General features: G+C 70.9%; 33 protein-coding genes. 18 read left to right on the forward strand and 15 right to left on the reverse strand.

Annotated features, from left to right (window positions below; all coding sequences use genetic code 11):
- The first annotated feature begins 194 nt into the window (after nucleotides 1-194).
- Nucleotides 195-404: a sigma factor-like helix-turn-helix DNA-binding protein gene (locus tag EAO76_RS30820; RefSeq protein ID WP_014154112.1), complete on the forward strand. Its 210-nt coding sequence runs from the start codon at nucleotides 195-197 to the stop codon at nucleotides 402-404.
- A complete protein-coding gene (locus EAO76_RS30825) occupies nucleotides 404-976 on the forward strand; it encodes a Clp protease N-terminal domain-containing protein (RefSeq protein ID WP_148839164.1) in 573 nt (190 codons plus the stop codon). The genes EAO76_RS30820 and EAO76_RS30825 overlap by 1 nt, the downstream gene beginning before the upstream one ends.
- A 79-nt stretch (nucleotides 977-1,055) precedes the next feature.
- On the opposite strand, the gene EAO76_RS30830 is transcribed toward EAO76_RS30825, so the two are convergent.
- Together EAO76_RS30830 and EAO76_RS30835 are read right to left on the reverse strand one after the other, a co-directional pair.
- Entirely contained in the window at nucleotides 1,056-2,078 is a 1,023-nt protein-coding gene (locus EAO76_RS30830; RefSeq protein ID WP_148839165.1) for a PadR family transcriptional regulator, read from the reverse strand.
- 1 nt (nucleotide 2,079) lies between these two features.
- Nucleotides 2,080-2,937 (reverse strand): DUF4097 family beta strand repeat-containing protein, encoded by an 858-nt coding sequence (locus EAO76_RS30835; protein WP_148839166.1) that lies wholly within the window; start codon nucleotides 2,935-2,937, stop codon nucleotides 2,080-2,082.
- Between the two features lie 153 nt (nucleotides 2,938-3,090).
- On the opposite strand from EAO76_RS30835, the gene EAO76_RS30840 reads away from it, so the two are divergent.
- Complete coding sequence (locus EAO76_RS30840) at nucleotides 3,091-4,053, forward strand: hypothetical protein (protein ID WP_262375843.1); 963 nt, start codon at nucleotides 3,091-3,093, stop codon at nucleotides 4,051-4,053.
- On the opposite strand, the gene EAO76_RS30845 is transcribed toward EAO76_RS30840, so the two are convergent.
- The gene (locus EAO76_RS30845; RefSeq protein WP_003992906.1) at nucleotides 3,977-4,156 is read right to left on the reverse strand and encodes a DUF6104 family protein; all 180 of its coding nucleotides are present in this window, start codon (nucleotides 4,154-4,156) and stop codon (nucleotides 3,977-3,979) included. The two genes, EAO76_RS30840 and EAO76_RS30845, sit on opposite strands and share 77 nt — an antisense overlap.
- Nucleotides 4,157-4,354: 198 nt before the next feature.
- Between EAO76_RS30845 and EAO76_RS30850 the strand changes: the two genes are divergently transcribed.
- From EAO76_RS30850 to fxsT, 8 genes are all read left to right on the forward strand, one after another.
- Nucleotides 4,355-5,104: a CU044_2847 family protein gene (locus tag EAO76_RS30850; RefSeq protein ID WP_148839167.1), complete on the forward strand. Its 750-nt coding sequence runs from the start codon at nucleotides 4,355-4,357 to the stop codon at nucleotides 5,102-5,104.
- A 56-nt stretch (nucleotides 5,105-5,160) separates the two neighbouring features.
- A complete protein-coding gene (locus EAO76_RS30855) occupies nucleotides 5,161-7,236 on the forward strand; it encodes a trypsin-like peptidase domain-containing protein (RefSeq protein WP_148839168.1) in 2,076 nt (691 codons plus the stop codon).
- 88 nt (nucleotides 7,237-7,324) lie between these two features.
- A complete protein-coding gene (locus tag EAO76_RS30860) occupies nucleotides 7,325-8,356 on the forward strand; it encodes a MoxR family ATPase (protein ID WP_148839169.1) in 1,032 nt (343 codons plus the stop codon).
- Between the two features lie 7 nt (nucleotides 8,357-8,363).
- Entirely contained in the window at nucleotides 8,364-11,882 is a 3,519-nt protein-coding gene (locus EAO76_RS30865) for an SAV_2336 N-terminal domain-related protein (RefSeq protein ID WP_187438843.1), read from the forward strand.
- 317 nt (nucleotides 11,883-12,199) lie between these two features.
- On the forward strand, nucleotides 12,200-12,397 hold the full coding sequence (gene fxsA, locus EAO76_RS30870; protein WP_148839170.1) for an FxSxx-COOH cyclophane-containing RiPP peptide: 198 nt from the start codon (nucleotides 12,200-12,202) through the stop codon (nucleotides 12,395-12,397).
- 291 nt (nucleotides 12,398-12,688) lie between these two features.
- Nucleotides 12,689-13,798 (forward strand): FxsB family cyclophane-forming radical SAM/SPASM peptide maturase, encoded by a 1,110-nt coding sequence (locus EAO76_RS30875; RefSeq protein ID WP_399463386.1) that lies wholly within the window; start codon nucleotides 12,689-12,691, stop codon nucleotides 13,796-13,798.
- On the forward strand, nucleotides 13,795-15,222 hold the full coding sequence (locus EAO76_RS30880; protein WP_148839172.1) for an aKG-HExxH-type peptide beta-hydroxylase: 1,428 nt from the start codon (nucleotides 13,795-13,797) through the stop codon (nucleotides 15,220-15,222). Before EAO76_RS30875 ends, EAO76_RS30880 begins: the two co-directional genes overlap by 4 nt.
- 81 nt (nucleotides 15,223-15,303) lie before the next feature.
- Nucleotides 15,304-18,297, forward strand: a complete 2,994-nt coding sequence (gene fxsT, locus EAO76_RS30885) for an FxSxx-COOH system tetratricopeptide repeat protein (RefSeq protein ID WP_148839173.1) — start codon at nucleotides 15,304-15,306, stop codon at nucleotides 18,295-18,297.
- Between the two features lie 251 nt (nucleotides 18,298-18,548).
- On the opposite strand, the gene EAO76_RS30890 is transcribed toward fxsT, so the two are convergent.
- The 10 genes from EAO76_RS30890 to EAO76_RS30940 all read right to left on the reverse strand — a co-directional run bounded on the left by EAO76_RS30890 (nucleotide 18,549) and on the right by EAO76_RS30940 (nucleotide 31,087).
- Nucleotides 18,549-22,328, reverse strand: a complete 3,780-nt coding sequence (locus EAO76_RS30890) for a multifunctional oxoglutarate decarboxylase/oxoglutarate dehydrogenase thiamine pyrophosphate-binding subunit/dihydrolipoyllysine-residue succinyltransferase subunit (RefSeq protein WP_148839174.1) — start codon at nucleotides 22,326-22,328, stop codon at nucleotides 18,549-18,551.
- A gap of 257 nt (nucleotides 22,329-22,585) precedes the next feature.
- Nucleotides 22,586-23,662: an ATP-binding protein gene (locus EAO76_RS30900; protein ID WP_148839176.1), complete on the reverse strand. Its 1,077-nt coding sequence runs from the start codon at nucleotides 23,660-23,662 to the stop codon at nucleotides 22,586-22,588.
- Nucleotides 23,659-24,396, reverse strand: a complete 738-nt coding sequence (locus EAO76_RS30905) for a response regulator transcription factor (protein ID WP_148839177.1) — start codon at nucleotides 24,394-24,396, stop codon at nucleotides 23,659-23,661. Before EAO76_RS30905 ends, EAO76_RS30900 begins: the two co-directional genes overlap by 4 nt.
- A gap of 223 nt (nucleotides 24,397-24,619) precedes the next feature.
- Nucleotides 24,620-25,324: a spermidine synthase gene (locus tag EAO76_RS30910; protein ID WP_148839178.1), complete on the reverse strand. Its 705-nt coding sequence runs from the start codon at nucleotides 25,322-25,324 to the stop codon at nucleotides 24,620-24,622.
- Between the two features lie 351 nt (nucleotides 25,325-25,675).
- Entirely contained in the window at nucleotides 25,676-26,284 is a 609-nt protein-coding gene (locus EAO76_RS30915; protein ID WP_148840401.1) for a hypothetical protein, read from the reverse strand.
- A gap of 44 nt (nucleotides 26,285-26,328) precedes the next feature.
- Nucleotides 26,329-27,675: an ABC transporter permease gene (locus EAO76_RS30920; protein ID WP_262375844.1), complete on the reverse strand. Its 1,347-nt coding sequence runs from the start codon at nucleotides 27,673-27,675 to the stop codon at nucleotides 26,329-26,331.
- Entirely contained in the window at nucleotides 27,672-28,484 is an 813-nt protein-coding gene (locus tag EAO76_RS30925) for an ABC transporter ATP-binding protein (protein ID WP_148840403.1), read from the reverse strand. Before EAO76_RS30925 ends, EAO76_RS30920 begins: the two co-directional genes overlap by 4 nt.
- Before the next feature lie 2 nt (nucleotides 28,485-28,486).
- The gene (locus EAO76_RS30930) at nucleotides 28,487-29,503 is read right to left on the reverse strand and encodes a zf-HC2 domain-containing protein (RefSeq protein ID WP_262375845.1); all 1,017 of its coding nucleotides are present in this window, start codon (nucleotides 29,501-29,503) and stop codon (nucleotides 28,487-28,489) included.
- Nucleotides 29,500-30,102: an RNA polymerase sigma factor gene (locus tag EAO76_RS30935; protein WP_148839179.1), complete on the reverse strand. Its 603-nt coding sequence runs from the start codon at nucleotides 30,100-30,102 to the stop codon at nucleotides 29,500-29,502. The genes EAO76_RS30930 and EAO76_RS30935 overlap by 4 nt, the downstream gene beginning before the upstream one ends.
- Before the next feature lie 145 nt (nucleotides 30,103-30,247).
- The gene (locus EAO76_RS30940) at nucleotides 30,248-31,087 is read right to left on the reverse strand and encodes a nucleotidyltransferase (protein ID WP_148839180.1); all 840 of its coding nucleotides are present in this window, start codon (nucleotides 31,085-31,087) and stop codon (nucleotides 30,248-30,250) included.
- 240 nt (nucleotides 31,088-31,327) lie between these two features.
- On the opposite strand from EAO76_RS30940, the gene EAO76_RS30945 reads away from it, so the two are divergent.
- The 4 genes from EAO76_RS30945 to EAO76_RS30960 all read left to right on the forward strand — a co-directional run bounded on the left by EAO76_RS30945 (nucleotide 31,328) and on the right by EAO76_RS30960 (nucleotide 36,044).
- Nucleotides 31,328-32,425, forward strand: a complete 1,098-nt coding sequence (locus tag EAO76_RS30945) for a Gfo/Idh/MocA family protein (protein ID WP_148839181.1) — start codon at nucleotides 31,328-31,330, stop codon at nucleotides 32,423-32,425.
- 336 nt (nucleotides 32,426-32,761) lie between these two features.
- On the forward strand, nucleotides 32,762-33,193 hold the full coding sequence (locus EAO76_RS30950) for a hypothetical protein (protein WP_148839182.1): 432 nt from the start codon (nucleotides 32,762-32,764) through the stop codon (nucleotides 33,191-33,193).
- Nucleotides 33,194-33,210: 17 nt separating this feature from the next.
- Entirely contained in the window at nucleotides 33,211-35,478 is a 2,268-nt protein-coding gene (locus EAO76_RS30955) for a DUF6571 family protein (protein ID WP_148839183.1), read from the forward strand.
- A gap of 2 nt (nucleotides 35,479-35,480) precedes the next feature.
- Nucleotides 35,481-36,044, forward strand: coding sequence for a hypothetical protein (locus tag EAO76_RS30960; RefSeq protein WP_148839184.1), 564 nt, complete (start codon nucleotides 35,481-35,483; stop codon nucleotides 36,042-36,044).
- Between the two features lie 140 nt (nucleotides 36,045-36,184).
- Here the strand turns inward: EAO76_RS30960 and EAO76_RS30965 are convergent, their stop codons facing one another.
- Together EAO76_RS30965 and EAO76_RS30970 are read right to left on the reverse strand one after the other, a co-directional pair.
- Nucleotides 36,185-36,688 (reverse strand): YfbM family protein, encoded by a 504-nt coding sequence (locus EAO76_RS30965; RefSeq protein ID WP_148839185.1) that lies wholly within the window; start codon nucleotides 36,686-36,688, stop codon nucleotides 36,185-36,187.
- Nucleotides 36,689-37,399: 711 nt separating this feature from the next.
- On the reverse strand, nucleotides 37,400-39,688 hold the full coding sequence (locus tag EAO76_RS30970; RefSeq protein ID WP_148839186.1) for an NACHT domain-containing NTPase: 2,289 nt from the start codon (nucleotides 39,686-39,688) through the stop codon (nucleotides 37,400-37,402).
- Between the two features lie 714 nt (nucleotides 39,689-40,402).
- On the opposite strand from EAO76_RS30970, the gene EAO76_RS30975 reads away from it, so the two are divergent.
- The 3 genes from EAO76_RS30975 (at nucleotide 40,403) to EAO76_RS30985 (ending at nucleotide 43,078) form a co-directional block, all read left to right on the forward strand.
- Entirely contained in the window at nucleotides 40,403-40,957 is a 555-nt protein-coding gene (locus tag EAO76_RS30975; RefSeq protein WP_148839187.1) for a DUF4365 domain-containing protein, read from the forward strand.
- Nucleotides 40,950-42,194, forward strand: a complete 1,245-nt coding sequence (locus EAO76_RS30980) for a hypothetical protein (protein ID WP_148839188.1) — start codon at nucleotides 40,950-40,952, stop codon at nucleotides 42,192-42,194. Before EAO76_RS30975 ends, EAO76_RS30980 begins: the two co-directional genes overlap by 8 nt.
- Nucleotides 42,195-42,266: 72 nt before the next feature.
- Nucleotides 42,267-43,078 (forward strand): IS5 family transposase gene (locus tag EAO76_RS30985; RefSeq protein ID WP_399463389.1). Its coding sequence is split into 2 segments (ribosomal slippage): nucleotides 42,267-42,600 and nucleotides 42,600-43,078, totalling 813 coding nucleotides; the frame shifts between segments, so codons are not numbered across the junction.
- Nucleotides 43,079-43,425: the final 347 nt, after the last annotated feature.

Below are 43,425 nucleotides of genomic sequence, written 5' to 3' on the forward strand. Positions count from 1 at the left end.
CCGTGCGAGGCCGTGCCGAGGTCCGCAGGCACGGCGACGAGGTGCGGGTCCGGGCCCGCGCGGGGGAGCGCGTCACGGTCACGGCGACCGGGACGGCGCCCGGCCGCGCGGAGCGCTGAGCACGCCCGGCCCGGCACACCCCTCCCTTGTCAACTCTGGTTGACAAGGGAGGGGTGTCAACCTAAATTGACAACATGACCGAAGCGACGGATCTCGCCGCGCGCGCAGGCGACCGCGACCCCCGGGTGGGGCTGCGGGCGGTCGCCGCGCTGCGCCGACTGCTGGAACAACTGGAAGCCGTACAAGTCAGGAGCGCCCGGGTGCAGGGCTGGTCGTGGCAGGAGATCGCGGCCGAGCTGGGTGTCAGCCGGCAGGCCGTGCACAAGAAGTACGGGAGGCATTGATGTTCGAACGTTTCACCCGGGGCGCCCGGGAGACCGTGACCGGCGCCGTGACCCGTGCCGAACGGGCCGACGCCGAATCGATCACCGAGGAACACCTGCTGCTCGCCCTGCTGGACCGGCAGGGCGGCCGGGCCGGCTTCGCCCTCACCGCGCTCGGCCTGACCGACCGCCGCGCGTCCGTCGAGGTCGACCTGGCCGAGGCGCGCCGTCGCGGCGGGCTGACCCGGGCCGACACCGAGGCGCTGGCCGGACTCGGCATCGACGTGACCGAGGTCGTCGCCCGCGTCGAGGAGGCCCACGGGGAGGGGGCGCTGGACCGGGGCAGGAGGCGCGGCACCGGGCGCCGCCCGTTCACCCGCGGGGCGAAGGACGTCCTGGCGAGGTCGCTGCGGATCGCGACGGGACGCCGGGACCGCTCCATCGGCGACGAGCACATCCTGCTGGCCCTGACCGCCTGCCCCGGCGTGGTCGCCGACGTGCTGGCCGCGCACGGCGCGACGTACGGGGCGGTGAACCGCGCGCTGTACGGCGCCGGGGACGCGGACGGGGGTTCCTGGCGGCAGGCGGGCTGAACCGCGTCACGGGAAAGCGCCACGGGAAAGGGGGTGGTGCGCCGGTGCGGGTCCGGCGCACCACCCCTCCTCCGGCCCGTCACCGCTCCCCGGGGCCGCCCTTGTCGTCGCCGTCGTCCCCGTCGTCCTTGCGCAGCAGCGCGCCGATGTGCGCCGCCGCCGTCGACAGGTGGCGACGGGCCTCGGCCACCTGCTCCGCCGTGACCCCCCGGTCCCTGGCGGCGTCCCGGATGTCGTCGCGGAAGCGGTCGAGCAGTCGGTCCAGGTCGCGGGCCGGGTCGCCGGTGCGGGCGGTGTCCCGGCCCCAGTCGGGATCGGCGTCGGCGGGCTCCGGCTTGATGTACGGGGGCCACGAGCCCGTCCTGGCGAAACCGCCCAGCTGACCGGTGATCTCGGCCAGCCCCTCCCGTACGCCCGAGGGCCAGTCGCCGCGGGCGAAGTGTTCCTGCACCTGGCGGGCGGCGTTCTGCATCTGCTCGCGCGCCCGCTCCTGGGCCTCCTTGGCCTGGCGCCGGGCCTTCTGGGCGTCCTCCCGGGCCCGGCGGGACTCGTCCTTCGCCCGGCGGGCCTGTTCCTTCCACTCCTGCTTGGCCTTGCGCAGCTCCTCCTTCGCGACCCGCCACGCCTCCTTGTCGCCGAGGTCGCCGAAGTCCCCGAAGCTCCCGAAGTTCCCGAAGGGGGACTCCCGGTCGTCCCCGGAGCCGGAGCCGGTGTGCCTGGTCTCGCGCGCGGCGGCGCGCATCTCGCTGCGCAGTTTGCCGGCGGCGCCGCGCACGTCGTCCCGTATCTCGGCGGCCAGTTCGGAGACCGAGTCCCGGATCTCCAGCTCCAGGTCGGCCAGTTCGCCGGTGCGGTCGGCCAGTTCGGCGCGGCCCGCCTCGGTGATCGAGTAGACCTTGCGGCCGCCCTCGGTGGCGTGCGTGACGAGGCCCTCGGCCTCCAGCTTGGCCAGGCGCGGGTAGACCGTGCCCGCGGAGGGGGCGTACAGCCCCTGGAAACGTTCCTCCAGCAGCCGGATCACCTCGTAGCCGTGCCGGGGAGCCTCGTCGAGGAGCTTCAGCAGGTAGAGGCGGAGGCGGCCGTGGGCGAATACGGGGGGCATGTCAGAGCACCTTTCCGGTCGGCTCGGCAACGTGCGGGTCGTCCTCGGTCGGCGGGCGGCGCAGCAGGGCGATCGATCCCGAGACGGTCGTCGCCCGCAGTTCGCCGGTACCGGCGCCCAGCTTGCCGGTGATCTTCTTCGTGCCCCACTGGCCGCTGACCCGCAGGTCCTCGAAGCCGTTGGAGACGGTGCCGCTCGCGGTGTTGGCCTCGACCGTCGCGTCCGCCGGGTGCGGCAGCCGGATGGCGACCCCGCCGGAGACGGTGGTCAGCCGGATGTCCGTGGGGTTCCCGCCCGGGTCCAGGTCCAGCACCATGTCGCCGCTGACCGAGTCCGCCCGTACCGAGGTGCCGGCGCCCTCGACGACCGTCAGGTCGCCCGAGACCGAGTGGAAGCGCAGCTCGCCGGTGACCGCCTGGGCCTCCACGCTCCCGGACACGGTCTCGGCCCGGACCGGGCCCGTGAGCCCGACGAGCGTGGTGTCGCCGGTGACGCTCCGCACCTCCGCGCGCCCGCGGATCCCGGACACGACGGCCCCGGCGCCGACCACGCCGACCTCCACCGCCGAGCCGGCCGGCACGGTGAGCGAGACGACCGCGCTGCGGCGCCGGCCCTTGGGATCGAGCCACTTGAGGAAGTTGTGCCAGGGCAGGTCCTCGTACGCGACCGTGAGCGTGCCGCCCTCCTGGGTCACGGTCAGGGGCGGGCCCTCGATGCCGGAGACCTCCAGCCGGGCGGTCGGGTCGTCGGTGCCGACGACGTTGACGGTGCCCCCGACGATCCGCACGTTGAGCGACGTCACGGGGTCGTCGAAGGTCAGTTTCCGGGGCTCGGCGATGGCCCATGACGACACAGGCATGGATCTGACCTCCAAGGAACACGGAATGACGCAACATATCGCGTCTCTTGTTGAAGACGATATATCGCGGTCCGGGGAAGTCAAGACGTGTCGCGATTCCAGTGGCCGATCAAAGGGCGCTGAACCGGGACGAACCGGCCTACGGTGTGGGGCATGAAAGCGACATCCCCCGTGGGGGCGCTGCTGCTGTGCCGTGCCGAACCCGAGATCGTGCGACCGGTGGCCCATCTGCTGCGCGAACGGATGCTGCTCGTGCCCGCCGGGGACGACTGGTCCGCCCTCGTGCCGGAGGGAAGGCCCTGGCAGGACACGGCTGCGGGGGCGGGTGGCGGCGCGGACGGCGACGGGGACGGTGCGGAGCCGGTGGACCGGGTCGTGGCCGGCTGGGCCGCCGCGCTCGCGGTCGGTTCGGCGTGGCCGGTGCTCGCCCTGTGGTGGGACGGCGACCGGGCCGGCTGCCTGCTCGCGTCGGGTTTCCGCCGCCCGGTCGGCTACGTCTGGCTCGCGGACGGCACCCCGGCCGGCGAGGAGGAGGCCGTGCGCACGCTCGCCGAGCGGCTCGGCCTCGATCCCGTACTGGACGTGCAGGCGCTCGAAGAGCTGATCCGGCCCGATCCGGACGCCGACGCCCGCACCCGGCTGCGCGGACTGCTGGCCGTCCTCACCCGGATCGGGCTGTTCCTCCCGGAGGGCCTGGACCCGGACACGCCCGGCGACCGGCTGTACGCGGCGGCCGACGAGTGCCCCGGAGCGGAACCGATCGTCCGGCCCGGCCCGCGCGAGGCGGTACGGACCGGGCTCGACGCGGTCGGGAACAGCCGCCTCGGCCCCTGGACGCGCGGCCCCCGGGCCCGTGCGCTGGCCGGCGCCCAGCTCGCCGTCGGACTGCCGCTGACCCTCTGGGGGATCAGGCGGCGCGGGGGCGGCTGGGTCCTGGCGGGGTTGCTGCTGCTGGTGCACGGAGCGCTCGGCCTCCTCGTCGTCCGCGACGGACGCGAGGGGTCGGTGAGGACCCGGGCGCGGCGGTTGGCGCGGGTGGTTACTCGTCGTCCTCGTCGTCGAGCCGGGCCAGCCAGGTCGCGAGGCGCTCGACCGGCACCTCGAAGTCGGGGTTGAGGTCGACGAACGTGCGCAGCTGCTCGGCGAGCCACTCGAAGGTGACCTCCTCCTCGCCTCGCCGCTTCTCCAGCTCCTCGATACCGCGGTCGGTGAAGTACATGCGCCAAGCCTAATGCCTGGTGGCGGCCCCGCCAGGCCCGGCCCGAACCCGGCCCGAACCCGGCCCGAACCCGGTCCGGAGCCCGTACGGAACCGGCCGGGACCGCCCCCGCGTCCCGGTCCGCGCGCTTCCTCGTGTCCCTCGCTTCGGGTGCGTACTGCCGTTAGCCTGCGGGTAGTTGGGGAACGGGGGGTTTTCATGGGCGACAGCGGGGCCCGCATCACGCGTATCGAGATGCCCGACGGCACGGAGGTCTGGGCACGGATCTCCGGTGCGGAGGAGCTGGCGGAGCCGGCGGAAGAGGCGGAACCGGTGGCATCGACGGGTCCGTCGTTCACGGACGTCGGGGCGCGCCCCGGGTCGGGTCCGTCCTTCACGGACATCCGGACCGAGCGGAGGCCGGACCGGGCGTCGGACCGGATGTCGGACCGGGTGCAGGCCCGCGTCGAGAGTCTGCACGGCGTCGTGACCAGCGTCGCGCGTTCGCTCGCCGAGCCGCTGCGGTCCGTACGGCCCGACGAGGTCAGCGTCGAGTTCGGCATCGAGCTCACCGCGAAGGCGGGCAAGGTCGTCGGACTCCTCGCGGACGGCGAGGCCAAGGGGTCGATCAAGGTCACCCTGACCTGGAACGGCGGCGGCCCGCCCGTCGACCCGTCGTCCCCCGCGCAGGTGCCGGCGCGGACGACCGGGCAGCCGGCCGCCCCGCCCGCACCCGCGGCCGTCGTCCCGCCGCCCGCGCCCTCGACGCCGCCCCTGATCGGACCCCCGGCACCGGCGCCCGCGCCTTCCGCCGGGCAGCCCGCTCCCGCTCCCGTGCCCGTGCCTCCGTCGACGGCCGGGGCCCCGGCCGCCGACGATCCGGCCGGCGGCGATCCGCCCGCCGGGGCGTCCGCCGGCGCACCGGCGCACGCGAGCGGCACCGGGCCGGAGGACGGAAGCGGATCGTGACGCGGCTGCCGGGCGGGGGCGCGTGGACCGGCCCGAACGGCGGGGAGTCCGCTCTGATGAGCCTCGTGAAGGACGCGACGGTGCGCATCCATCGTCCGGAGCCCGGGTATGCCCCTGGGGAATCCGGGGGCGACTTCCTGGGGAGCGGCTTCTTCATCGCCCCGAGCTGGGTCCTCACGTGCGCGCACGTGGCGTCGGAGGGGAGGGGACGCCAGGTGGACGTGGTCTACAAGACGGCCCGCGGCGGCGAGGCCGTCACCGTCGGGGGCACCGTCGTGGCCGCCCTGCCCGAGGAGCGGCCCGCCACCGGCGGATGGCCGGCCCCCGACCTCGCGCTGATCCAGCTGCTGCGCCCCGTCGACCACCCCTGCGTGTACCTCAGCGAGCGTTCCACGGGGCTGGGCCGGGGCGCGTACTACTTCGCGGGCTGGGCGGACGGCGGGGCCGGGACGCTCAAGCGGCTCGGCCGGGAGTGCCGGGTGGTGGGCACCATCGACGACTGGTCCGACGGCGACGAACAGATGCTGATCGAGGCGAGCCAGCTGTATCCGGGGATGTCCGGCGGGCCCCTCGTGGACCTGGCCCGCGGCGAGGTCGTCGGCATCCTCAAGTCGCGCTCCGACGACGCCACCGGCGGCACGGCCATCGGCATCGAGCGGCTGCGCACGCTCCCCGTGCCGGAGTCGGCGGCGACCGCCGAGTCCGACGACCCGTACCAGGCCGTGTTCCACGCCCACGACCGCTACCACGCCGACCGGCACGACAACCCCGTCGACGGCGAGGAGACCTGGGCGGACGTCCAACGGGACCTGGGCACCACGGCGGGCCCGGCCCTCACCCCGCAGCAGCGCGTCGACCTGCTCGGCCGGCTCGCCAAACTCCCGCCGCCGGTCAGCACCCGCAACCTCCTCGACATCCTCGGCGGCCTGGGCCACGCGTACCGGCCGGTCGGCGTCCCCGCCCCGCGCGGCTGGCGCGACGGGCTGGGCATCCTCTACGACGCGCGCGAGGGCACCGAGGCGCTGAAGCTCGTCCTGCGCTACTGCATGGGCGTCATCGCCGCCGAGCGCCCCTACGTGGTGCCCTCCACCAAGCTTGCCGAGGAAGCCCTGTGGGACTGGGTGAAGGAGACGGCGAAGAACGGGCTCGACCTGCCGTTCCGCCTGGAGATGACCAGACTCCGGCACCGGGAGCGGTACGACCCCGCCCAGGACGATCCGGCCCGGCACGACCAGGCCCCGTACGACCCGGCTCCGCACGACCCCGCCCTCGGACACCGGCAGGACCCCGGGCCGTCGGCCGGCATACCGGACGGCCCGCCGCCTGCCGCGCCGTTCGTCCTGCTGAGCCTCCAGACGCGCGCCTGGGAGCCGGGCAGCTACGACTGGCGGATCGTGGCCTCCCCCTCCGGCCAGGACGTGCCCATGACCGAGGACAGCCAGGGAACGGCGGTCGGTGACCTGCGGTGCAGACTCGCCGCGCCCCTCACCGAGGCGTTCCGGCTGTGCGACGAACCCGGCAGCCCCGCCGTCCTCCAGGTCTCGGTGCCGCTCGCGCTGCTGGACCTGGAGGTCGAGGAGTGGCGGCTGCCGCCGGACGGACGGCCGCTCGGGGTCCAGCGGCCGGTGGTCGTCCGCTGCTCGGACGAGCGCCCCGAACCGTCCGACGACGGGTTCCGGGAGCGCGAGGCGCGCTGGAACCGCACCCGGACCGGCCCGATGAGGGCCGCGGTCGTCGACTGCGCGGACGCGTTGCGGGTATCCGTACCCGCGGTGGCGGAGCTGCGCGAACTGGGTTACGAGACCGTCCCGGTGCTCTGCCGGTACGGCGGGAGCGGCGACGCGCAGAGCCTCGCGGGGTTCGTGCGCGTGCTCGACGGCGGCTTCGGCGTGGCCCTGTGGCGGCGGCCCGGATCCGAACCGGCCGCGGTCTGCACGGAGTTCCACCTCCGGGTCGGCGACACGGTCGCCGGGAGCCGGTTGGCCGACCAACTCCCGCGAAGGATCCATGAACTGAGACAAGGGGTGTTCGCGGGGCAGGCGGAGACGTATTGGTCCCATGGTGTGGTGCTGATGTTCGACGACCCGCAACATCCGGCGTGCGGCGCCGGTGAGTTGCTGCAAGCACCGTGAATCCCCTTACGGGGCGTGTGCCGGATGACTACCGTGAAGCACGTTCGACTGCCGGCCCTGGCGGACGAGTGACGACGAGGAACACGTTATGAGTGAACCCAGCGAGTGGCTCATCTACCGAGGGGCCGGCGAACCGCACGAAGGCATCGAACGGCTGCCTCCGCCGCCGCCCTGGCGGGACTTCGCGAGCCGTGGCGCGCCGGACCCGGACGAGGCGGACGGGGACGGCTCCGCCGACCGCAGGCTCGGCGGCCACCGGCACATCGCCGAGCTCCACCGGCCGGGTGCCGAGGAGCTCGAAATGATCAACGCCGCGCTCTATCTGCGGCGTCCCCTGCTGGTCACCGGCACCCCCGGCGCGGGCAAGAGCACCCTGGCCCACTCCGTCGCCCACGAGCTCGGACTCGGCCGGGTCCTGCGCTGGCCGATCGTGAGCCGGACGACGCTGCTCGACGGGCTGTACCACTACGACGCCATCGCCCGGCTCCAGGACGTGCAGATCGCCGCGCACGGCGCCGCGGCGGGCACGGGCGGCACGGACGTCGCCGGTGACGTGGGCAGCTACATCAGGCTCGGCCCGCTCGGCACCGCGCTGCTGCCCTCCGAACGGCCGCGGGTGCTGCTGATCGACGAGCTCGACAAGAGCGACATCGACCTCCCCAACGACCTGCTCAACGTCCTGGAGGAGGGCGAGTTCGGCATCCCCGAGCTGGAGCGGATCGCCGACCGGCTGCCCGACGGGGAGGCGGAGGTGCTCGACGACGACGGCAACAGGGTGAAGGTGCGCGGCGGCCGGGTGCAGTGCACGTCCTTCCCGTTCGTGGTGCTCACCAGCAACGGCGAACGGGACTTCCCGGCACCCCTGATGCGCCGCTGCATCCACCTGGAGCTCGGCCGCCCCGACCACCAGCGTCTGGCCACGTTCGTCCGCGCCCACCTGGGCGACGAGGCGGCCCGCTCCGGGGACGACCTCATCGCCCACTTCCTGGAGCGGTCCCGCAGCGAACTCCTCGCCACCGACCAGCTGCTGAACGCGATCTACCTCACCGACGCCGCCGCCCCGGCGGGCCGCGACCGGCTCGCGGACCTGCTCATCCAGCGACTCGACCGGCCGAGGTGATGAGCCGATGACGGGCGCCGGGCCACGACACGGGCCGGACGGAGGGCACGACCCCGACCACGCCGCGACACCGGAGGGAGTGTCCGTGCCGGAAGGCGTGCCGGTACCGGAGAGCGCTCCGGCCGCCGCCGATGACGCCGGGCTCTACCCCGCGTTCGTGGCGCGGTTGCGCGAGGCCGGGCTCGATCCCGACGTCGAGCAGCTCCGTGACGCCTTCTGGCTGGCCCGATGGGCCCGGCACCCGGACGCACCACCGGTCGACGCCATCGCGGAGGGCGACGTTCCGCTCGTCCGGCTCCCCCGGGAGGGGGCGGCCGGGCCGTCCGCACGCACCGGGCCCGGTGCCGTGGAACCGCCGGACACCGGGACGGACGCCGGGACGGAGGACGAACCGGACGACGGTCCCGCACCGGACGACCGGGCGGGCGCCGACCGGCGGATCACCCTCTACCCCGTACCGCGCACCGCAGCCCCCGCCGCCCGGCCCGGCACCCCGCCGGACACCGGGCGGGCGGGCACGGGAAGGGGCGGAGCGCGGGCCCTCACGTTCGGGGTGCCCGCCGCGCCGGTCCTCCCCGCACCGCTGCGACTCCAGCGCGCGATGCGTCCGTTGCAGCGCTACCGCCCGCCCGCCCCGCCGCTGCGCCGCACCCTCGACGAGGTGGCGACCGCGGAGCGAAGCGCCCGGGCCGGCGGGCTGATCATGCCGGTGTTCCGGGGCGAGTCCCGGCGCGAAGCGGTCCTCCAGTGCGTCATGGACGCCTCGTCCTCGATGCTGGTGTGGGACCGGATGTTCGGTGAACTCCAGCAGATATTCGCCCAGTTGGGTGCCTTCAGGGACGTCCAGGTCCGCTATCTGCACCAGGGGCCCGACGGCGCGGCCGCGGTGAGCCGCAGTCCCGACCCGGCCGCCGCGCCGCTCAGCTCCGCGGACCGGCTGAGCGACCCGACCGGGCGCCGCGTCACCGTCCTGGTCAGCGACTGCGCCGGCCCGCTCTGGCACAGCGGACGGGCCCACCGGCTGCTGCACCACCTGGCGGGGCAGGCCCCCGCCGCCGTGCTCCAGCCGCTGCCGCAGCGGATGTGGAACCGGACCAGGCTGCCGGTCACCTACGGCTCGCTGTCCCGGGGCGACGGACCCGGCGGAGCCGCCGTCCTGAAGGTGGTGGAACAGCCGGGCACCGGCCCCGCCGTGCACCCGGGCGCCCTCGCGGTCCCGGTGCTCCCGCCGGTGGAGGCCGCGCTGGCGGCCTGGGCGAGGCTGCTCTCCGGCAGCGGCGCGGGACACATCTCCGGCGCGGTCGGCTGGGTGCGGGCCGATCAGCCGGCCGCCGCGGCACAGCGTTCCGGCGGCGGCCTGTCCTCGCTCCAACTGGTCAGCCGCTTCCGCTCGGCGGCCTCACCGGTCGCCGGACAACTGGCCGTCTACCTCGCGGCGGCACCGCTTCATCTGCCGGTGATGCAACTGGTGCAGCGCACGATGCTGCCCCACTCCGGCCCCTCCGAACTGGCCGAGGTGCTGCTGAGCGGCCTGCTGACCCGGAGCAGGGGCGAGGACGGCGACGGTGACGGTGACGACGGGCAGTGGTTCGAGTTCGTGCCCGGCGTCCGGGAGGCGCTGCTCGGACCGCTGGGGCGTGACGAGGCGCTGCTGGTGCTGAAGCACTGCTCGGAGTACATCGAGCAGCGGTTCGGGAAGGGCGGGCCGAACTTCCCCGCCCTGGCCTTCGCCCAGCTCGGCGAGGGCAGGCACGGACCATCGCGGCACGCCCGTCCCACGGGCACCGCCGGGAACGGCGCACCCGATGAAGAGGCCGAGGAGGGCGGCGAGAACGGGGAGGGCGGCGCGAGCGGCGCGTCGCGGGTCCCCCACCCCTTCGCCGAGGTGGCGGTCCGCGTACTGGAGCGTTTCATGCCCCTGCCCGAACAGTTCGTGACACGGACCGGACGAAGCGGCTCCACGAGTGCCGTCCGGACCCCGGACGCCACGGTGGAGAAGGCCCGGAATTCCCTGCGGAAGTTCGAGTCGGACAGCATGGTGCAGGACCTGATCGACGCCGTGCAGCTGTTGCGCGGCGCCGCCGGACGCGAGGGGGAACAGGGCACCGGCCCCGGGCTGTGGGCGGAGTACTCCCGCTGCGTCCTGCGCCTGTGGGAGGTCCAGGGCGACGCGGAACTGCTCCGCGAGGCCGAGTACGCCGCCGAACGGGCCGCCGAGCACCCCGGCTCCGTACGCGAACGGGCCGTACTGGCCAAGGTGCTGCACGCCGCGGCCGACGACCGGCGGCGGCGCGGCGACCGGCGCGGCGCGGTGGAGCTGCTGCGGCGCGCCGACCGCGAGTACACGGCCGCCTGCGCGGCCCCCGGCCTGGAACCCGCCGAGGCGCTCCGGCTCACCCTGGAACGGGTCCGGGCCCTGGAGGCGCAATGGCGGCTCGACGGCGACACCGCCCTGCTGCAGGCGGCCTGCGGGATGCTGGAGGCGTTCGCCGACGTCTGGCCCGACCAGGAGAACCGGCCCGCGTCCCTCCCCCTGGCGCACGGCAGGACCCTGCTGAAACTGGCCGGCGCCACCGCCGACGTCGAACAGTCCCGGGTGTACGCCGGCCAGGCGGCCCGCTCCCTGCGCACCGCGTTCGAGCAGGGCGGCCGGTACACCATGGGCACCGAGGTGCGCATCCTGCTGGACCTGGTGGACGCCCTGCTCGGCTCCGGCGAGGAGCCGGACGAGGCCGCGACCCTGATCGAGCAGGCCCTGGAGACCGTGCGCGACCAGCGGCTGCGCGCCTCGCTGCGGATCAGGGCCGGGCGGGCCCGCGTCGCACGGTACGAGCACACCGGTGAGCCGGACGAACTCGTGGCGGCGGCCGACCTGTTCGCACAGGCCGCCCGGGGCGTCCCGCGCGACTCGCAGGCCCACGCCGACCTGCTCGCCGAATGGGGCGGCACCCTGCTGCGCCGGGCCCGGCTGCCCGACGGCGGGCCGCACGTCGGTGCCGCGATCCGGGTGCTGCGCGACTGCCGCACGGAGACGGCGGCGGGCAGCGCGCACCAGGCCGAACGGCTGCTGATGCTGGGCAGGGCGCTGATGCTGCGCCACCGGGCCACCGAGGACCGGGTCGACCTGAGGGAGGCCGAGCACCTCTTCGGCCTCGCGGCCCGGGAGGCGGTCGACCCGCTGACCGAGGCGCGCTGCTGGCTGGAGCTGGGCCGCGCCCACCTCGACGCCTCCCGGGTGCTGCGGCGCCCCGCCCGACTCGACGACGCGGCCGAGGCGTTCCGGGGCGCGGCGGAGGCGGCGGGCGTGGCGGAGGCGGACCCCGACGCACCGCAACAGGTGCGCCGGGCCGTCGAGTTGCAGGCCACGGCCCACCACTGGCGGGGCGTGACGTACGAGCGGGCGGAACGCCCCCGGGCGGCCCGCGCGGCGTACTGGGCCGCCCGACAGGAGTGGCGCAAACTGCCGGACGGCGGTGGCGCCGCGGGCGAATCGACCACTGAACGGCTGGCGGAACTGGAACGTTGAGCGGCGGAGGTCCGGCGGGAACGGCATGCGGCGCGGGGCCGCCGCCGCACGGAGTCCTGCGAACCGGCGTACGACCGGAGCCGGTTCACACGGCCCGACGCGCCGCCGGGCCGTACGCTCCACCAGGCGTAGCCCCGGCCCTGCGGGGCATTCGTACAGTGGCGACCTGTTGCGGGGACGGGATTCGTGCCGGCGCACGGATCGCGGGCCACGAACCACGGGCCACGGATCAGCAGATCGAGGACACGGGTCCGGCGAGGCGCGTTCGAGGGCGAGCGCGCCGGGGCGGGCACGAGCGGTGCTTACGGGGAGGCGTGATGAGCGAGACGGTACACGGGAACATCCCGGACGGCGGGCCGACCGGAGGGCCGGACGCGCTGCCGGACCTGCTGGGGCTCGATCTGGAGTCGCTGCGGACACTGGACCACCCGGTGCTCGCCGAGGTGGTCGCGGACCTGCGCGGGCGGGCCGAGCAACCGCGCGAGATGCTGTGGGGGTTCACCAACGCGTTCTGACCCCTGTTCCTCCCGGCGTCCTCCGCCGGTCCTCGCACCCCGGCACCGGAAGAAAGGTGCCGGGGCCACACGATTTCGGTCCGGGGGCCGGTTGAACAGGACATCGTGACGCGGGACGGGTTTGCCCGCCCGGCGGGCCAGGGATACTCGCCTCGGGGCGGCAACGGGGGCCGCACCGGCGAACATGAACGGCGCGGGGGTGCGGGAGTGTCTCGACAGGCGACGCCGAAACCGCCCCCGTGCGCCGGGAACAGCCAGATCCGGCCTTCCTTCGGGCAGTTCATCGTCAAGATGCACGGCCGCTGCAACCTCGCCTGCCGTTACTGCTACCTCTACGAGGGCCCCGACCGAACCTGGCGCGACCGACCGGCCGCCGCCGCGCCCGCCGTCCTCGACCGCACCGCGCACCGCATCGCCGAACACGCGGCGGCCCACGGACTGCGCGACATCGCACTCGTCCTGCACGGCGGCGAACCCCTCCTCGCGGGCGCCGACCGGCTGGCCGCCTTCGCCGACCGGGTACGCGACCTGGCACCCGACGGCTGCACCGTCCACACCACCCTCCAGACCAACGCCACCCTCCTCACCGGGGCCCGCACCGCCACGCTCGCCCGGCACGGCATACGCATCGGCATCAGCCTCGACGGCGGCCTGGCCGCCCACAACGCCCGGCGCACCGACCGCGCGGGACGCCCCTCCTGGCCCGCCGCGTCACGCGGCGCCCGGCTCCTCGCCGAACGGCACCCCGACGCCTACGCGGGCATCCTCACCGTCGTCGACCCCCGCAGCGACCCGATCGAGACGTACGAGTCGCTGCTCGACCTGCGCCCCCCGGCGATCGACCTGCTGCTGCCGCACGGCAACTGGACCAACCCGCCGCCCGGCCTCCCGCCCGCGGGTCCCGGCCGCCCGACCCCGTACGGCGACTGGCTCGTCACCGTCTTCGACCGCTGGTGGCGCACCGGCCGGCGGGAGACCCGGGTCCGGCTCTTCGAGGAGTGCGTCGCCCTGCTGCTGGGCCTGCCCGGCGCCACCGAGTCCCTCGGCCTCGACCCCGTCGACGCGATCGTGGTCGAGACGGACGGGACGATCGAACAGGTCGACTCCCTCAAGTCCGCCTACGACACGGCCGCGGCCACCGGGCTCGACGTCTTCCACCACACCTTCGACGACGCCCTGCGCCACCCCGGCGTCGCCGCCCGCCGGGCAGGCGCCGACGCGCTCGCCGCCGCCTGCCGCGCCTGCCCGCTGCTGACCGTCTGCGGGGGCGGCCACTACGCCCACCGCTACCGCGCAGAGAACGGCTTCGCCAACCCGTCCGTCTACTGCGCCGACCTCGAACGGCTGGTGCGCCACGTCGCCGCCCGGCTGTCCGACGCAACCGCAGGAGAACGCCGATGATCCCCCCACTCACGGACCACATGCTGCGCCAGCTCGGCCGCACCGAGGGCGACTCCCGCACCCTCGAAGTCCTCGTGCGCGACCAGGACACCCGCCGCCTCGTCCTGCTGCGGGCCCTGCTCGACGCGGCCGGGGCGGCCCCCGCCGCCGTCTGCCCGCCCCGGGCGCTCGACCGCCTCCGCGCGGACTGGGCCCTGCTGGAGGCGGCCGAACGCGCCGACCGGGCCGCCGTGCGCGCCGTCCTGCTGCACCCGCTCACCGGCCCCTGGGCCCGACGCTGCCTGCGCGGTCTCTCCGCCCCTGCCCCCGCTTCCCTCTCCGGCACCGTCCCCGACCCCGAACTCCGCGCCGATCTGGACCACTTGAGTGCCCTGGCGGCCGCTGCCGCGATCCGTGCCGGAATCCCGTTCGCGACCCGGCTCACCGCACACGACGGGCTCCTGGCGCTGCCCACCCTGGGCGCCCTGCGCACGACGTCCGAAACCCCCGTGGCCGTCGACGTCGCCTTCCGTGCCGGTGAACTGACGATGCGTGAGGACGGCGCGGCCGTATCACCCCTCGTCGCACACCCGCAGCCGGACGGCGCCACCGGATCGGCCGACCCGCGCTGGCTGCCGGTGCTCGCCCTGCCCGCCGTGCGGCACGGCATCGGCCCCGTGTCCCTGGACGACGTCGACCCCTACCGCACCGACGGCCGCGGACTCCAGCGGCACGGGCTGAGCGCCGCCACCCACATCGACGACCGCGAACGCAAGTCCTGGGCCGAGTCCTGGGCCGGAGTGGCGCCCCTGCTCGGCATCGGCGGCGAACACCGCCTCACCGAAGCGGCGCTCCTGCTGCGCTGCCTGGTCCCGCTCGGCCCGCCGCCCGGCTCCGGACCCGTCGGCGAGAGCGCGGCACACTGCAGCGGCACCAGGCGGGAGGCGTTCGGCGCCGTCCTCAGCAGCAAACCCGCCACCCCCGCCTACTTCGCCTCCACCCTCGTCCACGAGCTCCAGCACACCAAACTGGCCGCGCTCTGCGCCCTCGTACCGCTGCACCACGAGGACGCCGAGCCGCGCCACTTCGCCCCCTGGCGCTCCGACCCCCGGCCCTTCGACGGCCTCCTGCAGGGCGCCTACTCGCACATCGCGCTCGCCGACTACTGGCAGCGGTTCGCACTCAACGCCCGGCGCGTCACCCACCGGGACCTGGCCTGGGCCGAGCACGCCCGCTGCCGCGAACAGGTCGGGGCCGTACTGCCCGTGCTGGCCGGCTCGGCGGCACTCACCCGTGAGGGCCGGGTGCTGGTCAACGAGATGATCGCGCTCTACCACCGTCTGGACGATTGTCCGCCCCCCACGGGGCACCTCGCGCGCGCGGAGGCGTACGTGGCCACCGCCAAGGTGATATGGCAGCAGAGGAACGGCCCGCGAAGGCCGTGAGAGACCCCGGGATCGTCCGCCGGAGCGACCGTGCTCCGGTGTATGTTGACAAGGCTCGGATCGAGGCAGGGAGACGGTTGAATGCCCGGAACGCGTAAGCAAGTTGGAGCAACCGGGACGCAAACCGTCACCATCAGTTTCGCCGGTTTCAACCGTGCCTGGGCGGCGTGGATCGGGGACCGGCTGGAGCGGCGCGGGGTGACGGTCGTCCAACAGCGCTGGGACCCGCCGGTGGAGGTGCCGCTGGAGGAGTCGCTGCGCGATCTGACGCTCTCCCGCGGCCAGGTCCTGGTGATCCTCAGCGACTGGTACTTCCAGCTGGGCCCGCGCGGCCACGAGGAGTGGAACAGGGCGCTGCGCGAGGTCGTGGCCCCCGACCCCGACCGCTTCGCCGCCGTCTGCGTCACCACCTCCGCCCTGCCCGGTGCCACCTCGGCCCTCGGCGCGGCCGACCTGACCAACGTCGGCGCCGAGGAGGCCGAGCGCCGGCTCCTGGTCCGGCTGGGCCTGCCCACCGGCCCGCTGCCCGAGGCGGCCGAGGCCCGGCCGGGGCCCCGGTACCCGGCCGACACGCCCGAGGTGTGGGGCGGGGTCCCGCGCCGCAACACCCGGTTCACCGGCCGCGACGAGCTGCTCGCCAGGACGTACGAGGCCCTCCAGGACGCGGGCTCCGGCGCCGGGGTCGTGGCCCTGCACGGCATGTCCGGTGTCGGCAAGACGCAGCTGGCCGCGGAGTACGTCTACCGGTTCGGCTCCGAGTACGACGTCGTGTGGTGGGTGCCCGCCGACCGCCGCGCCCTCTACCGGCAGAAGCTCGCCGAACTCGCCCCCGAACTGGGGCTGTCCACCGGCGTCGAGTACGGGGAGCGGCTGCGGGCGGTGCGCGACGCGCTGCGCCGCGGCGAGCCGCACTCCCACTGGCTGCTGGTCCTGGACGGCGCGGACGAACCCGAACACATCTGGGACCTGGTCCCCACCGGCCCCGGACACGTGCTGATCACCTCCCGCAACCCGGAGTGGAGCGAGCACAACAGCAACCTCGTCGAGGTCCCGGTCTACGACCGTGACGAGTCGGTCGCCTTCATCCGCCGCCGCGCACCGCGCCTGACCCAGGACGAGGCCGGCCGGCTCGCCGAGGCCCTCGAAGACCTCCCGCTGCTCCTCGACCAGACAGCGGGCTGGCTCAACGACTCCGACATGTCCGTCGAGGAGTACATCGAACTCCTCGAAGGCGGCATCGACCAGGACGTCGTCAAGGTCTCCGCCGACTTCCCGCTCGCCTTCCAGACCGCCTGGTCGATACTGCTGAACAAGCTCAAGGAGACGGTCCCGGAATCCGTCGACCTGCTGCGGCTGTGCAGCTTCTTCGCCCCCGGCTCCATCCCCGTGCGGCTGCTGCGGGAGATGCCCCCCGGCGATCTGCCGGAACAGCTCTCCGGCCTGATGAACGACCCGCTGCTGTGGAACAAGGCGATCGGCCAGCTCCGCCAGTACTCCGTGGTCCGCCTGGAGTCCCACGAGACGGCCGGCGAGGAGTCGTCGTCCGGCGAATCGCTCTACATGCACCGCATGGTCCACCAGATCGTCGGCAAGGACATGCCGGAACGGGACCGCGACGAGTTCATCGACGTGGTCCGCAGGGCCCTCGCCGCCGCGGACCCCGGCCGCCCCCACGACACCCGGCTGTGGCCCGCCTACGCCGAGATCACCCCGCACCTGAAGTGGGCCGACGTACTGATGAGCACCGACCCGGCCGTGCACGGCCTGGTCCTCAACTGCCTGCGCTACATGTACCTCTCCGGCGAGTACCGGGCCGGCATCAAGCTGGGCCAACGCGCGATGCGGGCCTGGCGGGAACTCCTCGGCGAGAACCACCCCCGGGTCTGGGACCTCAGCCACCACTACGCGAACCTGCTGCGGGCCGTCGGCGACTACGCCGGAACGGAAGCCATCGAACGCGCCGCGGTCGACCACCTGCGCGAGGAACGCGGCGCACAGGACCTGGAACACCTGCGCGCCGCCGGCGGCCTCGCCGCCGACCTGCGGGGCCTGGGCCGGTACGACGAGGCGCTGGAGATGTCGACCTGGATCCTGACGTCCTACCGCGAACTGCTGGGCGACCAGGACGCGCGCACGCTCAGCGCGCAGAACAACCTGGGTACGTCACTGCGCCTGCTGGGCCGGTACGAGGAAGCGCTCGAACTCAACCGGCGCACCCTGGACGCCCGCCGCCAGCTGCTGCGGCCACGCCACAGCTGGACGCTCTACTCCGAGATCAACTACGCCACCGACCTGCGGCTGCTCGGCCGGTACGGCGACGCCCTGTCGCTCCAGAACCAGAGCGTCCGGGTGCACCGCCTGGTCATGGGCCAGGACAACCCGCAGACCCTGCGCGCCGAGCACAACCTCGCGCTGTGCCAGTACCGTTCGGGGGAGCGGTCCAAGGCCGCGGCCCTGTTCACCCGGGTCCTCGAACGATGCGAGCGGGTGCTCGGCGAGAACGACCCGCTGACGATGATGTTCGCGGCCAGCCAGAGCTTCTTCGCCCGGGAGCACGCCGACATCGACCAGGCCAGGGCCATAAGCGAGAAGGTGGTCGGCGGCTACACGGACATGCTTGGCGAGGAACACCCGTACGTGGCGGGAACCCGCGCCAACCACGCCCTGATCCTGCGCAACGTGGGCGAACGCGATCAGGCCCACGCCCTCCTGGAACAGGCGCTCGCCGACATGACCCGGGCCCTGGGCGAGCACCACCCCTGGACCCTGGGCTGCGCGATCAACGCCTCCGCGCTGCGCAACCTGGTGGGCGACCCGGAATCCGCGGCCGCGCTGACGGACGCCGTCGCCACGAGGGCCACCGAGGTCCTCGGCCGGCTCCACCCGCTGACCCTCTCCGTCCGCATCGCGCACGCCGCGGACCTGCGCGGCCTCCGCGAGCGGCAGCGCGCGGACAAGGTCGAGACGGAGGCGCTGGAGGACCTGAGGGCGACCCTGGGCGACCAGCACGTCCACACCGTCTCGGCCCGCTCCCGCAACCGGCCGTACTGGGACTTCGAGCCGCAGATGATCTGATTCCGTCACCACGGCAGGGGTATTCCATGGATTCGGCACGTGGCAAATGCGGTCGATCGGCAGCAGGGCGCCGTCGAGGGTGACGAACGCCTTCTCCTGGATCGGTCTGCATCGCCTCGGCCGGGGATGGGGCGGTGGAGCTTTGAACCGTTGATCGGCTGATGCTCTTCTGCGGTTCCGGTTTTCAACAGCCGAGGGGCCCGCCCCCGCGATCGTCTCGCGGGAACGGGCCCCTTTCGTCCGGCAGCGGGTCAGGCCTCGAAGACCTCGGCGACCAGCTGGGCCTGCTCGGCCTGGTGGCGCTTGGCCGAGCCGACCGCCGGGGACGAGCTGTGCGGGCGCGAGATGCGGCGCAGGCGCTCACCGTGCGGGACGTCGGCACCGACGGCCAGGTCCAGGTGGTCGATCAGGTTCAGGGCGATGAACGGCCAGGCGCCCTGGTTGGCCGGCTCCTCCTGGGTCCAGAGGTACTTCTCGGCGTTCGGGTACTTGGCGATCTCGGCCTGGATCTCGGCACCCGGCAGCGGGTACAGGCGCTCCAGACGGATGATCGCGGTGTCCGTGACGCCGCGCTTGGCGCGCTCGGCCTCCAGGTCGTAGTAGACCTTGCCGGCGCAGAAGACGACCTTGCGGACGTCGGCCGGGTTCACCGAGTCGTCGCCGATCACCGGGCGGAAGCCGCCACTGGTGAACTCCTCCACCTTCGACGCGGCCGCCTTGAGACGGAGCATCGACTTCGGGGTGAAGACGATCAGCGGCTTGTGGTGCGGGTTGTGCACCTGCCACCGCAGGAGGTGGAAGTAGTTCGACGGCAGGGTCGGCATGGCGACCGTCATGTTGTTCTGCGCGCACAGCGTGAGGAAGCGCTCCGGGCGGGCGGACGAGTGGTCCGGGCCCTGGCCCTCGTAGCCGTGCGGCAGCAGCAGCGTGACGCCGGAGGTCTGGCCCCACTTCTGCTCGGCCGAGGAGATGAACTCGTCGACGACGGTCTGCGCGCCGTTGACGAAGTCACCGAACTGGGCCTCCCAGATGACCAGCGACTCGGGGCGGGCCAGCGAGTAGCCGTACTCGAAGCCCATCGCCGCGTACTCGCTGAGCAGCGAGTCGTAGACGTTGTAACGGGCCTGGTCGTCGGAGAGGTAGAGCAGCGGGGTGTAGTCCTCGCCGGTCACCTGGTCGACGAGGACCGCGTGGCGCTGGCCGAAGGTGCCGCGGCGGCTGTCCTGGCCGGCGAGCCGGACCGGGGTGCCCTCCATCAGCAGCGAACCGATGGCCAGGGTCTCGCCCATGCCCCAGTCGATCGTGCCGTTCTCCACCGAGGCCGCGCGGCGCTGCATCTGCGGCATCAGACGGGGGTGGACGGTGATCCGGTCGGGGATGTTGACCTGGGACTCCGCGATGACCTTCACGACCTCCTGGGAGACCGCGGTGGTCACGGCGACCGGGAACTCCGGCTGGACCTCGGGGGAGTGCGCCGGGGCCGGCAGCGAGGTGGCCTCGCGGACCTCCGCGAAGACCTTCTCCAGCTGGCCCTGGAAGTCCTGGAGCGCCTGCTCGGCCTCTTCCAGCGTGATGTCGCCGCGACCGATGAGGGACTCGGTGTAGAGCTTGCGCACCGAGCGCTTCTTGTCGATCAGGGTGTACATCTGCGGGTTGGTGAACTCCGGGTTGTCGCCCTCGTTGTGACCGCGGCGGCGGTAGCAGATGAGGTCGATCACGACGTCCTTGTTGAACGCCTGCCGGAACTCGAAGGCCAGCCGGGCCACGCGGACGACGGCCTCGGGGTCGTCGCCGTTGACGTGGATGATCGGGGCCTCGATCATGCGCGCCACGTCGGTGGCGTACATCGAGGAGCGCGAGGACTCCGGGGCGGCGGTGAAGCCGACCTGGTTGTTGATCACCACGTGCACGGTGCCGCCGGTGCGGTAGCCGCGCAGCTGCGACATGTTGAGCGTCTCGGCGACGACGCCCTGGCCCGCGAAGGCCGCGTCGCCGTGGAGGGCGACGGGCAGGACGGTGAAGTCCGTGCCGCCCTTGTTGATGATGTCCTGCTTGGCGCGGGCGATGCCCTCCAGGACCGGGTCGACCGCCTCCAGGTGCGAGGGGTTGGCGGCCAGCGAGACCTTGATCTGCTCGCCGTCCAGACCGGTGAAGGTGCCCTCGGCGCCCAGGTGGTACTTCACGTCGCCGGAGCCGTGCATCGACCGGGGGTCGAGGTTGCCCTCGAACTCGCGGAAGATCTGGGCGTACGACTTGCCGACGATGTTCGCCAGCACGTTCAGCCGGCCGCGGTGGGCCATGCCGATGACGACCTCGTCGAGGCGGGCCTCGGCGGCGGAGTCGATGACCGCGTCGAGCAGCGGGATGACGGACTCGCCGCCCTCCAGCGAGAACCGCTTCTGGCCGACGTACTTGGTCTGCAGGAAGGTCTCGAACGCCTCGGCCGCGTTCAGCCGGCGCAGGATGCGCAGCTGCTCCTCGCGCTCGGGCTGCTGGGTGCGGGTGCGCTCCACCCGGTCCTGGATCCACTTGCGCTGCTTCGGATCCTGGATGTGCATGAACTCGATGCCGGTGGTGCGGCAGTACGACTCACGGAGCACGCCGAGGATGTCGCGGAGCTTCATCATCGACTTGCCGGCGAAACCGCCGACCGCGAAGTCGCGCTCCAGGTCCCACAGGGTGAGGCCGTGCTCGGTGATGTCCAGGTCGGGGTGCTTGCGCTGGCGGTACTCCAGCGGGTCGGTGTCGGCCATGACGTGACCGCGGACCCGGTAGGAGTGGATCAGCTCGAAGACCCGTGCGGCCTTGGTCACGTCGTTGTCGTGCGAGGCGTCGATGTCCGTCAGCCAGCGGACCGGCTCGTACGGGATGCGCAGCGACTTGAAGATCTCGTCGTAGAACTCGTTCTCGCCGAGCAGGAGCTGGGAGACGATGCGCAGGAACTCGCCGGAGGCGGCGCCCTGGATGACCCGGTGGTCGTACGTCGAGGTCAGCGTCATGACCTTGGAGATGCCCAGCTTGTTCAGGGTGTCCTGCGACGTGCCCTGGAACTCGGCCGGGTAGTCCATCGAGCCGACGCCCATGATGACCGACTGACCGGGCATCAGACGGGGGACCGAGTGGACCGTGCCGAGACCGCCCGGGTTCGTCAGGGAGACGGTGACGCCCGAGAAGTCGTCCATCGTCAGCTTGCCGTTGCGGGCGCGGCGGACGATGTCCTCGTAGGCCTGCCAGAACTCGAAGAAGTTGAGCGTCTCGGCCTTCTTGATGCCGGCGACGACGAGCTGGCGGTCGCCGTTCGGCTTCACCAGGTCGATGGCCAGGCCGAAGTTCACGTGCTCGGGCTTGACCAGGGTCGGCTTGCCGTCCTTCATCGCGAAGGAGTGGTTCATCGCCGGCATGGCCTTGATGGCCTGCACCATCGCGTACCCGATGAGGTGCGTGAAGGAGATCTTCCCGCCCCGGGCGCGCTTGAGGTGGTTGTTGATGACGATGCGGTTGTCGAAGAGCAGCTTCACCGGGACGGCGCGGACGGACGTGGCCGTCGGCAGCTCCAGCGAGGCGTTCATGTTCTTCGCGACGGCGGCCGACGGGCCGCGCAGCGTCACGTACTCGGGGCCCTCGGCGGCCTCGGTGGCCGGGGCGGCCTTCGCGGCCGGGGCCGGCGCGGCCTTCGCCGGGGCAGCGGCGGCGGCCTGTGCGGGAGCCGGGGCCGGAGCCGCGGGCGCCGGGGTCTTCGCGGCCGGCGCGGGAGCCTGCGCCGGAGCGGTCTGTGCGGGAGCGGCCGGGGTCACCGGGGCCGCCGGGGCCGGGGTGCCGGGAACGGGCTTGTCCGCCGTGCCGGACGCGCCCGGCTTGTAGTCGGCGAAGAAGTCCCACCAGGCGCGATCGACCGAATTGGGGTCCTGGAGGTACTGCTGGTAGATCTCGTCGACGAGCCACTCATTGGGCCCGAAAGCCGCGGCGGGGTTCGCACCCGTGCTGGCTTGGTCGGTCGAGATGCTCGAGTTACTGGGGGACTGAGACGACACGGCGGCAACCGCCCTCTTCCGCTTCACAAGGTGATGGACAGCGGAAATCAAGGCTACGCCTCCCGGGCCGTTACTTGCAGGCCGGGCCGGTCTTCGTCGCGCAAGTCACACCGGAAGGCGGGTTTCGGGGCAGGAAATGGCGGGAAACAAGCATGGTTCCGCTTCGCTGCGGGTACGCCGAACAGGGGCTGCGGCCCCCTGGATCGCACCCCTTGAACGGAACACGCAGAACGTGCCCTTCCGGTTCGAACCCTATGTCAACCTCGCGGTTGTGTGGTCCCCGGAAGAGTGACCTGAATTCGGCAGCCGCGAGCAGATTCGGCCACACCGATGCGCCCGCCGTGCAGATCCACCGCCCAGCGGGCGATCGCCAGGCCGAGCCCGGTGCCCCCGTCGCTGCCCGGACCGTGCGGGGACGGCACCTCGCCCCGGTTGAAACGCTCGAAGACCCGGTGCCGCTCCGCCTCCGGAATGCCCGGCCCCTCGTCCAGGACCTCCAGCACGAGGGATTCCGGCCCGGCCCCGCGCCGCGCCAGCACGGTGACCCGGCCGTGCGGCGGGCTGTGCTTGACAGCGTTGTCGATCAGATTGGCCACCACCTGGTGCAGGCGTTCCGCGTCCGCGTGCGCGGTCAGCTCGGGCGGCGAGACGTCCAGATGCAGGTGCACATCCTTGCGGGTGTGGTTCCCGGAGCCGGACGACAGCCTGCGGTGCGAGACGGCGAGGTTCGCCTCCTTCAGCACCCCCGACAGGTAGGGCCACACCTCGAAGCGGCGGGCCTTGAGCGTGACCACCCCGTTGTCCAGCCGGGACAGGTCCAGCAGCGTCTCCACCAGCCGGCCGAGCCGCTCGGTCTGCTTCAGCGCGGTGCGCATGGTCTCCGGATCGGCCGAGGACACCCCGTCCACGACGTTCTCCAGCACGGCTCTCAGCGCCGCGATGGGGGTGCGCAACTCGTGCGAGACGTTGGCGACCAGCTCCTTGCGATGTCGGTCCACCGCCTCCAGGTCGTCCGCCATGAGGTTGATCGTCTGGGCCAGGTCGCCCAGCTCGTCGCGCCGGTCGGCACCGCTCACCCGCCGGGTGTAGTCGCCGTGCGATATCGACCGGGCCACCGTCGTCATCTCGTCCAGCGGCGCCGTCAGGCCGTGCGCCACGAACTGCGTGATCAGCAGGGTCGCGATCACCGAGAACACCGTGATGAACCGCAGCTCGGTCCGGGTGCGCACGGCCACCATCAGCAGCCCGGTGGTGATGAACACCGAGACCACCACGAGCGTGCCCAGCTTGGCCTTGACGGAGAAGGGCCTCAGCCCGGGGCCGGAGGCGGTCATGGGGCCGGGGTCTCCAGGGCGTAGCCGACACCGTGCACGGTGCGGATCCGCTCCGCGCCGATCTTCCGGCGCAGCGCCTTGATGTGGCTGTCCACGGTGCGGGTGCCGGAGGCGTCCGCCCAGTCCCAGACCTCGGCCAGCAACTGCTCCCGGGACAGGACGGCGCGCGGGGTGTTCGCCAGACAGACCAGCAGGTCGAACTCGGTCGGTGTGAGGTGGACGTCCTCGGCGCGCACCCGGACCCGCCGCTGGGCGTGGTCGATCTCCAGCTCGCCGAGGCGCAGTATCCCGCTCCGCGGCGTCACCGCGGCCAGCGCCGCGCGCTCGACCCGGCGCAGCAGGACGTGCACCCGGGCCGCCAGCTCGCGCATCGAGAACGGCTTGGTCATGTAGTCGTCGGCGCCGACCCCGAGGCCGACCAGCATGTCGGTCTCGTCGTCCCGCGCCGTCAGCATCAGCACCGGCACCGGCCGCTGGGCCTGCACCCGGCGGCAGACCTCCAGGCCGTCGAAGCCGGGAAGCATGATGTCGAGCACCATCAGGTCGGGCTGCCAGGCCTCGGCCGCGTCCACCGCCGCGGGGCCGTCGAGTGCGGTCTGCACCAGAAAGCCCTCGGCCCGCAGCCGGGCGGAAATGGCATCGACGATCGTGGCGTCGTCCTCGACCACCAGCACCCGGCGCTGCGCTCCCGGGGTGGCCGCGACGTTGTTGTGGGTGGTGTGTGTCTGTTCCATCGCCCCGCCCCTGCCCGTCCTCGCGGGGGCCGTACCCCCGGACGCACGGTCTTCGCTTGTGGATTTCGTGGGTGACCCCGTTACGGGTCAGCAGCGTAAAGGCAGCGGACTGCTCTCGGCTACGCAGGGTGTAACGGCTCGGGCGCGAGGAAGTGGCGGAGTGTCGGCCTTGTGATGCTTGGCCCCGGGGCTTTTCGGGGCCGTCGATACCCGGAGGGGGATCTCAGCCCGTCCGAAGTGCGAGATGCACCACGTCGGGAACACCTCGGGCAACGCTGACCTCTTCGGTCCTTACCCCACTGAATCCGGCATTCCGCAGGGCCTGTTCGAAGTCGGCGGAAGGCTGGGCGGACCACACCGCGAGAACGCCGCCCGGCGTCAGCCGCTCCATGCAGTCCGCCAGACCGGCGGGCGAGTACAGGTTCGTGTTGTCCTCGGTGACCGTCCAGTCCGGCCCGTTGTCGATGTCCAGGCACAGGGCGTCGTAACGCTCCGTGGTCGTGTGCAGGTGGGCGACCAGGTCAGCCGTCAGGATCGAGGTCCGCGGATCGGCGAGCGCCGCGCCGGAGAGGGAGCCCAGCGGACCCTCCAGGTGCCAGTCCACGATCGCCTGCTCCCGCTCGGCCACGACGATCCGCCCCCAGCGCGGCTCGGCGGCGGCCCGGGCCAGCGAGAAACCGACCCCGAGCCCCCCGATGAGCACCGAGGGGTCCGGCCGGTCGGCGGGCAGGGCGGCCAGCGCCGCGTCGATCAGCAGCCGCTCGGAGCGCCCGTCCGAGGTGTCCATCAGGAAGCACCCGTTGGCGATGATCTCGAAGTCGTCACCGCGCCCCCGCAGGACGACCTCGCCGTACGGGCCTTCGCGACGGTCGAGCGTGACGGGGGCGGGGGCGGGGGCGAGGGCGTCGGAGCGGTGCGTGTCGGGCATGGTGCGGGTCTCCGATGGACGGCGGACAAGGTCCCCGCCATCCTGTCCGGTCGGCGCGGCCGGAAGCCAGCGGATTGCCCGGTCCGCCGGGGCCATCCGCCGCCGGAGGCCGGTGCGGGCGTCGGGGTCGTTCGTCGCCGGAGGCCGGTGCGGGCGTCGTCCGGGCCGTCCGTCGGCGGAAGTCGGCCGGATCGTGGGGTCCGTCCGGTGCCGGAGGCCGGTCGGACCGCCGGGTCCGTCAGTCGCCGGAGGCCGGTCGGGTCGTGGGGTCCGTCCGTCGCCGGACGCCGGCCGGGGCGCCGGGCCGTCCGTCGTGGGCGGCGGTGGGGCGTTCGGCCCGGCCGCCGTCGGCTACTCGCGTTCCGGGCGCGCGCCGCGCACCACGAGGAGGGCCGACCCGGCCACGAACGCCGTCACGGCCACCGCCCACGCCGCCACCTGCGGGCCCGGCTGCATCGGCCAGGCCCACACCGCCGCCGCGCCGCCCGGGGTGCGCGGCGCCGCCAGGTAGACCGCCCCGCCGTAGACCGTCATCGGCAGCCAGCTCGGCCGGGCGCCGATCAGGGCGGCGGAGGCCGCGGCCACCCCGGTCGCGCCGAGCACGTTGCGCACCATGCCGGGGGCCCCGTACGCCTCCGGGTGGCCGGGGACGGCCGCCGCGAGCGCGCCGACCGCCAGCGCGGTCGGGGCCAGCAGGTGCAGCAGCCTGCGCGGCCACCAGCGGCGCACCGCGGTCCGGTCCAGCTCGTCGGAGTGCGTGTACAGACCGGTGCCGATCGCGGCGGAGGCGAGCAGCGGGGCCAGCGCGACGACCGGGACGCGGGCGGTGTGGTCGAAGTACGGCCGGCTCTCCAGCCAGTGCGCCGCCCAGGCGGCGACCAGGGCGACGCAGACCAGGGTGACGGCGGTGAGCGGGAGCGCGCGGGAACGGACATACAGGAAAGGAGGACGGGACCGCAGGCGCGGAAGGGGCGGGAGAGGGACGGCGGGGGCCGGGCGGGTGCTCACAGGACCGGTACCTCCGCGGGCGCGCAGCTCTTCCGGGTCGCCAGGTAGCGGCCGAGCCAGGCCCTGCGGTCGGCGTCCGGCATGGCTTCGAGGCGGGCGAGCCGGCGGGACTCCGGGTACCACGGCGATTCCTCGTCGGCCAGCCAGCTCCGTACCGCGTCGTCGGTGCGCTGCATCCGGTCGGCCTCCCGGGCGGTCCTGCGGGCCCCGTCCTCCGGGCAGTCGCGGACGGTGAGGCCCAGAGCGGTGTTCGCCGCGTACGCCCGGGGGTCGGTCAGCCGGTCCCGGGCGACGCCCCAGCCCCGTACGGCGTGCGCGAGGGCGGCCTCGCCGTCCTTCGGTTCGTACTGCGGGGCCACGTAACGGACCGGCGCGCCCGGCACCCCCTCCAGCCGGGAGAACACCCCCTCCAGCGCCTCGGACACCCGGGGCAGCAGCCGGGAATCGGGCGCGGCCAGGCAGATCTGCGGAGTGCCGGGGGCGGCCTTCGAACAGACCTTGCGGGTCGTGGCCGGGTCGTCCCGGAGCAGGTCCTCGCCCGTGCGCGCGATCACCGTCCCGGCCGCGACCGCCAGTACGAGCGGTACGACGGCCAGAAGACGCCGCCGGGTCGCGTACGCCAGCAGTACGGCGGCGCCGACGCCGCCCGTCCAGGCCAGCAGGACCGGTGCGAACCACCACACCGGCACGGACCCTTCGAGGGAGAACTGTTCGGCCGGGCTCAGGAAGCGGGCGTCCGCCTCCAGATAGCCCGGGGCGCCCAGCGCGACGTACAGGACGGCCGCGAGCACCGGGGCGGCCAGCCGCCACCGCACCAGCCGGCCGGCGACGAAGCCCACGGGGGCGACGGACAGCAGGAACCCGAGGTCCGTGACGGCGATCGCGAGGGACGGGCCGCCCGCACCGGTGTACGGGGCGGTCGCCGTGAACACCGCGGCCAGCGCGACCAGATACCCGGCCGCCGCCCACAGCGCGACGGGTGCCATGGCCGTCACCACCCGGGCGAGCCGGCCGCGCGGCACGGAGAGCAGCAGCTCGGCGGTGCGGCGCCGGTGCTCCCTGCCGCCCTGCCAGCAGGCCGCCGCGGCGACGAGTGGGCCGGCGAGCAGGGTCGCCGCCGCGTGCAGCTCGGTCTGCGTCCCGCCCCAGCTCCCCTGCCACTGGGCCGCCTTGCTCCACAGCGGGACGAGGAGCGTGAGGGCGACGGCGGTACCCGTCCACGGGGCGATCCCGCGCCGGAGTTCGGTCCGCAGGGCGGTGCGGGCCCGGGGCTTCCCGGACGAGGGCTTTTGGGGCACGGGCTTCTCGGGCACGGTCCGGACGGACCCTGCGGGGGTGGTCATCGGTTCGCCACCGCCGCCCGGTGCGCGCGCAGCGCGGCGGTGTAGCCGCGCTCGACGGGGTTGCCGTCCGCCGGCTCCGCGCCGTCGCCCGCCCTGTCGTCCGTGCCGCCGAGCTCCGCCAGCTCGCGCGTCGTGCCCCGGTACGCGATCCGGCCCGCCTCGATCAGCGTGACCCCGGTGCAGGCCGCGGCCACGTCCTCGACCAGATGGGTCGAGACGATCACGGTGGCCGTGCGGCCCAGCTCCCGTATCAGCGCCCGGAACTCGACCCGCTGCTCCGGGTCGAGACCGGCGGTGGGCTCGTCGAACAGGAGCAGGTCCGGGTCGTTGACGATCGCCTGGGCGATGCCGACCCGTCGCACCATGCCGCCCGACAGGGTCTTCACCCGGGCGTCGATCCGGTCCGTCAGGCCCACCCGGTCCACCGCGCGTTCGACGGCGGCGGGGACGGCCGCCGCGTCCATCTCCTTGAGCCAGGCCACGTAGGAGACGAACTCGCGGACCGTGAAGCCCGGGTAGTGGCCGAACTCCTGGGGCAGGTAGCCGAGCCTGCGCCGGACCTCCGCCCGGCTGCGGTGGTCCGCCCGGCCGCCGACCTGGCTGCCGAGCAGCTCCACCCGGCCGCCGGACGGTGCCGCGACCGTGGCGAGCACCCGGATCAGCGAGGTCTTGCCCGCCCCGTTCGGGCCGAGGAGCCCGTGCACACCGGGGGCGAAATCGAGGTCGACCGCGTCCAGCGCGGTCCTCCTGCGGTGCCGGACGGTCAGTTCCCTGACCTCCACCGTGTTCACGGCCGTGGTGCCGTTCACGTTCACGACGTCTCCAGATGGTCGAAGGATCTGCGGCGCGCGGCGAGCAGCGCGGCGCACAGCAGCGCCGCCGCGGCCCAGGCGCCCTGTGCGGAGGGACCGGCGAAGTACCGCGCGGCCTCGGTCACCGGTGCCCCGACGGCGGGGGGCGAGGCGCCCGCGGACAGGACGACGGCGACCGCCCAGGCGGCGGCCACGGACGAGGCGCCGGTGCGGCAGCCGACGTACGAACCGAGCGCGAGCGCCGCCAGCGTCATCGCCAGCCCCGGCAGCAGCCAGGCCGCCGGGCCCGGCCCGGCGGCGGACGGGGGCAGCGCCGCCCCGGCGAGGGTGAGCGCCGGGATGCTCACGCCCAGCACCACGGCGGTCCTGGTCAGCAGCAGCCGCAGCCCGCCGGACGGGGTGGCCGCGGCGATCTCGTGCATCGGGTCCGTGTGCCGTCCGTAGGAGACGACGACCCCGGCGAGCGGCAGCACCGGCGCGACGACGAGCAGCAGCGGGCGCGCGGCGCCGCCGAGCCCGGCCCCGTACGCCAGGGCGAGGGCCCCGACGGCCACCAGCACCAGCGCCAGCAGCCACGGCCCGCGCAGCGCGGGCCCCGCGGCCCACAGCAGACGCCCGCCCCGGGCCCCCGGCGCACCGACGGGCGGACGCCCCCGGCCAGGGGCGCGACGGGTGCGGGAGCCCGGTCCGCGTACGGCGCGCAGCAGACGGCGCACCGGGCCCGTACCGCTGCGGGGCCGGGGCGCGGAGCGGCGCACCGGGCCCGCGCCGTCCGGCGCACCGGCCTCGGCGGCCACCGCGGCCAGTACCCCCTCCCGCACCCCGGCCAGCACCGCGGCCGTCTCCCGGCGCGCGCGTACCGCGGCCGAGACCTCCGCCGCGCACTCCCCGCACGCCTCCACGTGCTTCTCCACGGACCAGGCGTCCGTCTCCGGCAGCGCGTTCGCCGCGTACCGCCGGGCCAGTTCCCCGGACACGTGCCACGGGGCCATGCCGTCACCTCCCGTCGCGGTCATGCCGTGCCCCCCAGCGGTCCGGCCCCCGGCACCGGCAGTTCCAGCGCGGCGCGCAGCTCGCGCCTGGCCCGCATCGCCCGGGTCTTGACCGTGCCCTCCGGTATGCCGAGGAGCCGGGCCGTCTCACGGGTCGTCAGCCCGTCGATCACGGTGGCGCGCAGGACCTCCCGCAGCTCGGGCGAGATCCGGTCGAGCGCCGCGCCCACGTCCCCGTACTCCAGACCGGCGAGCACCCGCTCCTCGGCGGACGGCGCGGTGGCGGCCCGCTCCTCGTGCTCCGCCCGCTCGGCCAGCGCGGCGAGCCGGGCGCGGGCGTGCGACCGCTGCGCGTCCACCAGACGGCGCGAGGCGATCACCCACAGCCAGCCGCCGACCTGCGCACCGCGGTGCGAACCGGCGGAGCGCCAGACCGTCACGAACGTGTCCTGGAGCACCTCCCGCACGGTCTCGCCGTCCGCGCACCGCCTGTTCAGCCGGGCGAGCAGCCAGCCGGCGTGCCGGTCGTAGAGCGCCGCCAGCGCTTCCGTGTCCCCGCCGGCGACGGCACGCAGCAGCGCCTCGTCGTCCCGGTCCTCCCCCGAGGGGTGCAACAGCTTCACACCCCTTCTATCGGCCACCGGGAGCGGACCGGTTCACGGACGGCCGGACGGACGGCACTGCTGCGGCGGGTCGTGGCGCGCAGGGGGCGGACGGTATCGGTGGAGGCGCGAGCGGCGGAGCAACGGGCGACAGGGGGCGCGGTGCTCAGGGGCGCGGTGCCTTCGGGCCGTGCACCGCGAGGTACTCGGCCGCCAGCCACGGCGCGAGATCCTCGACGAGCATCGCGATGACGGCGGGGTCGGCCGACGGGGCGCGCCCGACGCGCGCGGCCGACCGCAGCTGCTCGACCCGCTCCGGACGGTCGGCGTAGTAGCGGGCGAACACCTCGGCCGACTCCACCAGATCACTGGTCCAGCCGCCCCACCGCGGCATCACGAGGGTGAAGCCGGAACGGACGAGCCGACGGGCGACCCCGCGGCTGAGGTACCGGCGCTCGGCGTCCGTGGCGGCTTCGGCGGCCCTTCGCCGCCACCGGGGGAGCAGCAGATGGAGGTCCCCGTTGGTCTCCCGGGCCAGCCGGCCGGTCGGGCGGTAGGACGGCAACCGCTGGGCGAGGWCCTCGCCCAGCAGCGGCGTGCAGAGGCAGGCGACGAAGAAGCCGAGGTCGTCGCGTTCGAGCTCGCCGGTGAGCGTTCCGACGTCGGAGAGGAGGACGCCGACCCCGTCGATCCGGTCGGACGAGGCGTCCAGGTCGGCCTCGACGGCGCGGGCCGCGGCCTCGTCCGCCGGGGTGGGCGCGTCGTGCAGCGCCAGCAGCAGGTCCAGGTCGGAGACGCCGGGCACGGCCGTGCCCCGCGGGATGCTGCCGTAGACGTACGCGCTGTGCAGTCGCGTGCCGTCGAACGCCGCGGAGATCCGGGACCGGGCCGCCGCCACCACGGGGGCGAACACCGCGGGCACCCGGCTCAGCGAGCCCTCCCGCCGGATCGTCCCGTCCTCGTCCAGCCCCCGGTCCCCGCCGCCACCGCCGTTGTCGTCGTCCATACGGGCACTGTGCCCGGTGCGCCGTGCGGAGCCGAACGGATTTTCCGTACGCGCCGGGCAGAGGTTCGTACGTGCGGGGCAGAGGTTCGTACGTGCGGGGCAGAGGTTCGTACGTGCGGGGCAGAGGCTCGTACGTGCGGGGCAGAGGCTCGTACGTGCCGGGCAGGGACTCGTACGTGCCGGGCAGGACGGCCGGAAAAGGCTTGGCGTGGGCGGGCGGCGCCAAGAGAGCATGCGCGTATGCGCGTCGCTGTGATCGGGTTGAGGATGGGGCTGTACCTGGCGGGCTGGTGCCGGCGGGTGGGCATGGAGGTGGTGGCCGCCTGCGACCGGGAGGCCGAACGCCTGGAGGCGGCGCGGGAGGAGCTGCCGGGAGCGGTGCTCACCGACCGGTGGGAGGACCTGCTGGAGCTCCCCCTGGACGGGGTCGTCCTGGCCAACGACTTCGACGCGCACGCACCACTGGCCATCGCGTTCCTGGAGCGGGGCGTGCACGTGCTCTCCGAGTGCGCGGCCTGCGTGGACGAGGAGGAGGGCCGGCGGCTGATCGAGGTGGCGGAGCGGTCCACCGCCACCTACTCCTTCGCCGAGAACTACGTCCTCCACCCGCACGTCCGACTGCTCCGGCAGGCGATCGGGGCCGGGGAGCTGGGCCGGGTCGACCTGATCGAGGCCGACTACCTGCACGGCATGTCGCCGCAGGACGTCGAGGCGCTGATCGGTGATCCCGGCAGCTGGCGCGGCCGCATCTCCGCCACGGCGTACTGCACGCACACCGTCTCGCCGGTGCTGGCGCTCACGGACGCCTGGCCGGTGGAGGTGTCCGCGTTCCGGGCGCACGAGGCGGACCCGGCCCGGGCCGTCGTCATGACCGTCAGGCTGTCCACCGGCGCGCTGGCCGTGACCCGCCACGGTTTCCTCCAGGGCGAACCCGACAGCCACTGGAGCTGGCTGTCCGTCCGCGGCACCCGGGCGCTGGCCGAGTCCGTGCGCGCGTCGGGCGAGCGGTCCTGGTCCGTCCGCGTCCGGGCGGAGGGCTGGACCCGGGACGACGGCGTCGCGCACGAGGAGGAGCGGGCCGCGCCGCCCCTCACCCTGGACGGGCAGCCGGTGGAGCGGCGGGCCGAGGGCACGGTGCGCGTGCTCCAGGGATTCCGGGCCACGGTGGAACGCGGGGAGCCGCCGCTGGTCCCGGTGCGGCCCGCGGTGGCCGCGTCGCTGGTCGGCGTGGCCGGTGCGGAATCGCTGAAGAACGGTTCGCGCCCGATTCCGGTGCCGGACTTCTCTCCCGCTCCTTCCGCTTCCCCTTCTCCGGCCTCTCCCGGCTCTCCGGAGTAACGGGGGACTCTTCGGAGCGACAAGGGTCCCTGGAGCAACGGAGGCGGGGTGCGTGACGCACCCCGCCTCCATGCTGCCGGCCAGTCGTACGGGCGGCCCCCGTCGCCGATCGCCCGGTCGCCTTTTCTCCCGACCGGGACGAGGACTGTTGGGCCGTCGTGATTCCGGAGGGGCCTTTGTCGGCCTTGATCTGTCCGAATCGCACTGTGCGGCAAGGGAGTTGTCGAATCGAACGGCAATCCCCTGTTAGATGAAATGCGTGGCCCGTCATGGGGTGGGACGAGGCTCGTACGACCACAGGAGAAAAACGGGAACCGGCCGAAACGGGGGCGCACGATGGCCTGGAACGAGTGGGAGCAGATCAAGACCGAAGCCGCCCGGCAGAGGCCGACTCACATGCAGACGAACGGAGTCGGGGGAAGCGCGGGAGCCTCAGGAGGCGCGGCCGATCTGGTGGTGAACCAGGACGACCTCGGGGCGGTAGGACACGAGGCGTACCTGCTGCGGAGCAGGCTCTCCCGGGACGGTGACCATGCCCGCTCCGCCACTTTCGATGCGGCGATCGCCCTGACGAACGGCAACTTCACCAGCGGAGCGCAGCTGTTGAAGGTGCATGACCGGTGGAACAGCCAGTTACGGACCCTCCTGGACGCCTGCGCCCGGATATCCGACCACCTCGACTACAGCAAGTCCGTTCACGCCGGGAACGACGCCGACATCGGCGGCAAGCTGCTCTCCGTGTCCGAGATCAGCAAGTACTACGAGTAGGGCGGGGCGGGAACATCGTGCTGACATTCGATGACGTCGTCAACGCGCCCGTCGGCAAGCTGAAGGAAGCCGCGGACAACTGGTCGGAAATGGCGACCAAGCTGGAGAAGCTTGCCGACGACGCACGGCAGGGAATGAAGGCCAAGTCCGACAAGGCGCGATGGCAGGGCGCCAACTCCGACGTCACCAAACCCTTCATAGCCAAGACCGCCAAGGAGTTCGAGGACGCCGGGGCCCAGGCAGAGGGCATCAAACTGTTGCTCACGGATGCGCACACGTCGTTCAGGACCGCCAGGGACGCACTCGTCAGGATCAGGGACGAGGAGGGCCCGGCCGCCGGGATCCATGTGGACGCCAAGGGCAAGGTCAGGCCGCGGTACGACCTGGAGGGCGACACCGCGGCGCGCCATGAACCGGGCTACGCGGAAGCCCTGCGGAAGCAGAACGACGCCGTGTCCTCGTGGCAGAGGAGGATCGACAGGCTCGTCGAGGACTGCTCCGACGCCGACGACTCGCTGAAGCGCGCTCTCGCGGCGAATGTGAAGGACGACCACAACTTCACGGCCCCCAAGTACACGAACCTGGACGCCGAGCAGGTGGACCGGGCGGCGGAGCTGATGAAGAAGGTCACCGGGGACGGCGGCACGGCGCGCAATGTGGCGGCACTGAGGGAACTCGAGGACCTCCTGGACGACAACCGGGGCGACCCGGAGTTCGCCCCGGACTTCTACCGGAAACTGACTGCCGAGGGCGCCCTCGAGGCCTACACGAGGATGTCGCTGGACGCGACGTCCCTCGGCCCGGCCGGCCAGGACCGGGTGAACATGGTCCGCAACATCCAGAGCGACATGGGCGCCATGCTGGGTCTCGCCACCAAGGCGTCGACAGTGGACTACCTCGGCCCCGGGTGGACCACGCAACTCATGAAGGCGGGTCACAAGCAGATCGACGTACCGGGCGCCGGCTCCGCGAAGCTGTACGGCTACCAGGCGCTGGGCGCGCTCCTCCGGGAAGGAACGTACGACAAGAGCTTCCTGCTGTCGGTCGGCCGGGACATGGTGGCCATGGACAAGAAGAACCCGGAGATCTGGCACGAGAACCTGCCGTGGGACCGGAAGATGCTCATCAACCTCGACGAGACGGGCGGCAGGGGCTTCAACCCCCTGACCGGTCTGATGCAGGCCATGAGCAACAACCCCGGGGCGTCAGCGGCCTTCTTCGACGAGCCGCTCTGGGAGGACACCAACAAGGACGGCGTCGTGACCACGGACGACGTCAAGCCCAAGGAGGAGAAGGCGCAGCGCGTCATCGACTACATGCTCGACAAGAAGCCCGAGAGCGACTGGTACGACACGGTCGGCGGCGGTGAGCAGAACCCTGGTCAGACAGCCATGGGCAACGCCCTGGAAGCGGCGGTCACGGGACGGGTACCGGGCGACGAGGACGCGCGGCCGGTGTCGCACGGCAAGACCATGAGCGGCCTGATGGAGAAGGTCGTCGCGAAGATCGGCGCGGAGCCCGAACTCGTGACGGAGGGCGGGCGGCTCAGCGGGCTGACCCAGAATTTCGGCAACATGGCCGCCGAGTACATGCCCGACCTGCAGGCCACGGCCGAGAACGGCGCCGACCAGATCAAGCCGTTCGGTGAGCCCGCGAAATTCAAGAAGGACGAGATGGCCTTCTTCCTCGGCGCGGTCGGCCAGGACCCCCAGGCGTACGGAGCGATCACCAACGCCCAGCAGGCATACACCACAGCGCTGGTTTCCGATGTCTTCCAGAATCCCGAGAAGCACGGTGAAACGGGTGAGGCGATACGGAACGCAGTTCACCCGGGCGGTGAGATCGCCGGAATCATGACCGAGGCGAGGGTGCAAGGCACCTTCGATGCGCAGGTTGCTGCGGATAAGGAATACAACCAGGGCGTCGCAGACAATGCGAAGTGGGCGAATCGCATCATCGATGCCATCGGGGCCAAGTACATCGAGATGCTTCCCGTAGGCGGCGACGTGGTGGACTGGATCAAGGAAGACGTCAGCGAGTCCGCCGTGAAGAACGCAGAGCACGACACAGTGAAAAATTCTCGCCATGAATCCGCGGCAGACTACGCGTCCGCCGAGGCGTCCGCCAAGGAGGCCGCCTCGGCAGCGGTGGCGACGGCTGGGCGAGGAGCCGGTCTGACGACTGAGCAGATCAAGGAGTACCAAGGGTCGGCCTCGATCCATGCCGCGACGGCACATTCGGTGGGGCGTGATCTGGTCGCCAGTTCAACCCTCAAGGGAAGTTAATCGTGCGCCGATTCGTGAATGCCGCAGCGGTGGCATCAATATTTGTGATCTTGGCAGGTCTTCTGACGGGCTGTTCGGACAGTGAGAGAAAGGCTGTCCCGGAACTGCCCAAGCGAATCTGCTGGAACGCCTTCGCCAGTAGCGATGTGTCGCCCATCCTGCCGACGGGTGACGAAGCCACCGTGTCACACAGGCCTTTCGTGTTGGTTGAGGACCTCGACTCCGTGACATGCTCACTCAGCATTGATGGAGCTCCGGCGTTTATGGTGAATGCCACCCTTCGAGGCTTTGAGGATCAGATCGACTGGACCTCGATGGATAAAGCCAAACCGCATTCGATCAACGTGGGGAAGAAGGGTATCCTCTGGGACATCGGCGCTGCCGCCTATTTCACGTGCAAACCCTCCAGCGGTCCCGGATCGCCGGGGAAGTACATCAACCTGTTCATTGATGCGGGTGGCGCCCCCGACAAAGCCAAGTTGCCGAGCGTCCTGCCGAAGCTGCTAAGGCAGTTCGTGGAATTCGCTCAGCGTGAACTGAAGTGCGGGACGGGTGCTGGAAGCTGAGTCCTCGGTTGTCCCGGTCTCCTTCCGTCCCGCATGTGATTCCCCGGCCCGCATCCGGTGGCTGCCGCTGTTGACGGGCGGAGAGGGAGGGGAAGTATCTCCGGAACGGCGGCCCGTGGCTCGCGGGGCGGCGAAGGTCGTCAGTCCAGCCAGATGAGCATGGCGTCCCCGGCGTCTGCCGCTGCCCGGAAGAACGGAACCAGTTCCTGGTAGTGGCTGGTCACGTAGTCCAGTGACTCGCCGCGCTCCCAGACGGCGGCGGGGTAGATCTCGGCCCGGGCGAGTTCTGCCGAACTCACGCCCTCGGTCAGGGTCTCGTGAGGTGTGGCGGCGAGCGCCTCGGCGGCGACGCGGACGCGTTCCGGGGTGAGGTGGCGGGGTGGCTCGTAGCCCCAGCCCTCGGCTCCGGGGATCTCCTCCTCGCCGTGCACGATGTCGACGGGGAAGTCGATGCGGCGCAGCAGGAAGTCGAGGGCGTGCCACGTCTTGTCGATGTCGTGGCAACGCGCTTCGGGTGCCGCGGGCTCCGCGTCCAGCTCTGCCTCGATCAGTTCGACGACATACTCCTGGGCCCACTCGGGGTCGCGGATCGCGCGATCGAGTTCGGCGGGTGTCAGGCGGGCGTACTCCCCGATCATGCTCATGGCCGGATGCTAGGGGCAGGTACTGACAGCGGGGCCGGCCCGGACCGGCCTGTGCGCAGGGCGCAGCCCCATGGCCGTCCGGCCCCCACTCGCCGAAGCGGTCTGCGTGCAGCCGGGCCGACCTGCGTGGGGGCATTGGTTCTGGACGGCGACTGTCGCGTGCAGTTGAAGGTTGCATCCGTCCACAGCCCTGACCTGCGAGATGAAGAGTCAGTCCGCACAGCGACCACCGATTCGTGCAGGTCCACCCTGCGTTTTCGACGGTCAGCGACGGGCGCCGGGGTGCTCTCCGTAGGCGAAATCGCAGGTAGCCGCAGAGTTCTCTGAGACCTCGGCAACGTTGCTCGCAAACTGACTCGGGACTCGCAGGGCTCACCTGCGCAGGACGCAGAACACCACGTCTGTCCGGTGCTGGTTGAGGCTGCATCGGACAACCACCATGGCCAGCGGACTGAAGAGTTCGTCAGCACAGCGGGCCGTTGGTCGATGCAACCAACCTTGTACTTTCGACGGCCACACCGCGTTCTCCGTGCTTCAGGCGCATATGTTCGTGGGCGGGGGAAGCGCAGATTTTAAGGTGCGTCTGGGTGTGCTCGCGGCTGGCTCACATGCACCCTGCCTTTACGCAAGCCAGGGTGCATGTGTGTGGACGAAGCGCCCACTTCTGTAGATCGATAGCGGATGAAATTAGGTAACACCTGTCAGACGGTATTAACTCTTCCGTTCTGGAAGCCGAAACTCACCCGGCTTCTCCAAGGCGCGAAGCGCGGCGGGCCGACGCCCCTTGACAGGTAGATACAGAGTGTTACGGCCAGCCGTGTTGCGATGCACCCAGCCGTCAGACTGGAGGCTGCTCAGAACGCCCGGAACAAGTTTCCTGCTTGCCTGGTCCAGACCACGAGTCAGGGCGCTGTCTTTTCGTCCAGACCCGCGTTGATTGTAGATCTTCTTGATTATTGTCAAGGCTACTTTGGTGCGGGGGTCTAGAGTCATCTGCATGATTCCAGCGGTGGTTTGTGATCGCTGGGAGAAGCGTTCGATTTCACAGTCGGCGAAATTTCCGGTCAACCATGCCGGAACCGAGGAAACTCCATCGAGGAAGCCGATAATGCACCGCTGGAAGTGAGGAAAACTTTGTCCCTCTTCCGTCATCGAGATGTCCAGGGTTTCGATAACGCAGTCCTGATAGCTGATCCGGCTTGTCAGGGAGTTCCCGCTACTGATAGACAACTCACCGAAAAATACTCCCTCGACGATAAAGGTGCTACGGTTTCCGTCCTCTGCTGGCTCGAGCGCCGAAGCCACGCGCAGGGTGTCAGCTAGAACGGCATCGAACTGTGCCTGGTTTTGCCGCCGAGATGCGGTGGCCAACGCTGCACGAGCAGTAAGGTTTCGTCCTTCTAGAGCATGTGCGGCTACGTCAATGCCTAGGTCACTCGCAGAGGTAATCCAGGAGGCAACATCCGAAAGTGGGTGCTCATCGTAGGGGTTCGCGAGATAGTCAGCAAGATCCTCCCCGTATGCTGTATCTGCAAGGTTGTGATCGACGAAAATGCGAGACTCGTCGGATCCGGAATCGGAGATCGCGAGGCCGGGAAGGCGAAGAAGAAGCTGCAGTCCCTCTTCGTCCGGCTGCCTATTGTTGATATTAATGAAGGCTGTGCGCATCAGGTCCATGCCTACAGGACCGGTTTCGTCTCCTTGAGACCGCGCCAAAGTGGCCACCCGAGAGACGATTGCCTTGATTACCTCAGGGCGCACCGCGCTGAACATCCTCGCTTCTCGATCACAGATGCTATTGAAAAACATGCGCCAGGCCGTCGCCTGGCTCGCCTGTTTTGACGTCTCTAGATCTTTGAAAGCATCCATGGCGACCAGGTATCCAATCAGGAGCGGTCGCGTGGGCAACCAATCCGGAACGGCTCCTGAAACGCCGGCTGTACGCAGGTACTGATTTACTTGTTCTTCGGTGAAATCGCGGATTCGGATAAGGCTGTTTGAAGACTCGAAGCCGAGGGTCTCTGCCATCTCGGAATGGGATGAAAAGTAGTGAGACCGTCCGCAGACTACAATGCCCGTTCCAGTCGGAGTCTCCTCCACGAGCCGGCGCACGGGGGTCAATGCTGCTCGACGAACCTCCTTGAGATCTGAAACACTTCCAAGCCATTTCGAAGGAATGACCTCGTCGAATCCGTCGAGAAGCAGGATGCAAGCACCCGCCCGCCAAGCCGAAATGAGGCTACGGTCGTTGCCGAATCCGATTTCTTCGGAATGGCGACGCAATATTTCGGCAGGAGTCTTGAGTCCGGCGCAGTCTCGCAGATTTATGTGCACCGGAAAGGGTGTGAGCTTCTTCTTGCGAAAGTGTAGTTTTCTCAACTCGTAGTACAGCTCGCGTAGTGCGTGACTCTTTCCTACGCCGAACTCGCCTACAACTAGCGCGTTGAACCCATCTAGGAGCCTATTTGATAGTTCGCTGATACCCAAGTGGGATTCGGTGTCGTCGTTAAAAGATACATCCACCTTTACATCGGTGCTGGCCGTTTCGCGTGCATAGTGGATACTGCCGAAAGGTGCGTTGTCTCGGGAGCGTAGGTAGTCCTCCGAATTGCAGAGACGTCGCTGGAGCGTCGACACACTGATGGCGTGGATGGTGACATTCCCTTTGCGAGCCTCTTCTTGGACTGCCCCACGCTGCTCGGCAGTCGGCTCTCCTCGTGTAACAAACCATCCGGTCAGACTCTTGTATGCGTTGTCTGGAATCTTTCTCAGGTCTGTCAAGAGTTCGCGAAGCTTTTCGGCATCTTTCTGCGCTTTTGCCTTTTTCTCGTCGACGGTAAACTCGTAGGCGTGAATTGATTCCTCGGATATAAAGAGGGCGTCACGCTCCTTTCCTCTGTGCATGACAGCGCCTTGAAGTCCGTGTGGATCGTGAATGGCTCTGGAGATCTCTAGCCCTCGAACCTCGAAATCGCGCCCTGACTCCTCCGTGCCGTTCATCTTGGTGCCCCCTGTTGTGAACGCTCGTCTGCTGTCCAACGATTCGCGGATGTAGCACTGTATAGCTGTGAGTGGGGTTAGGTCTCAGCCTGCCCGACTCGGAGGGAACTGGGCCCGCAACGGACCGCTGGAGCTCGTCGTGTGGCGTGCATCAGGAGCCACGCTACTTAGCAGTCTCTCCGCCCTAAGTGGGCGTGGTCTGGAGACTAGATGCCCATGGGGTGGGTTGGGGAAGAGGCAGGTCAGTAGTGTGCGGGGAGGATCTGCAACCCTCCGTCTTAGTTCAGCGCGCCACGGCTTCGTGGCGGCCGAGGTAGGTCCTGTACGGGCAGTTGACGCATGATGATCTCCAAGTCGCAACCGGACACTCCACTGCGCACGGACCGGGGAGAGCGGCCTGTGAGTATCGGAGCGGGTTGAGCCAGTCGGCATGTTGTCGAGGCGCGGTCTGCGCCGGCGTCGGGCTGTGCACGCCAGATGCCAGATGTAGGGGATGAGTCTGCCGTCAAGCGCCTCCTCGGGGAAGGAGCGGGTGGTTCTGATCGTGCTGCTTAGGTGGCCCACCCCTCTTGAGTAGGCGTGATTCTGCCCTCCTCGCGTTTCCGGGCCCCTGTCAGTGGCTGTCGATAGCGTTCTGACAGATGGTCTACACAACCGAGGAGGGGAAACGTATGCTGCGTGCGCTGGGGCGCGGGCAACCAAGGGGGGCCACCCATGTCGCAAGCCACGAGAAGCGGCATAACCAAGCCTGTGGACCGCCGGACGTTTACGACCTGTATGGAACAGCTCCAAGAGGGCTACATGCAGAGCGTCGCCGCGACTGCGGGCTGCCTCTTCATCAAGCAGGGCCGCGATATGTTCGGCGTAGACGCCATGCTCGTACGCACATCTTCCGACCCTCTCGGGGAGGAGGCAAGCTTCTACGTCCAGATGAAGAGCACCACCCAGATTGCCGTCGATGGCAGCACGGAATCGTTCCGCTACCGCTTCGAGAAGCGTGACTACATGGAACGGCTGGTCCGCCCCCGGATGGGTATGAAATCCCTACTGATCGTTATGGCGATCCCTAAGGGGCAGGCCCAGTGGACACGGACGGCGCACACGCATCTAGAGGTCAAGCAGGCCTGCTATTGGATCAGTTTGGAGGGTATGACGGTTCCTCCTGCAGAGAAGCCGTCAGTGCGGATCCCCACCGCCAATCTCTTCAACGCCGAGGCGTTGACTGCCATCATGGGAAAGATCGAGAGAGGTGAACCGCTCCATGCCTGATCTGGCATCAACCGAACTCGATCTGTGGCGCGTCGATCCGACCCGGCTTACCACCCTGATGACGGAAGCAGGCTGGACGCTCGTTGGTCGGCGCACTGGCGTTTACAGCAGGCTTGCACCTCCTGGTGAGCCCGATTCTCGGGCAGGATCATTCGTCGTACCGCTGGACCGCGAAGCGCCGGAATACATCGAGGCCCTCCAAGCTTTGCTCCAGCAGGTCAGCGCTCCCACTTTCCGAAGTCTGTGGGCCCGGGCGATCGCCCCACGGCTGTTCACCGATCCCACGGACGAGTTCCGCTTCCGCAGAGAGGCGGCCTTTCCGAGTGGACTCATCTCCTGGCGAGAGGGAGAGCGGCTCATCTCGTGTGCACGCCGCACCCTGGTCGCGGGGGCCAAGTCGTACGTTGACCAGGTACGGCACTTTGGCAACCGACATGGCCAGTTCGCCAACCGCTACCTCGACTCGGTGCTCATGGGGCAGACAGAGCCAGGCAGTTACATCGTGAAGGCGTTTGCCCCATCTGCGACGACTGTACCGATCCGTAGGCCCTCTGCTGCGGCACCGGCCCTAGATGTGGGGGCGGCGGCAGGACCGTACGGTCGGGATGTGAGCCATGCGGTGGTGAAAGCACTGTCCGCCACGGTCGAGGCTATCGACCACTACCGCTCCAGCGGGTCGCTTACGGGCTTCGACGTGGGTGTACGAGAGGGGGTCTCGTACGAGATGGCGACCGCTATTCTCGGCATCACCGAACACTCTGACGGCTCGGACATCACCATCGAATGGGACACCTCCGTTCCCGGAGGCTTCGAGGAGCCTGTATCGCGATACGAATTCTCCGGTGGCGATGCCCTCATCCTGGAGAAGGCAGCGCATCGTCTCGCTGCGGCGGAGGACTCCGGCTTCATGACGTTGACTGGCCGGGTTCACCTACTGGCACGCAAAGAGGCAGACGGCCCAGGCGTGTTCGGCGTCGAGAACGTCATGGGCGGGCAGCCTCGAAAGGTGCGTGTACGGCTGGCAGACGAAGACCAGTACCACGAGGCCATCCACGCGTATGAGGAGAATCTTGCCGTGCAGGTCCATGGCCGGCTGGAACGCGAAGGAAATCTGCATTGGCTCTACGACGCCAGTGTCGTACGTACAGTCGGCCACCTGGACGCCTTGCTGCACGTTGAGACAACGGAGCGTACGCAGATCACCCGGGGTCAGCTGAGCATCGACGACACGGAGTGAGCAAGCCAACCCACGCGTGCAGTTGATGCTTAGACGTCGTTTCTTATGGCGTTGTCGTTCGTTGAAAAGTGCATGACGGATCTGGTTGAGCGGCTGGTGCCGGACGAGTTGTGGGTGCTGTTTCGGCGGGTGGTGCCGCCGACGGAGGTGAAGCGTCCGCAGGGTGGGGGTCGGCGTCGGGCGGGTGACCGTGAGGCCCTGGCCGCGATCGTGTTCGTGGCGACGTCAGGCTGCACGTGGAGGCAGTTGCCTCCGGTGTTCGGTCCGTGCTGGCAGACGGTGTACCGACGTTTCGCCCAGTGGAGCCGGGACCGGGTCTGGGCGAGGCTCCACCGTGTCGTCCTCGACGAACTCGGCGCCCGTGGCGAGCTCGACTGGTCCCGGTGCGCCATCGACTCCGTGAGCCTCCGGGCCGTAAAAGGGGGCCACTGACGGGACCGAATCCGACCGACCGCGGCAAGGCGGGATCGAAAATCCACCTGATTGTTGACCGGAACGGACTGCCGCTGTCGCTGGGTGTCTCCGGCGCAAACATGCARGACAGCCTCGGCCTCCAGCCGCTCGTGCGCGGGATCCCGCCCATCCGATCCCGGCGAGGCCCACGCCGCCGAAGGCCCGACAGGCTCCACGCGGACAAGGGCTATGACTACGACCACCTGCGCCGATGGCTCCGCAAGCGCGGCATCCGGCACCGCATCGCCCGCAAGGGCATCGAGTCCTCACAGCGACTCGGACGCCACCYCTGGGTGGTCGAGCGGACGGTGTCCTGGATGGCCGGCTGCCGACGTCTGCACCGCCGCTACGAACGCAAGGCCGAACACTTCCTCGCCTTCGTCGGCATAGCCGCCGTACTCATCTGCCATCGCCGCTTCACACGCAGTTGACGGCCTAAAACATTTCAGACAGGGCGGTTGCGATCCAGAAAAGCCCGACCAGAACCGCTCCTCCTCCCACCAGACGAAACGTCCCAGCCGTAGCGCTTCCCATCGAAACGCGGCAGGAATAGTAGGAAAAGATCCGATCTGCGAGGTTCCACAGGTTCGCCACGAGGCAGATCCCGAAGCCCGCCACGACGGCTCCAACCATGACAGCAAACATCAGCCACTCTTCCCACGCTCACGCGTTCAGATGAGTATGCATCTTCATACCCCGCTGCCCTGAGCAGCCCCCACACGGCGAACCGATCGCTTGCCCTCATTCAAGCCGTGCCGCCATAAGAAACGACCTCTTA

It is taken from the genome of Streptomyces sp. sk2.1, from assembly GCF_008120935.1.
Classification (GTDB): Bacteria; Actinomycetota; Actinomycetes; order Streptomycetales; family Streptomycetaceae; genus Streptomyces.

Coding starts and splice junctions, on each gene's coding strand:
- EAO76_RS30820 (WP_014154112.1), top strand. CDS start 195: ATGACCGAAGCGACGGATCTCGCCGCGCGCGCAGGCGACCGCGACCCC.
- EAO76_RS30825 (WP_148839164.1), top strand. CDS start 404: ATGTTCGAACGTTTCACCCGGGGCGCCCGGGAGACCGTGACCGGCGCC.
- EAO76_RS30830 (WP_148839165.1), bottom strand. CDS start 2,078: ATGCCCCCCGTATTCGCCCACGGCCGCCTCCGCCTCTACCTGCTGAAG.
- EAO76_RS30835 (WP_148839166.1), bottom strand. CDS start 2,937: ATGCCTGTGTCGTCATGGGCCATCGCCGAGCCCCGGAAACTGACCTTC.
- EAO76_RS30840 (WP_262375843.1), top strand. CDS start 3,091: ATGAAAGCGACATCCCCCGTGGGGGCGCTGCTGCTGTGCCGTGCCGAA.
- EAO76_RS30845 (WP_003992906.1), bottom strand. CDS start 4,156: ATGTACTTCACCGACCGCGGTATCGAGGAGCTGGAGAAGCGGCGAGGC.
- EAO76_RS30850 (WP_148839167.1), top strand. CDS start 4,355: ATGGGCGACAGCGGGGCCCGCATCACGCGTATCGAGATGCCCGACGGC.
- EAO76_RS30855 (WP_148839168.1), top strand. CDS start 5,161: ATGAGCCTCGTGAAGGACGCGACGGTGCGCATCCATCGTCCGGAGCCC.
- EAO76_RS30860 (WP_148839169.1), top strand. CDS start 7,325: ATGAGTGAACCCAGCGAGTGGCTCATCTACCGAGGGGCCGGCGAACCG.
- EAO76_RS30865 (WP_187438843.1), top strand. CDS start 8,364: ATGACGGGCGCCGGGCCACGACACGGGCCGGACGGAGGGCACGACCCC.
- fxsA (WP_148839170.1), top strand. CDS start 12,200: ATGAGCGAGACGGTACACGGGAACATCCCGGACGGCGGGCCGACCGGA.
- EAO76_RS30875 (WP_399463386.1), top strand. CDS start 12,689: ATGCACGGCCGCTGCAACCTCGCCTGCCGTTACTGCTACCTCTACGAG.
- EAO76_RS30880 (WP_148839172.1), top strand. CDS start 13,795: ATGATCCCCCCACTCACGGACCACATGCTGCGCCAGCTCGGCCGCACC.
- fxsT (WP_148839173.1), top strand. CDS start 15,304: ATGCCCGGAACGCGTAAGCAAGTTGGAGCAACCGGGACGCAAACCGTC.
- EAO76_RS30900 (WP_148839176.1), bottom strand. CDS start 23,662: ATGACCGCCTCCGGCCCCGGGCTGAGGCCCTTCTCCGTCAAGGCCAAG.
- EAO76_RS30905 (WP_148839177.1), bottom strand. CDS start 24,396: ATGGAACAGACACACACCACCCACAACAACGTCGCGGCCACCCCGGGA.
- EAO76_RS30910 (WP_148839178.1), bottom strand. CDS start 25,324: ATGCCCGACACGCACCGCTCCGACGCCCTCGCCCCCGCCCCCGCCCCC.
- EAO76_RS30920 (WP_262375844.1), bottom strand. CDS start 27,675: ATGACCACCCCCGCAGGGTCCGTCCGGACCGTGCCCGAGAAGCCCGTG.
- EAO76_RS30930 (WP_262375845.1), bottom strand. CDS start 29,503: ATGACCGCGACGGGAGGTGACGGCATGGCCCCGTGGCACGTGTCCGGG.
- EAO76_RS30945 (WP_148839181.1), top strand. CDS start 31,328: ATGCGCGTCGCTGTGATCGGGTTGAGGATGGGGCTGTACCTGGCGGGC.
- EAO76_RS30950 (WP_148839182.1), top strand. CDS start 32,762: ATGGCCTGGAACGAGTGGGAGCAGATCAAGACCGAAGCCGCCCGGCAG.
- EAO76_RS30965 (WP_148839185.1), bottom strand. CDS start 36,688: ATGAGCATGATCGGGGAGTACGCCCGCCTGACACCCGCCGAACTCGAT.
- EAO76_RS30970 (WP_148839186.1), bottom strand. CDS start 39,688: ATGAACGGCACGGAGGAGTCAGGGCGCGATTTCGAGGTTCGAGGGCTA.
- EAO76_RS30975 (WP_148839187.1), top strand. CDS start 40,403: ATGTCGCAAGCCACGAGAAGCGGCATAACCAAGCCTGTGGACCGCCGG.
- EAO76_RS30980 (WP_148839188.1), top strand. CDS start 40,950: ATGCCTGATCTGGCATCAACCGAACTCGATCTGTGGCGCGTCGATCCG.